At 64.1% G+C, this 51,371-nt stretch carries 58 protein-coding genes and 5 tRNA genes (1 of these 63 only partly in view); all 63 read right to left on the minus strand.

Translation table 11 applies throughout. The features are described from left to right. On the minus strand, positions 1-170 hold the start of the coding sequence (locus KHZ24_08715; GenBank protein ID MBS5451274.1) for a DNA-directed RNA polymerase subunit alpha. 772 nt of this gene lie to the left of the window's left edge; 170 of the gene's 942 nt are visible here — the first part of the coding sequence; its start codon is at positions 168-170; the stop codon falls past the left edge of the window. A gap of 27 nt (positions 171-197) precedes the next feature. Next, the gene (gene rpsD, locus KHZ24_08720) at positions 198-794 is read right to left on the minus strand and encodes a 30S ribosomal protein S4 (protein MBS5451275.1); all 597 of its coding nucleotides are present in this window, start codon (positions 792-794) and stop codon (positions 198-200) included. A gap of 19 nt (positions 795-813) precedes the next feature. Next, positions 814-1,215: a 30S ribosomal protein S11 gene (gene rpsK, locus KHZ24_08725; GenBank protein ID MBS5451276.1), complete on the minus strand. Its 402-nt coding sequence runs from the start codon at positions 1,213-1,215 to the stop codon at positions 814-816. 6 nt (positions 1,216-1,221) lie between these two features. Next, on the minus strand, positions 1,222-1,593 hold the full coding sequence (gene rpsM, locus KHZ24_08730; protein MBS5451277.1) for a 30S ribosomal protein S13: 372 nt from the start codon (positions 1,591-1,593) through the stop codon (positions 1,222-1,224). Positions 1,594-1,607: 14 nt separating this feature from the next. Then, the gene (rpmJ, locus tag KHZ24_08735) at positions 1,608-1,721 is read right to left on the minus strand and encodes a 50S ribosomal protein L36 (protein MBS5451278.1); all 114 of its coding nucleotides are present in this window, start codon (positions 1,719-1,721) and stop codon (positions 1,608-1,610) included. A gap of 192 nt (positions 1,722-1,913) precedes the next feature. After that, on the minus strand, positions 1,914-2,135 hold the full coding sequence (gene infA, locus KHZ24_08740) for a translation initiation factor IF-1 (protein ID MBS5451279.1): 222 nt from the start codon (positions 2,133-2,135) through the stop codon (positions 1,914-1,916). A gap of 107 nt (positions 2,136-2,242) precedes the next feature. Then, a complete protein-coding gene (gene map / locus KHZ24_08745; GenBank protein ID MBS5451280.1) occupies positions 2,243-3,040 on the minus strand; it encodes a type I methionyl aminopeptidase in 798 nt (265 codons plus the stop codon). Continuing rightward, a complete protein-coding gene (locus KHZ24_08750) occupies positions 3,033-3,662 on the minus strand; it encodes an adenylate kinase (protein MBS5451281.1) in 630 nt (209 codons plus the stop codon). Before KHZ24_08750 ends, map begins: the two co-directional genes overlap by 8 nt. Before the next feature lie 148 nt (positions 3,663-3,810). Next, positions 3,811-5,100, minus strand: a complete 1,290-nt coding sequence (gene secY, locus KHZ24_08755; protein MBS5451282.1) for a preprotein translocase subunit SecY — start codon at positions 5,098-5,100, stop codon at positions 3,811-3,813. Continuing rightward, positions 5,094-5,543: a 50S ribosomal protein L15 gene (rplO, locus tag KHZ24_08760; protein MBS5451283.1), complete on the minus strand. Its 450-nt coding sequence runs from the start codon at positions 5,541-5,543 to the stop codon at positions 5,094-5,096. The genes secY and rplO overlap by 7 nt, the downstream gene beginning before the upstream one ends. 10 nt (positions 5,544-5,553) lie before the next feature. Continuing rightward, positions 5,554-5,742, minus strand: coding sequence for a 50S ribosomal protein L30 (rpmD, locus tag KHZ24_08765; protein MBS5451284.1), 189 nt, complete (start codon positions 5,740-5,742; stop codon positions 5,554-5,556). A 2-nt stretch (positions 5,743-5,744) separates the two neighbouring features. Further along, positions 5,745-6,278 carry a 30S ribosomal protein S5 gene (gene rpsE, locus KHZ24_08770; GenBank protein MBS5451285.1) on the minus strand — a complete coding sequence of 178 codons (534 nt, stop codon included), beginning with the start codon at positions 6,276-6,278 and terminating at the stop codon, positions 5,745-5,747. A gap of 12 nt (positions 6,279-6,290) precedes the next feature. Next, positions 6,291-6,659 carry a 50S ribosomal protein L18 gene (gene rplR, locus KHZ24_08775; protein ID MBS5451286.1) on the minus strand — a complete coding sequence of 123 codons (369 nt, stop codon included), beginning with the start codon at positions 6,657-6,659 and terminating at the stop codon, positions 6,291-6,293. A 59-nt stretch (positions 6,660-6,718) separates the two neighbouring features. Continuing rightward, on the minus strand, positions 6,719-7,255 hold the full coding sequence (gene rplF, locus KHZ24_08780; protein MBS5451287.1) for a 50S ribosomal protein L6: 537 nt from the start codon (positions 7,253-7,255) through the stop codon (positions 6,719-6,721). A 23-nt stretch (positions 7,256-7,278) separates the two neighbouring features. Continuing rightward, a complete protein-coding gene (gene rpsH, locus KHZ24_08785; protein ID MBS5451288.1) occupies positions 7,279-7,677 on the minus strand; it encodes a 30S ribosomal protein S8 in 399 nt (132 codons plus the stop codon). 94 nt (positions 7,678-7,771) lie between these two features. Further along, positions 7,772-7,957, minus strand: a complete 186-nt coding sequence (locus tag KHZ24_08790; GenBank protein ID MBS5451289.1) for a type Z 30S ribosomal protein S14 — start codon at positions 7,955-7,957, stop codon at positions 7,772-7,774. Between the two features lie 82 nt (positions 7,958-8,039). Further along, positions 8,040-8,582, minus strand: a complete 543-nt coding sequence (gene rplE / locus KHZ24_08795) for a 50S ribosomal protein L5 (protein MBS5451290.1) — start codon at positions 8,580-8,582, stop codon at positions 8,040-8,042. A gap of 211 nt (positions 8,583-8,793) precedes the next feature. After that, positions 8,794-9,117, minus strand: a complete 324-nt coding sequence (gene rplX / locus KHZ24_08800; GenBank protein MBS5451291.1) for a 50S ribosomal protein L24 — start codon at positions 9,115-9,117, stop codon at positions 8,794-8,796. Positions 9,118-9,129: 12 nt separating this feature from the next. Next, positions 9,130-9,498: a 50S ribosomal protein L14 gene (rplN, locus tag KHZ24_08805; GenBank protein ID MBS5451292.1), complete on the minus strand. Its 369-nt coding sequence runs from the start codon at positions 9,496-9,498 to the stop codon at positions 9,130-9,132. Between the two features lie 117 nt (positions 9,499-9,615). Beyond that, positions 9,616-9,882, minus strand: a complete 267-nt coding sequence (gene rpsQ / locus KHZ24_08810; GenBank protein ID MBS5451293.1) for a 30S ribosomal protein S17 — start codon at positions 9,880-9,882, stop codon at positions 9,616-9,618. Between the two features lie 4 nt (positions 9,883-9,886). Beyond that, on the minus strand, positions 9,887-10,096 hold the full coding sequence (gene rpmC, locus KHZ24_08815; protein MBS5451294.1) for a 50S ribosomal protein L29: 210 nt from the start codon (positions 10,094-10,096) through the stop codon (positions 9,887-9,889). Continuing rightward, positions 10,096-10,536: a 50S ribosomal protein L16 gene (gene rplP, locus KHZ24_08820; protein ID MBS5451295.1), complete on the minus strand. Its 441-nt coding sequence runs from the start codon at positions 10,534-10,536 to the stop codon at positions 10,096-10,098. Before rplP ends, rpmC begins: the two co-directional genes overlap by 1 nt. A gap of 3 nt (positions 10,537-10,539) precedes the next feature. Then, positions 10,540-11,250 (minus strand): 30S ribosomal protein S3, encoded by a 711-nt coding sequence (gene rpsC, locus KHZ24_08825; GenBank protein ID MBS5451296.1) that lies wholly within the window; start codon positions 11,248-11,250, stop codon positions 10,540-10,542. A gap of 4 nt (positions 11,251-11,254) precedes the next feature. Next, on the minus strand, positions 11,255-11,620 hold the full coding sequence (rplV, locus tag KHZ24_08830; GenBank protein MBS5451297.1) for a 50S ribosomal protein L22: 366 nt from the start codon (positions 11,618-11,620) through the stop codon (positions 11,255-11,257). After that, the gene (rpsS, locus tag KHZ24_08835) at positions 11,620-11,892 is read right to left on the minus strand and encodes a 30S ribosomal protein S19 (GenBank protein ID MBS5451298.1); all 273 of its coding nucleotides are present in this window, start codon (positions 11,890-11,892) and stop codon (positions 11,620-11,622) included. The genes rplV and rpsS overlap by 1 nt, the downstream gene beginning before the upstream one ends. Before the next feature lie 21 nt (positions 11,893-11,913). After that, positions 11,914-12,744: a 50S ribosomal protein L2 gene (gene rplB, locus KHZ24_08840; GenBank protein MBS5451299.1), complete on the minus strand. Its 831-nt coding sequence runs from the start codon at positions 12,742-12,744 to the stop codon at positions 11,914-11,916. A gap of 180 nt (positions 12,745-12,924) precedes the next feature. Then, positions 12,925-13,221: a 50S ribosomal protein L23 gene (gene rplW, locus KHZ24_08845; GenBank protein ID MBS5451300.1), complete on the minus strand. Its 297-nt coding sequence runs from the start codon at positions 13,219-13,221 to the stop codon at positions 12,925-12,927. Then, entirely contained in the window at positions 13,221-13,847 is a 627-nt protein-coding gene (gene rplD, locus KHZ24_08850) for a 50S ribosomal protein L4 (GenBank protein MBS5451301.1), read from the minus strand. Before rplD ends, rplW begins: the two co-directional genes overlap by 1 nt. Positions 13,848-13,893: 46 nt before the next feature. Continuing rightward, positions 13,894-14,514, minus strand: coding sequence for a 50S ribosomal protein L3 (gene rplC / locus KHZ24_08855; GenBank protein MBS5451302.1), 621 nt, complete (start codon positions 14,512-14,514; stop codon positions 13,894-13,896). A gap of 143 nt (positions 14,515-14,657) precedes the next feature. Beyond that, positions 14,658-14,966, minus strand: a complete 309-nt coding sequence (gene rpsJ, locus KHZ24_08860) for a 30S ribosomal protein S10 (protein ID MBS5451303.1) — start codon at positions 14,964-14,966, stop codon at positions 14,658-14,660. Positions 14,967-15,050: 84 nt separating this feature from the next. Further along, positions 15,051-17,156 (minus strand): elongation factor G, encoded by a 2,106-nt coding sequence (gene fusA, locus KHZ24_08865; GenBank protein MBS5451304.1) that lies wholly within the window; start codon positions 17,154-17,156, stop codon positions 15,051-15,053. Positions 17,157-17,237: 81 nt separating this feature from the next. Next, positions 17,238-17,708 carry a 30S ribosomal protein S7 gene (gene rpsG, locus KHZ24_08870; GenBank protein MBS5451305.1) on the minus strand — a complete coding sequence of 157 codons (471 nt, stop codon included), beginning with the start codon at positions 17,706-17,708 and terminating at the stop codon, positions 17,238-17,240. 81 nt (positions 17,709-17,789) lie between these two features. After that, a complete protein-coding gene (gene rpsL, locus KHZ24_08875; protein ID MBS5451306.1) occupies positions 17,790-18,161 on the minus strand; it encodes a 30S ribosomal protein S12 in 372 nt (123 codons plus the stop codon). 275 nt (positions 18,162-18,436) lie between these two features. Continuing rightward, on the minus strand, positions 18,437-22,984 hold the full coding sequence (locus KHZ24_08880; protein ID MBS5451307.1) for a DNA-directed RNA polymerase subunit beta': 4,548 nt from the start codon (positions 22,982-22,984) through the stop codon (positions 18,437-18,439). Between the two features lie 5 nt (positions 22,985-22,989). Then, on the minus strand, positions 22,990-26,457 hold the full coding sequence (locus KHZ24_08885; protein MBS5451308.1) for a DNA-directed RNA polymerase subunit beta: 3,468 nt from the start codon (positions 26,455-26,457) through the stop codon (positions 22,990-22,992). A gap of 290 nt (positions 26,458-26,747) precedes the next feature. Beyond that, a complete protein-coding gene (locus KHZ24_08890; GenBank protein MBS5451309.1) occupies positions 26,748-28,328 on the minus strand; it encodes a UDP-N-acetylmuramoyl-L-alanyl-D-glutamate--2,6-diaminopimelate ligase in 1,581 nt (526 codons plus the stop codon). Positions 28,329-28,494: 166 nt separating this feature from the next. Beyond that, positions 28,495-28,863, minus strand: coding sequence for a 50S ribosomal protein L7/L12 (gene rplL / locus KHZ24_08895; protein MBS5451310.1), 369 nt, complete (start codon positions 28,861-28,863; stop codon positions 28,495-28,497). A gap of 88 nt (positions 28,864-28,951) precedes the next feature. Continuing rightward, positions 28,952-29,449, minus strand: coding sequence for a 50S ribosomal protein L10 (locus KHZ24_08900; protein ID MBS5451311.1), 498 nt, complete (start codon positions 29,447-29,449; stop codon positions 28,952-28,954). A 313-nt stretch (positions 29,450-29,762) separates the two neighbouring features. Continuing rightward, entirely contained in the window at positions 29,763-30,491 is a 729-nt protein-coding gene (gene rplA, locus KHZ24_08905; protein MBS5451312.1) for a 50S ribosomal protein L1, read from the minus strand. 118 nt (positions 30,492-30,609) lie between these two features. Beyond that, positions 30,610-31,038 carry a 50S ribosomal protein L11 gene (rplK, locus tag KHZ24_08910; protein MBS5451313.1) on the minus strand — a complete coding sequence of 143 codons (429 nt, stop codon included), beginning with the start codon at positions 31,036-31,038 and terminating at the stop codon, positions 30,610-30,612. Positions 31,039-31,207: 169 nt separating this feature from the next. Then, the gene (gene nusG / locus KHZ24_08915) at positions 31,208-31,741 is read right to left on the minus strand and encodes a transcription termination/antitermination protein NusG (protein MBS5451314.1); all 534 of its coding nucleotides are present in this window, start codon (positions 31,739-31,741) and stop codon (positions 31,208-31,210) included. 3 nt (positions 31,742-31,744) lie between these two features. Beyond that, positions 31,745-32,134 carry a preprotein translocase subunit SecE gene (secE, locus tag KHZ24_08920; GenBank protein ID MBS5451315.1) on the minus strand — a complete coding sequence of 130 codons (390 nt, stop codon included), beginning with the start codon at positions 32,132-32,134 and terminating at the stop codon, positions 31,745-31,747. Positions 32,135-32,223: 89 nt separating this feature from the next. Further along, positions 32,224-32,299, minus strand: a tRNA-Trp gene (locus KHZ24_08925). Between the two features lie 15 nt (positions 32,300-32,314). Then, on the minus strand, positions 32,315-32,464 hold the full coding sequence (gene rpmG, locus KHZ24_08930; protein MBS5451316.1) for a 50S ribosomal protein L33: 150 nt from the start codon (positions 32,462-32,464) through the stop codon (positions 32,315-32,317). Positions 32,465-32,707: 243 nt separating this feature from the next. Next, positions 32,708-33,898, minus strand: a complete 1,191-nt coding sequence (gene tuf / locus KHZ24_08935) for an elongation factor Tu (protein MBS5451317.1) — start codon at positions 33,896-33,898, stop codon at positions 32,708-32,710. 90 nt (positions 33,899-33,988) lie between these two features. Further along, positions 33,989-34,065, minus strand: a tRNA-Met gene (locus KHZ24_08940). Between the two features lie 39 nt (positions 34,066-34,104). After that, positions 34,105-34,180: transfer RNA gene (locus tag KHZ24_08945), tRNA-Thr, on the minus strand. A gap of 6 nt (positions 34,181-34,186) precedes the next feature. Further along, a tRNA-Tyr gene (locus KHZ24_08950) sits at positions 34,187-34,271 on the minus strand. Positions 34,272-34,467: 196 nt separating this feature from the next. Then, positions 34,468-34,542, minus strand: a tRNA-Thr gene (locus tag KHZ24_08955). 163 nt (positions 34,543-34,705) lie between these two features. After that, entirely contained in the window at positions 34,706-35,197 is a 492-nt protein-coding gene (locus tag KHZ24_08960) for a hypothetical protein (GenBank protein MBS5451318.1), read from the minus strand. An 83-nt stretch (positions 35,198-35,280) separates the two neighbouring features. After that, complete coding sequence (locus KHZ24_08965) at positions 35,281-35,832, minus strand: NYN domain-containing protein (protein MBS5451319.1); 552 nt, start codon at positions 35,830-35,832, stop codon at positions 35,281-35,283. Then, a complete protein-coding gene (rlmB, locus tag KHZ24_08970; protein MBS5451320.1) occupies positions 35,832-36,806 on the minus strand; it encodes a 23S rRNA (guanosine(2251)-2'-O)-methyltransferase RlmB in 975 nt (324 codons plus the stop codon). Before rlmB ends, KHZ24_08965 begins: the two co-directional genes overlap by 1 nt. An 86-nt stretch (positions 36,807-36,892) precedes the next feature. After that, positions 36,893-38,365, minus strand: coding sequence for a cysteine--tRNA ligase (gene cysS / locus KHZ24_08975; protein MBS5451321.1), 1,473 nt, complete (start codon positions 38,363-38,365; stop codon positions 36,893-36,895). Between the two features lie 54 nt (positions 38,366-38,419). Then, positions 38,420-38,917, minus strand: coding sequence for a 2-C-methyl-D-erythritol 2,4-cyclodiphosphate synthase (locus tag KHZ24_08980; GenBank protein MBS5451322.1), 498 nt, complete (start codon positions 38,915-38,917; stop codon positions 38,420-38,422). Positions 38,918-38,920: 3 nt separating this feature from the next. Next, positions 38,921-39,793 (minus strand): 2-C-methyl-D-erythritol 4-phosphate cytidylyltransferase, encoded by an 873-nt coding sequence (gene ispD / locus KHZ24_08985; protein ID MBS5451323.1) that lies wholly within the window; start codon positions 39,791-39,793, stop codon positions 38,921-38,923. Between the two features lie 35 nt (positions 39,794-39,828). Further along, positions 39,829-40,884 (minus strand): DNA integrity scanning diadenylate cyclase DisA, encoded by a 1,056-nt coding sequence (gene disA, locus KHZ24_08990; protein MBS5451324.1) that lies wholly within the window; start codon positions 40,882-40,884, stop codon positions 39,829-39,831. Between the two features lie 127 nt (positions 40,885-41,011). Then, positions 41,012-43,606 (minus strand): ATP-dependent Clp protease ATP-binding subunit, encoded by a 2,595-nt coding sequence (locus tag KHZ24_08995; protein ID MBS5451325.1) that lies wholly within the window; start codon positions 43,604-43,606, stop codon positions 41,012-41,014. 549 nt (positions 43,607-44,155) lie between these two features. After that, positions 44,156-45,202, minus strand: coding sequence for an ABC transporter ATP-binding protein (locus KHZ24_09000; protein MBS5451326.1), 1,047 nt, complete (start codon positions 45,200-45,202; stop codon positions 44,156-44,158). Between the two features lie 6 nt (positions 45,203-45,208). Further along, positions 45,209-46,240 (minus strand): ABC transporter ATP-binding protein, encoded by a 1,032-nt coding sequence (locus KHZ24_09005; protein MBS5451327.1) that lies wholly within the window; start codon positions 46,238-46,240, stop codon positions 45,209-45,211. Next, positions 46,240-47,154, minus strand: coding sequence for an ABC transporter permease (locus KHZ24_09010; GenBank protein MBS5451328.1), 915 nt, complete (start codon positions 47,152-47,154; stop codon positions 46,240-46,242). Before KHZ24_09010 ends, KHZ24_09005 begins: the two co-directional genes overlap by 1 nt. 48 nt (positions 47,155-47,202) lie before the next feature. Continuing rightward, on the minus strand, positions 47,203-48,159 hold the full coding sequence (locus KHZ24_09015) for an ABC transporter permease (protein MBS5451329.1): 957 nt from the start codon (positions 48,157-48,159) through the stop codon (positions 47,203-47,205). A 112-nt stretch (positions 48,160-48,271) separates the two neighbouring features. Next, positions 48,272-49,867: an ABC transporter substrate-binding protein gene (locus KHZ24_09020; GenBank protein MBS5451330.1), complete on the minus strand. Its 1,596-nt coding sequence runs from the start codon at positions 49,865-49,867 to the stop codon at positions 48,272-48,274. 659 nt (positions 49,868-50,526) lie between these two features. Continuing rightward, positions 50,527-51,371 (minus strand): ABC transporter substrate-binding protein (locus KHZ24_09025; protein MBS5451331.1); only part of this gene is annotated, 845 nt, incomplete at its 5' end.

Consider the following 51,371-nt stretch of genomic DNA (forward strand, 5'->3'; position numbering starts at 1 on the left):
TCGATGTGGATGGCTTCGACAGCGGCACCGTCCAGCGAGGACAGCAGCACGCGACGCAGGGAATTACCCAGCGTATCGCCGAAGCCACGCTCCAGAGGCTCGATCGTGAAGCGAGCGAACGAGTCGTTCACGTTCTCGACCGTCACCTGGGGCCGGATGAATTCGGACATGTAGTACCTCCAGACTTACGACCCAGATTACTTCGAGTAGAGCTCGATGATGAGGTGCTCCTGGAGATCCATGTCGATCTGGTCACGCGTGGGGAGCTGGAGGACAGTGCCCTGCAGCTTCTCCAGGTCGACCTCGAGCCAGCCGGGAACCTGACGGCTCTCAGAGGCAACCAGGGCGCTCTTCGTGACCAGCATGTCCTTGGCCTTGGGCGACAGGGCGATGACGTCACCCATGCGGACGCGGTACGACGGAACGTCGACGCGGCGGCCGTTGACGAGGACGTGAGCGTGCGTCACGCACTGACGAGCCTCACGGCGCGTACGGGCAAAGCCCAGACGGAACACGACGTTGTCGAGACGGGTCTCGAGCATCGCCATCAGGTTGTCGCCGGAGATGCCGGGCATACGCACGGCCTTCTCGTAGTACATGTGGAACTGCTTCTCGAGCACGCCATAGATGAACTTGGCCTTCTGCTTCTCACGGAGCTGCTGGCCGTACTCGCTCTCCTGGCGACGCGCGCGCTTCTGCGGCTGACGATTGGACGACTTATCGATACCCATGACAACGGGATCGATGCCGAGGGACCTGCACCGCTTGAGTACAGGAGTCCTATCCACTGCCATAATTGCTTTCCTTCCTTACTTACACGCGACGACGCTTGCGCGGACGGCAACCGTTGTGCGGAGTGGGGGTCTTGTCCTGAATGCTCGTAACCTCGAGGCCGGCAGCCTGAAGCGAGCGAATGGCGGTCTCGCGGCCCGAGCCGGGACCCTTCACGAAGACAGCCACCTTGCGCATGCCGTGCTCCTGCGCGATCTTGGCGCAGGCCTCGGCCGCCATCTGAGCGGCGAAGGGCGTCGACTTGCGCGAGCCCGAGAAGCCCACCGTGCCGGCCGACTTCCAAGCAACGACGTTGCCCTGGGGATCGGTGATGGAGACGATGGTGTTGTTGAACGAGCTCTTAATGTGGGCCTGGCCCACAGCGATGTTCTTACGATCACTGCGCTTGATGCGGACGTGCGCAGCCTTCTTGTTCGTTGCCATGTTCTGTTAGCCCCTCTTCTTCGCACCGATTTGACGACGCGGGCCCTTACGGGTACGAGCGTTCGTGTGAGTGCGCTGACCACGCACCGGGAGGCCCTTACGGTGACGCAGGCCACGGTAGCAGCCGATCTCCATCAGGCGCTTGATGTTCTGGCTCTGCTCACGGCGGAGGTCGCCCTCAACCATGTAGCGTCCGTCAATGAAGTCACGGATGCGCGTGACCTCGTCCTCGGTGAGATCCTTGACGCGCGTGGCCGGGTCGACGCCCGTCTCGGCGCAAATCTTGCTAGCAGTGGTGCGGCCGATACCGTAGATGTAGGTGAGGCCGATCTCAACGCGCTTCTCGCGCGGCAGATCGATGCCGAAAATACGAGCCACCGTTCGCTCCTCTCTTAACCCTGACGCTGCTTATGGCGCGGGTTCTCGCAGACGACCAAGATCTTGCCGTGGCGACGAATGATCTTGCACTTGTCGCACATCTTCTTGACCGAAGGACGTACCTTCATCGTTCTCCCTTTCGGTAGTCGTGCTTCTCTATCTACTCGTCCAGCCGCAGACGTGATGACCCCGGGAGGGTCGCTGTTTTCGATACCGTGCAAAGCAAACCGGAATCGAGACAGCAGATATCTGATCCCCTGCGCACCAAACAGATGGGTGCCCGTCGGGAATCAGACGAGGTAACGCACAGATGCAAAATCCTACTTATAACGGTAGGTGATGCGCCCGCGCGTCAGATCATACGGAGAAAGCTCGAGAACAACCTTATCGCCAGGAAGAATACGAATATAGTTCATTCGAATCTTACCGGAGATGTGAGCGAGCACCGTATGACCATTTTCGAGCTCGACCTTGAACATGGCGTTGGGCAGAGGCTCAACGACCGTGCCTTCGAGCTCAATTGCGTCTTCTCGCTTCGTCACAAGCCGTCACTTTCATTAGAGACAACATACATGCAGTGCTGCATGATACAGCACGGACGGGACGCACGCCACACCTTCACATAACGAACGTCCCGCCCGTACACGCGCTAGCATGAAGCGTTGCGACCTCCATCGACATCGAGCGGGTCAAAGCCCGGCTCAACCGTCGTGATGACGGGCCCATCGTTCGTGATGGCAATCGTGTTCTCGAAGTGAGCCGAGAGAGAGCCATCGTTCGTGACGACCGTCCACTCATTGGCAAGCGTGTGGACGTAACGTTTGCCCGCCGTGATCATCGGCTCGATCGCGATGCACATACCTGCTTCGAGACGAACGCCGTGTCCCTTGCGCCCGTAGTTGGGCACATTGGGCTCTTCGTGCATATGCCGACCGATGCCGTGACCGACATACTCGCGGATGACGCCATAGCCATGCTTCTCCGCATGCTGCTGGATGGCATAGCCGATATCGCCGAGGTGGTTGCCAGGCACTGCTTGCTCAATACCGAGTGCGAGGCAGTCGCGAGTCACCTGCAGCAAGGCCTTCGCCTCGTCCGAGATGTGACCGATAGCGAACGTCCACGCATTGTCACCCACCCATCCGTCAACCGTCGCACCCGTGTCGATGGAGAAGATATCCCCCTCACGTAGGATGCGCTCCGACGAAGGAATGCCGTGGACGACCTCCTCGTTGATAGAGGCGCAGATGGAACCTGGGAAGCCACCGTAGCCCTTAAAGCCCGGCACGCCGCCGTGCATACGGATGAAGTCCTCGACAAACTGGTCGATTTCAAGCGTCGAGACGCCGGGCTTTGCCATCTCCCCTGCAAGGCGAAGCACCTGCTTAGAGAGAGCACCGCACTTCTTAAGCCCCTCGATGTCCTCGGCGCTCTTGAGCTTAATCATGGGCGATCGCGCTCTTCACGTCGTCATACACGACGTCAACGGGACGGTTGCCGTCGATGCGCGCGAGCACGCCAGCACCAGCATAGTAATCGATGAGCGGGGCCGTCGACTTGGCGTAAACGTCGAGGCGATTCTGGATGGTCTCAGGCTTGTCGTCATCACGCTGGTACATCTCGCCGCCGCACGTCGGGCACGTGGCCTCTTCAGCCGTGCCCGTGTGGCCGCACGCACGGCACACGCGTCGAGAAGAGAGTCGGTCAACGATGACGGAAGCCGGAACCTCGATCGCGAGGGCGCAGTCGATGCGGCGGCCCGACTCGGCGAGCGCAGTGTCGAGCGCGGCAGCCTGCATCGTCGTACGGGGGAAGCCGTCAAGGATGAAGCCTCGCTGCGCATCCTCAGCAGAGAGACGCTCCTGCATGAGGTCAATGATGAGCTGGTCAGGCACGAGCTCCCCGGCATCCATGAAACTCTTGGCCTTCACGCCCAGCGGCGTGCCCTCCTTCACGGCAGCGCGCAGGATGTCGCCAGTCGAGATATGCGGAATCGAAAACTCGTTGACCAGACGCTCAGCCTGGGTGCCCTTCCCCGCGCCAGGGGCGCCAAGCAGGACGATGTTCATGAAGACCTCCTTTTTGTCAGCACAGCCGCCACCGAACGCGTCGGCAGTCGACTGCTTCCTAAACAGATCGCCCGGACGTCCCGCGTGCTGGGGCGCCCGGGCGCTCAGAATACCTCAAAAAGGGAGGGCCCTCCCCCGGCCTTACGGCCTAGCGGAAGAAGCCCTCGTAGTCGTGCATGCGAAGCTGGCTTTCGACCTTGCTCATCGTGTCGAGCGCAACGCCCACCATGATGAGGATCGACGTGCCACCAAACGCCTGAATCAGCGTGTTGTTCGTGAAGAAGAACAGAATAGACGGAACAACGGCCACCAGGGCGATGAAGATCGCACCAGGCAACGTGATGCGGTTCAGGACGTTCTTGATGTACAGCGCCGTCGGAGCACCCGGACGCACGCCCGGGATGAAGCCGCCCTGCTTCTTCAGGTTGTCCGCAGTGTCGTTGGGGTTGAACACCATGGACGTGTAGAAGTACGCGAAGAAGACAATGAGCAGAACCGACAGGATCCAGTTAAGCCAGCCAGCGCTGATCGCGTTGGAAAAGCCCTGAATCCAGCCCACGTTCGGGAAGAAGACCGCGAGCTGCGCCGGGATGTACAGGATGGACGAGGCAAAGATGATCGGGATGACACCGGCCGTGTTGACCTTAATGGGAAGGTACGTGTTCTGACCACCCATCATGCGACGACCCGTCACTCGCTTCGCGTAGGACACCGGAATGCGACGCTGGCCGCGCTCCACGAAGATGATCGGCGGAATGACCGCAAGGATCACGACGACGATCAGAATCGTGAACAGGACGCCCGTCGTGCTCGTCTCAATCGAGTTGAAGATGGCAGAGGGCAGACGCGACATGATGTTCGCGAAGATGATGAGCGACATGCCATTACCCACACCACGCTGCGTAATGAGCTCGCCCAGCCACATGATGAGCATCGATCCGACGATGAAGCCGAACACGATCATGACGTCCATCAGGAACTCAGGCACGCCCATACCGGCAAAAGAGATGCCGTACTGCGGGCTCTTGAAGAGCAGCAGGTAGCCAATCGCGTTGATGAGCGACAGGACGATCGTCAGGTACCGCGTGTACTGCGTGATCTTCCTCTGGCCCATCTCGCCCTCTTTGGCGAGCGAACGCAGAGACGGCACCACCGCCTGCATCATCTGAAGGATGATGGAGGCGGTGATGTAGGGCATGATGCCCAGCGAGAACAGCGATACGTACGACAGAGCGCCACCAGAGAAGAGGTTGAGCAGCGCCATGGTGTTACCCATGCCGCTGTTCGCATTCTCAAACGTGCTCACCAAATCACCGAATGGGATACCGGGCAGCGGGATGTACGAGCCAATGCGGTACAGCACGATAATCCCCAGAGTAAAGAGGATCTTATTCCTCAGCTCCGGGACCCGGAACGCATTCAGGATGGCATTTAGCACGGCAGCTCTACCGTCCCTCCCGCAGCCTCAATCTTGGCCTGAGCGGAGGCGGACACCTTGTCAACGCGAACGGTGAGCTTCTTCGTAAGCTCGCCGTCACCGAGAACCTTGACAAGCGTCGTGTTCTTCTTGATGACGTTCTTGGCGACAAGAGCATCAGAATCGACAACGGCGCCGTCCTCGAACAGGTCGTTCAGACGGTCGAGGTTCACGGGAGCGTACTCAACGCGGCAGGGATTGCGGAAGCCGGGAAGCTTAGGCAGGCGCATGGCCAGCTTCATCTGGCCACCCTCGAAGCCCGGGCCCTTGCCGCCGCCGGAACGGGACTTCTGGCCCTTCTGGCCGCGACCAGCCGTCGTGCCGCCCTTGCCCGAGTTGCCGCGACCGACGCGCTTGCGGTTCTTGCGAGAACCCTCAGCGGGGTACAGATCGTGTAGCTGCATTGAAAACTCCTTAGATCTCCTCGACGGTGACGAGGTGACGCACCTTCTGGATCATGCCACGAACGCTCGGGCTGTCCGGACGCTCCACGACATTGTTGATGCGGTGGAGACCCAGGGCACGCAGCGTGGCAGCCTGATCCTTGGGGTGGCCGATCGTGCTACGGACCTGCTTGATGAGCAGGGTCTTCGTCTCTGCCATGATTAGTTGTTCTCCTTACCGGCGAACATCTCGCCCACGGTGATGCCACGGCGAGCAGCGGCCTGCTGCGGGCTCTCGAGGCGCGCCAGACCCTCGGCAGCAGCCTTGATGATGTTGAGCGAGTTGCTGGTGCCCAGCGACTTGGCCAGAATGTTCTTGATGCCCGCGAGCTCGCAAAGAGCACGCACGGGGCCACCGGCGATAACGCCAGTACCGGGGACAGCCGGCTTCAGAACGACGCGACCAGCGCCATAGTGACCCTCAACGTCGTGAGGAATCGTGCCCGTCTCGGTCACCGGGATGTAGAACATGTTCTTCTTGGCGTCCTCGATACCCTTCTGGATGGCCAGCGGGACCTCGGCGGACTTACCCATGCCGATGCCGACGTTGCCCTTGCCGTCGCCGACGACGACGAGAGCGGAGAGGGAGAAGCGACGGCCGCCCTTGACAACCTTGGAGACGCGGTTGATGAAGACGACGCGCTCCTGCAGCTCAGGCGTGGCGTTGTTGTTCTCGCGCTGATGGTTACGAGCCATGCTTCACTCCTCCTAGAACGTCAGGCCAGCGTTGCGGGCACCATCGGCCAGAGCAGCCACGCGGCCGTGATAGAGATTGCCACCGCGGTCAAACGAGACCGTCGTGTAGCCGGCCTCGAGAGCACGCTTGCCGACAAGCTCGCCCACGAACGCAGCGGCCTCCTTGTTGGAGCCGATCTTGCCCGTGGCGCGGAACTCAGCGTCCAGCGTCGAAGCGGAGCAAAGCGTGGTGCCGTTCTCATCATTGATGAGCATGGCGTAGATGTTGGCGTTCGTGCGGCGCACGCAGAGACGGGGACGCTCGGCGGTGCCGGACACCTTGCCACGGACGCGGCGGTGACGGCGAGCGAGACGCTCTGCCTTCGCCTTGTGCTTGTTCATGAAATACTCCTCGCTATAACCGACACCTTACAGGGTGTCGGACGTGGATTACGCGCGCGTTACTTCGAGGCCTTGCCGAGCTTACGACGGACGTGCTCGCCCTCGTAGCGGACACCCTTGCCCTTGTAGGGCTCCGGGGGACGCTTCATGCGGATGTCAGCAGCAACCTGGCCGACGCGCTGGTTGTCGATGCCCTTGACAAGCACGTGCGTGTTGTCCGGAACCTCGAACGTGATGCCCTCTTCGGGCTCCACGATGACGGGGTGCGAATAGCCGAGCGAAAGCTCAAGCGACTTGCCCTTGAGTGCCGCACGGTAGCCGACGCCGACGAGCTCGAGCTTCTTCACGAAGCCCTCAGACACGCCCACGATCATGTTGTGGACGAGCGTACGCGTCAGGCCGTGCAGGGAGCGCGCGGTGCGGGAGTCATCAGGACGGGTGACGAGGATCTCGTTGCCCTCCTGCTTGATGGAGATGATGTCAGAGAACTGCTTGTTGAGTTCGCCCTTGGGACCCTTCACGGCCACGTGGGAACCCGTGATGGTGACCTCTACGCCGGCAGGGACCGGGATGGGCTGCTTACCGATACGAGACACGGATTTGCTCCTTTCCTGGTTCGTTACCAGACGTAGGCGATGACCTCGCCGCCGACGCCAGCCTTGCGCGCGTCGCGATCGGTCATAACGCCCTTGGACGTGGAGATGATGGCGATGCCCAGACCGCCGAGAACGCGAGGCAGCTCGTCCTTGCCAGCGTAGATACGCAGGCCAGGCTTAGAGATGCGACGGATGCCACGGATGACCTTTGCACGACGCTCACCGTACTTGAGCGTAATGACGAGATTGCTGTGAGGCGTGCCGGGCTCAACGACGAAGTGCTCGATGAAGCCCTCCTCATACAGCACGCGAGCGATCTCGACGAGCTTCTTGCTCGTGGGCATCGAGACCGTGGCCTTGTTCGCAGAGTTTGCATTACGGATGCGCGTAAGCATATCTGCGATCGGGTCGGACAAATTCATGTGATTCCTCCTATGGTTCTAGATGAGACTGCCCTAACGGTTCGCATCCGCCCATAACGGAAGCGCCTGTTTGGACAGGTCCCCGGCAATCAGCCTACCAGCTTGCCTTCCTGACGCCAGGGAGTTCGCCCTTGCTCGCCAGCTCGCGGAAGCACACACGGCACAGGCCGAACTTGCGGTAGTACGCACGGGGGCGACCACAACGCATGCAGCGGTTGTGCTGGCGCGTCGAAAACTTCGGCTCGCGGTTCGCAGCGGCGATCATCGACTTCTTAGCCACACTTTCCTCCTTCACGAAGCATCGTAGAGACACAAAGATCCCTTGCTCGTGCCACATAGCACGCGCAAGGGATCAGTTTACGCTAGTTCTTCTTGAACGGGAAGCCCAGGAGACGAAGAAGCGTCTCTCCTTCATCATTCGTCTTAGCCGTCGTGACCATCGTGATGTCCATGCCACGGGTGTGGTCGACCTTGTCATAGTCGATCTCAGGGAAGATCAGCTGCTCGGTGACACCCATGGAGTAGTTGCCCGTGCCGTCGAACGACTTCGTCGAGAGGCCGCGGAAGTCACGGATACGAGGGATGTCGATGGAGATCAGACGATCGAGGAACTCCCACATGCGGTCGCCGCGCAGGGTGACCTTAGCGCCGATGGGCATGCCCTCACGCAGGTGGAACGAAGCGATGGACTTGCGGGCGCGGGCGATCATCGGCTGCTGGCCCGTGATGACACGGAGGTCAGCGACAGCGGCGTCGATGGCCTTGGAGTCGGTCGTGGCCTCGCCGACGCCCATGTTCACGACGATCTTCTCCAGCTTGGGGATCATCATGACGTTGGGGTAGGCGTACTTCTCCTGAAGACCCGGACGGGCAATCTCGAGGTACTTCTTCTTCAGGCGGGGCATGTCGGACATGTTCTTCACTCCTTTTGGGGTTTGACGTGGCGGGTTTCCGTCCCGACACCTTTCGGGCATCCTATCCCGAAAGCCGTTGTAACGCAGTGGCACACATGTGCACACCACGCTGCACAGGACAAACTGCACAGCATGGTAGGCACACGTCGGGCCTCGTGCAGGACAGCTCCTGCACGAGGCCCGGCAAAAGAGCAGACGCTAATTAAAACTCAGCGCCGCACTTCTTGCAAACGCGAACCTTCTTGCCCTCAGCGTTCATCGCATGACCAACACGAGTGGCCTTGCCGCACTTCGGGCAGACGAGCTGCACGCGAGAGGCGTAGATCTTGGCCTCCTTCGTGACGATGCCGCCACGGGGGTTGGCCTGCGTCGGGCGCATGGACTTCTTCATCATCGCGACGCCCTTGACCACAACGCGGCCCTCGCTGGGATAGCAGCGCAGAACCTCGCTGACGGTGCCACGATCCTTGCCGGAGAGCACCTTGACCGTATCGCCCTTGCGGACGTGAAGCTTAACAGTAGCCATTTGCGTCTCTCCTTACAGCGTCTCAGGCGCGAGCGACGTGATCTTCAGATACTTGCGGTCGCGGAGCTCGCGGGCCACGGGGCCGAAGACGCGCGTGCCCTTGGGAGCACCGCTCGCGTCGATCAGCACGCAGGCGTTGTCGTCGAAACGGATGTAGCTGCCATCCTTGCGACGGATCTCCTTCTTCGTGCGAACGATGACCGCACGCACAACGGCGCCCTTCTTGATGGAGCCGTTGGGCAGGGCCTCCTGCACGGCGCAGATCACGACGTCGCCCACGCTGGCATAGCGGCGCTTGGAGCCGCCGAGAACCTTGAAGCAGCGAACCTTGCGCGCGCCGGAGTTGTCGGCGACGTTGAGCATAGTCTGTGCTTGAATCATTTCTTCCTCCGATAGCAGAGTCGACAGGCAGAGGTGCGCCCACTCGTGCGGCACACATGTCGTCGGAAGGCGCCGGGCCACTCAAGGTGAGCAACCCGGCGCACGAACGGGCAGAACTTACTTCGCGCGCTCGACGATCTCGAGCAGACGCCAACGCTTCGTCGCGGACAGCGGGCGCGTCTCCATGATGCGCACCGTATCGCCCACGTTGCAATCGTTGTTCTCGTCGTGAGCGTGGAACTTCTTCGTACGGATCATCATCTTGCCGTACTTGGGGTGACGCTTACGCTCCGTCACCTCAACGGAGATGGACTTATCGCCCATACGCGACACGACGACGCCCTGGCGGACCTTACGGCGGTTGCGCTCAACAGTCTCGGTCATGGTGTTACTTCACATCCTTCTCAGCAGCGATCTCACGCGCACGGATCTCGGTGAGGATGCGAGCGACGTCCTTCTTCACGAGCTTGACGCGAGCCGTGTTGTCCAGCTGGCCCGTGGCCATCTGGAAACGGAGGTTGAACAGCTCAGCGCGGCATTCCTTCAGCTTGCTCTGGAGCTCCTGATCGTTGAGCTCCCTAATCTCTGCGGGCTTCATTAGTTGGTCTCCTTCCCGTCCTCGACCTGCTGATCGGCACGGGTGATGACCTTCGTATGAATCGGCAGCTTCTGAGCAGCCAGACGGAAGGCTTCCTTGGCCGTGGCCTCGTCGACACCGGCGATCTCGAACATAACGCGGCCGGGCTTCACGACGGCAACCCAGCCCTCCGGGTTACCCTTGCCCTTGCCCATGCGGGTCTCGGCGGGCTTCTTCGTGATAGGCTTGTCAGGGAAAATCGTGATCCACACGCGACCGCCACGCTTCATATAGCGGGTCATGGCGACACGAGCAGCCTCGATCTGGCGGTTCGTGATCCAGTGGCACTCCGTGGCAACAAGGCCGTACTCGCCAAAGTTGACGTTCGTCCAGCCCTTGGCCTTGCCCTTCATCGTGCCACGCATCACCTTACGGTGAGCAATGCGCTTAGGTGCGAGCATGCCTTACCTCCTCCCTTCGCCGCGGCCGCCACGACGCGGACGCGAGGTGCCCTCGAGGGCGGGATTGGGGGTGGGCTGACCGGGCAGCTTCTCACCCAGGTAGATCCAGCACTTCACGCCGCAGGAGCCCATGACGGTGCCAGCAGTGGCCGTGCCGTAGTCGATCTTGGCGCGCAGCGTGTGCAGCGGCACGCGGCCCTCGCGATACCACTCGCGACGACCCATCTCAGCGCCGCCGAGACGACCGGAGCACTGGACACGGATGCCCTTGGCACCAGCCTTACGAGCCGACTGAACAGCCTTGCGCATGGCGCGACGGAAGGCAACGCGCTGCTCGAGCTGCTCGGCGATGGACTTCGCAACGAGCGTGGCGTCGAGCTCGGGGCGCTTGATCTCGATGACCTCAATGGAGAGGTTGCCACCGGAGACACCGGCGACCTTCTCGACGTCCTTGCGCAGCGTGTCGATCTCCGTGCCCTTGCGACCGATGACGATGCCGGGGCGAGCGGTGTAGATGATGACCTTCACCTTGTCGCCGGCGCGCTCGATCTCGACGCGCGAAAGAGCGGCGTCCTTGAGGCGGTTCTCCAGGAAGGAGCGAATGGCCAGGTCATTCTTGAGGGTGGCCTTGTAGTCCTTATCGGAGTACCAGCGGGAGCGCCAGTCCTCGGTCGTGCCGAGACGGAATCCAATCGGATGGACCTTCTGACCCATTGCCTTACGCCTCCTTTCGCGGAGCGACGATGATCGTGATGTGGCTCGTCCTCTTGAGGATGCGGGCCGCGGAACCCTTGGCGCGAGCGCGAATGCGCTTGAGCGTCGGGCCCTCGTCGACGAACGCGGTCTTGACGACGAGGTCGTCACCGCGCATGCCGAAGTTGTTCTCTGCGTTGGCCACAGCGCTGTTCAGCACCTTGGCGACCGTCTCGGCGGCGGAGCGCTCGGAGAAGGCAAGGATGGTGCGGGCCTGCGCAATGGGCTTGTTGCGGATCTGGTCCACGACGAGGCGGACCTTCTTGGGCGCGATGCGCACGTAGCGTGCCACGGCGCGCGCCTCAACGACCTTCTTGATGTCTTCGCTCATTACCTCTTGCCCTTATCTGCCGAGTGGCCCTTGAACGTGCGCGTCGGCGCGAACTCGCCGAGCTTATGGCCAACCATGGATTCAGTGACGTACACGGGCACGTGCTTGCGACCGTCGTGAACGGCGATCGTGTGGCCAACCATCTCCGGGAAGATGGTGCTCGCGCGAGACCAGGTCTTGATGACCTGCTTGTCGCCCGACTCGTTCATCGCAATGATGCGATTGAGGAGCCGCGTCTCGACGTAGGGCCCCTTCTTGAGGCTTCTGCTCATCTGCGTGTTCTCCTTTTCGGGTTACTTCTTGCGGCGACGGATGATCATGTGGTTCGAGCGCTTCTTCTTGTCGCGCGTCTTGTAGCCCTTGCAGGGGATGCCCCACGGCGAAACCGACTTGCGGCCCGACGTGTGGTTCTTGCCCTCGCCGCCGCCGTGCGGGTGGTCGACGGGGTTCATGACCGTACCACGGACCGTCGGACGAATGCCGAGCCAACGGCTGCGGCCAGCCTTGCCGATCGAGATGTTCGCGTGATCAGCGTTGCCGACCTCACCGATGGAGGCGCGGCAGGTGATGAGGACGCGACGCATCTCGGAGGACGGCATACGCAGAACAGCGTACTTGCCCTCCTTGCCCATGAGCTGGCAGGAGTTGCCGGCGGAGCGGGCGATAGCCGCGCCCTTGCCCGGCTGGAACTCAACGGCGTGCACGAGCGTACCGACGGGGATGTCGGCAAGCGGCATGGCGTTGCCCGGCTTGATGTCGGCGCCAGGGCCGCTCATGACGGTGTCGCCGACCTTCAGGCCCTTCGGGTGAAGGATGTAGGCCTTCGTGCCGTCAGCGTAGTGCAGCAGAGCGATACGCGCAGAGCGGTTCGGATCGTACTCGATCGTCGCGACCTTGGCGGGCACGCCGTCATGGTTGCGCTTGAAGTCGATGATACGATAACGACGCTTGTGGCCGCCACCCTGGTGACGGGTGGTGATGTGGCCGTCGTTGCCGCGGCCGGCGTGCTTCTTCAGCGGCGCAAGAAGCGGCTTGTAGGGCTTGTCCGTCGTGATCTCGGCGAAGTCCGAGACACTCATGAAACGGCGGCCCGGAGACGTCGGCCGGTACTGCTTGACTCCCATTGCATTTCTCCTCTCGTCCGATTGCCACGTGATGCATGGGAGGGAGACTCGCCTGAGTCCCGCATCCGTGACCCCGGACAACCACGGTTCCGGGTGTGTCCATTTAACACACCCAACACAGCATAACGCACGGGAAGCACCGAAGCACTTCCCGTGCGAGTGTGCCTAACAAAAGGAAGCTTAGGCCTGCTTGCCGAAGATCTCGATGGTCTCGCCATCGGCGATCGTCACAACAGCCTTCTTCCAGGTGCGAGTATAGCCGGACTGAACGCGGACGCGCTTCGGCTTTGCCTTGACCCACAGGGTGTTCACAGACTTAACGTGAACGTTGAAGATATCCTCGATAGCGCGCTTGATGGCGGGCTTGTCGGCATCGCGAGCAACCTCGAACGTGTACTTGTTCTGCTCCATCTTGTCGAAGGAGGCCTCGGACACGATCGGGCGGATGATGATGGTGCGCGGATCAAACGTATTCATTACGCCAGCACCTCCCCGAGGCGAGTCGCGACGGGCTCGGAGAGCACGAGCACGTTGTTGTCGAGCATGAAGTAGGTGTCGATCTCCTGGTCGAACAGGACGACGACCTTAGAGAGGTTGCGGAACGACAGAGCGGCGTCGATGGCGCCCTCAGGCAGCACGATCGTCACGCGCTTGCCCTCGAGGCCGTTGTCCTTCAGGAACTTGACGGCCTGCTTCGTGCAGGGCTTATCAAACGCGAACTTGTCGACGACCATGAGCTCCTCGTCGAGCAGCTTCGCCGAGAGCGCGCTGCGCATGGCGAGCTTGATCTCCTTCTTGTTCATGCGGAAGGAGTAGTCACGAGGAGTCGGGCCGAAGACGACGCCGCCGCCACGCCACTGCGGGGCGCGGATGGAGCCCTGGCGGGCGCGGCCGGTGCCCTTCTGACGCCACGGCTTCTTGCCGCCGCCGCTGACCTCATGGCGGTTCTTGACCTTGTGCGTGCCCTGACGGTCAAGAGCCATCAGATAACGCACGGCCTGGTGCATAACCGGGATGTTCGGCGCGATGCCGTACACGGACTCAGCGAGCTCAAGGTCAGAGACCTTCTCGCCAGCCATGTTCTTGACTTCGATCTTAGACATGTGTCTGTCTCCTTAAGCCTACTGGGGCGATTGTTGCGAGGGCCCGTTAGGCCATGCGGACGAGAACGAGGCCATTCTTAGCACCGGGAACGGCACCCCTGACCAGGATGAGGTTCTGCTCGGCGTCGACACGCACGACCTTGAGGTTGCGCGCCGTCACGCGATCGTCGCCCATGTGGCCAGGCATGCGCAGGCCCTTGTGGACGCGGCTCGGCGTGGAGCACTGGCCGATGGAGCCGTGCTTGCGGTACGTGTGCGAACCGTGCGTCTTACGACCGGCGTCGAAGTTGTGACGACGGATCGTGCCCTGGAAGCCCTTGCCCTTGGAGCGGCCGATGACATCGACCTTCTCCACGTCAGCGAAAGACTCGACCGTGACGAGCTCGCCACAGGCGTGCTCCTCGCCCTCAGGCACGCGCACCTCGCGGAGGTAACGCACAGGCTTCACGCCAGCCTTGTCAAAGTGACCGCGCATCGGCTTGTTGACGTTCTTGTCCTTGATGTCGCCAAAGCCGATCTGAACAGCGCAGTAGCCGTCGGTCGCCTTGGTCTTGACCTGCGAGACAGCGCAGGGGCCGGCCTGGATGACGGTGACGGGAACGACCTCGTCGTTCTCGTTCCACACCTGAGTCATCCCGATCTTGCGGCCAAGAATCGTGTTGATCATGGTGATCCTTACCTTCTGGCGGTCATGGGACATAGAGGATGGCCCTTCCATCCCCACCCAGCGGACCGCGTCCAACCTATGCCTACCAAACGAGGCACAGCCCTCCTAGGATACACGGATGGGCTGTGCCTCGCAAGAGTAGCCTAGAGCTTAATCTCGATATCCACACCAGCCGGCAGGTCGAGGCGCATGAGCGAGTCGACCGTGGAGGGCGTGGGGTCGAGGATGTCGATGAGGCGCTTGTGAGTGCGCATCTCGAACTGCTCGCGCGAGTCCTTATTGACGTGCGGCGAGCGAATGACCGTGTACAGGTTGCGCTCGGTGGGCAGCGGGATGGGACCGGAGACGCGCGCGCCCGTCTGGAGCGCGGTGTCGACGATCAGCTTGCTCGACTGATCGACGATCTCGTGGTCAAAGCCCTTCAGGCGAATCCTGATCTTCTGCGAAGCCAACTCAAACCTCCAAAGCTCAAGGGCAGGGGCCGTCTGTGGCCGAGCGCGGGTGCGCTCCCCTTTCGTGTCTCGACTCTTGCTCGATTACGCCTTACCGGACTTGCTGGCCACCTCGTCAGCCACGGCCTTGGGCACGGGCTCGTAGGCGCTGAACTGCATGGTATAGACGGCGCGGCCCTGCGTGGCGGAACGGAGGTCCGTCGCGTAGCCGAACATCTCGCCCAGCGGCACCTTGGCGCGGATGACCTTGGCGTTCTTGCGGTCCTCCATGCCCTCGATCTTGCCGCGACGGCTGGACAGGTTGCCCATGACGTCGCCCATGTACTGCTCAGGCGTCACGACCTCGACGGAAAAGACGGGCTCGAGCAGGACGGGGTTCGAGCGGCGCAGGGCCTCCTTGATGGCCATGGAGCCGGCGATCTTGAAGGCAGCCTCGGACGAGTCGACCTCGTGGTAGGAGCCGTCGATGAGCTCGACCTTGATGTCCTCCGTCGGGAAGCCGGCGATGACGCCCGACTCCAGGGCCTCCTGGATGCCCTTGTCGACCGAGGGGATGAACTCCTTGGGGATGACACCGCCGACGATCTTGTTCTCGAACTGGTAACCCGTGCCGGAAGGCAGCGGCTCCATGTTGATGACGCAGTGACCGTACTGGCCGTGGCCACCCGTCTGGCGGACGAACTTGCCCTCGACGTTCTGGACGGCCTTGCCGGCGGTCTCGCGATAGGCGACCTGGGGCTTGCCAACGTTAGCGTCGATCTTGAACTCGCGCAGCAGACGGTCGACGATGATCTCGAGGTGCAGCTCGCCCATGCCGGCGATGATGGTCTGACCCGTCTCCGGGTCGGTGTGCACCTTGAAGGTCGGGTCCTCCTCGGCGAGCTTCATGAGGGCAAGCTCGAGCTTCGTCTGCTCGTCCTTGCTCTTCGGCTCGACGGCGACGTCGATAACGGGCTCGGGGAACACCATGGACTCGAGGATGATGGGCGAGTTCTCGTCAGACAGCGTGTCGCCGGTCGTGACGTTCTTCATGCCCACGGCAGCGACGATGTCGCCAGCGGAGCAGCCGTCCTTGTCGATACGCTCGTTGGCGTTCATCTCAAGGATGCGGCCAACGCGCTCGCGGCTGTCCTTCGAGGAGTTCAGAACATACGAGCCGTTCTCGAGCTTGCCGGAGTAGACGCGGAAGTACGTCAGCTTGCCGACGAACGGATCCGTCTGGATCTTGAACGCGAGGGCAGCGAAGGGCTCCTTCTCGGAAGGCTTGCGCTCGATCTCGGCGTCCGTCTTGGGATCGGTGCCCTTGACAGGCGGGCAGTCCAGCGGGCTGGGCAGGTAGTCCACAACAGCGTCGAGCAGCTCCTGCACACCCTTGTTCTTGTAGGACGAGCCCACGAGAACGGGGTGAAGCTTGCAGGCGATCGTGCCCTTACGGATGGCGGCCTTGAGCTTGTCGACCGGGATCTCCTGCTCCTCGAGGATCATCTCCATGAGCTCGTCGTCGAAGTTCGCAGCCTCGTCGAGCAGCTCCTGGTGGTGAAGAGCGGCTTCCTCGGCGAACTCGGCCGGGATCTCGGCCATGGGCTCGGGGTACGTCATGCCCTTCTCGTCGGCCTTGAAGTCCCACGCCGTCATGGTGACAAGGTCGATGAGGCCCCAGAAGTTGTCCTCGGCGCCCATCGGCATCTGGATAGCGATGGCCGGGGCGTCGAGACGATCGTGCATCGTCTCGATGGCGGCGAAGAAGTCGGCGCCGATGCGGTCGTACTTGTTCATGTACGCGATGCGCGGGACGCCGTAGCTCTCGGCCTGACGCCACACCGTCTCGGACTGCGGCTGGACGCCGGCGACCGAGTCGAACACGGCGACAGCGCCGTCAAGGACGCGCAGCGAGCGCTCGACCTCGACGGTGAAGTCCACGTGGCCGGGCGTGTCGATGATCTGGATGCGGTAGTCCTTGCCATCCTTCTTCCAGTAGCACGTCGTGGCGGCGGACTGAATCGTCACGCCACGCTCCTGCTCCTGGATCATCCAGTCCATCTTGGCCGCGCCGTCGTGCACCTCACCGATCTTGTGCGTCTTACCGGTGTAGTAGAGGATGCGCTCCGTCGTGGTCGTCTTGCCCGCGTCGATGTGGGCCATGATGCCGATATTGCGGGTATCAGCAAGATTGAGTTTCTTGGTGGCCATACGGTATCTCTCCTTGGTATTGGTGCGAGAAGGAAAAATGCGGGTCAGCTGGCGTCACATCTGGCGCCAGAGACGCATGGCTTACCAGCGGTAGTGCGAGAAGGCGCGGTTGGCCTCGGCCATCTTGTAGAGGTCCTCGCGCTTCTTGACGGAGGCGCCGACGCCGTTGGAGGCGTCGAGGATCTCGTGGGCGAGGCGCTCGGTCATCGTCTTCTCCTTGCGGGCGCGGGAGAAGTTCACGATCCAGCGGATGGCGAGAGCGGTCGAACGGCGGGAGTTAACCTCGACCGGGACCTGGTAGTTAGCGCCACCCACGCGCTTGGACTTCGTCTCGAGCGTCGGACGAACGTTGTCCATGGCCTTGCGGAACGTGGCGATCGGGTCGCCGCCGGACTTCTCGGCAACGATGTCGAAGGCACCGTAGACGATGCGCTCAGCGATGGACTTCTTGCCGTCGAGCATCACCTTGTTGATGAGCTGCGTGACAAGACGGTTGTTGTAGACAAAGTCCGGCGCGACCTCGCGACGAACGTTACCAGCACGACGAGACATGTACCAACTCTCCTCAAAGGTCGGTGTCCGGGCGCACGCCTTATATGCGCCCCGGGCTAATGAGCAAAACTACGGTTGAGCCTACTTCGGGCGCTTGGCGCCATAGCGCGAGCGGGCCTGCTTGCGGTTGGCAACAGCAGCGCAGTCGTAAGCGCCGCGGATGACCTTGTAACGAACACCAGGCAGGTCGCGGACGCGGCCGCCGCGCACGAGCACGATGGAGTGCTCCTGCAGGTTGTGGCCCTCGCCCGGGATGTATGCCGTCGTCTCAATGCCATTGACCATGCGGACACGAGCGACCTTACGCAGAGCCGAGTTCGGCTTCTTGGGGCTGGTGGTGTAAACGCGCGTGCAGACAGCGCGCTTCTGGGGGTTGCCCTTCAGGGCAGCGTTCTTGCTCTTGGCGCTCACCTTGGTGCGCCCCTGGCGAACGAGCTGGTTGATCGTAGGCAAAGCTCTACTCCTTCGAAAACTCGTGTTCTAATGCGACATGACTCCCGGCCTAGCTACAACCGGGGCCAGGCGCGAGGCAGAAGAGTACTCCCCTTCCTCGCAGATGTCAAAACGCCACGGGGCCGGGCGTATCCATTATCCGGCCTTCCGGTGCAGCTCACAGGCTCAGCAGCACCAGGCAGGCGCAGCACCGCCTACCGTGACGTACGAAAGGGGACGTTTTGCCTGCATGATTACTCCACAGGCAAAACGTCCCCGATACGTCTTACTAGCGCTTAGGCGTTCTCGTCGTCAGCGAGGTCGCCTGCGGCCGCGCGAGCCGCGTCGGCGTCATCCTCGTCGTCGAACGTATCGCTCGCGCTGACGCTGCGCGACTCGTTGAGCAGCTCGTCAAGGGACTCGTAGTCCTCGTTGATGATGTCGCTCGACGTGTCGGAGCCGGTCGTGCCGCCAATCATCTCATCGTCGTAACGGTGAGACGGCGCGGCGGACGTGCCGAGCAGGATGTCGTCGCCGTCGGGTGAGAACACCATCTCAAGCAGCTGAGAGATGTCCTCGTCGTCGGCCATGCTCTCGTCCGGCTCGAGGATGTAGAGCAGATCGCGAGCCTCGAGGCCGTCGCGCAGCTCCTCGATAGCCTTGGCACCGATGCCATCGATGCGCAGCAGGTCGTCCTCCGTCTTTCCGATGAGGTCGCCGACCGTCTCGATGCCGACCTCCGAGAACTTGTTCGTCCAGCGCTGGGACACGCCCAGGTCGTCGAACAGGTAGAGCTTGGCATCCTCGGGCGACAGCGTGTGACCGTTGTGCGAGATCATGCCGCTGTCATAGCCGTAGCCGTCGCCGCCGACCCATTCGGGCTGACGCGGCAGGCGCTCCTCGATCTCGCGGAGCTCCTCGGGCGCCCACTCAGGCAGCGTGTCGCCAAGCTTGCCCGTCGTCGCGTCGATAACGCGGCCCTTGTACGTCATGGGGACGTTGCGATAGGCCGTGAGGCCCGTGCCGGCGGGGATGCGCTTGCCGATGATGACGTTGGCCTTGAGGTCGTTCAGGTGATCCTGCTTGCCCTCGATGGCGGCCTTCGTCAGGACCTCGGCCGTACGCTCGAACGAGGCGCTCGCCAGCCAGGAGTCCGTCGCCATGGCGGCGCGGACGATGCCCAGGATGACGGGCTGGGCGCGCGGCACGCGCTTGCCCTCGAGCGTGAGGCGGTTGACCTCGTCCTCGAACTCGTGGCGATCGACGTGCTGGTTGAGCAGGTACTTCGAGTCACCGGTGTCGACGACGCGCACGCGGCGCAGCATCTGACGCGCGATGACCTCGATGTGCTTCTCGTTCAGCTCGACGCCCTGGCCCGTGTAGACGTCCTTGACCGTCTTGACGAAGCGATGCATCGTCGTGGCAGTGTCCGTGAGCGAGCGCAGCTGCTTGAAGTCCGTGAAGCCCTTCGTGAGCTGGTCGCCAGCGCGCACCGTGTCGCCGTCGGACAGCGTCTCGATGACGTCGCGCTCGCTGACGCGCGTGTCGAACGTCTCGCCCGTCTCGGGGTTCGTGACCGTGATGGCCACCTCGCTCCCCTCGCGGGACAGGTGCAGCGTGCCCGACGTCGTGGAGAGCACGGCCTCACGGCCGCCCACGATCTTGGAGTTCTTGACGGACACGATGTTGAACGCGCGCGACACGAACGGCAGGCCCTGCGTAATGTCGTCCTCGCCGGCGACGCCGCCCGAGTGGATCGTACGCATCGTGAGCTGAGTGCCGGGCTCGCCGATGGACTGAGCCGCGATGGCGCCGACAGCCGTGCCGATGTTGACGGGGCGACGGCTCGACAGATCCCAGCCGTAGCACTTCTGGCAGACGCCGTGCTCGCAGCGGCAGGCGACGACGGAGCGCAGGCACACGGTGTCGACGCCGGCGCGCTCGAGGCTCTCGAGGCTCGGACGCGCGCTCGACGTGTCAGCGACGTCCTTGACGCTCGCGATGTAGCTGCCCTTCTCGGCGATGATCTCCCCCGTCTTGGGGTCGACGACATCGGCGAACAGGCAACGGCCCACGAGGTCGCCGTAGAGGGCGCCCTTCTCGTCGTGGATCTGGTAGTCGATGCCCTCCGTCGTGCCGCAGTCCTCCTCGCGGACGATGACATCCTGGGCGACGTCGATAAGACGACGCGTCAGGTAACCGGAGTCGGACGTGTGCGACGCCGTGTCGACGAGGCCCTTGCGCGCGCCGTACGTCGAGATGAAGTACTCGAGCGTCGACAGGCCCTCGCGGAAGTTCGACTTAATGGGGAGCTCGATGGCGTCGGGACCGATGACCTTGAGGTCACGCGGATCCGTCTCCGGCGACAGCGGCTTCTTCGTGTTCAGAACCTTCTTCGTGTTCACGTCTGCCATCAGGCCGCGCATGCCGGCGAGCTGACGCAGCTGCGTGATGGAGCCTCGGGCGCCGGAGTCAGCCATCATGAAGATGGGGTTGTCCGTGGAGAAGCCCTTCTCCATCTCCTTGGCGACGTCCTGGGCGGCACCGTTCCAGATGTCGATGACCTGGCGGCGGCGCTCATCGATCGTGACGAGGCCTTCCTCAGCCTGCTCGTCGATCTCGGCGACGGCGGCGTCGGCCTTGGCGAGAATGCGGGCCTTCGCCTCCTCGGGGATGACGGCGTCCCACACGCTGACCGTGAGGCCGGCGCGCGTGGCGTAGTGGAAGCCGACGGACTTGAGGCCGTCGAGAATCGTCTCGACCTGCGCGAGCGGGTAGCGGTCGCAGCAGTCGTTGACCAGGGCGCCGACGTCCTTCTTCTTCATCTGGAAGTTGATGAAGGGATAGTCCGCAGGCAGAACCTGGTTGAAGATGACGCGGCCGACCGTCGTACGGATGCGCTCGCCCGCCTTGTGGGGCTCGGGCTGGTCGACGTGGCCGAACTTGTCCCACACGACGCAGTCCGTGTCGAGGCGCACCTCGATGGGATCGTGCAGCTCGAGCGACGCACGCGCCTGGTAGGCGTTCTCGGCGTCACGGAAGCAGCTGAAGGCGCGGACGTGCTCGGCACCCGTGTCCTCGAGCGTCGTGATGTAGTACATGCCGATGATCATGTCCTGCGACGGGACGGTGAGCACCTTGCCCGACGCCGGCGAGCGCAGGTTGTTGGCCGACAGCATGAGGATGCGGGCCTCGGCCTGAGCCTGGGCGCTCAGCGGCACGTGCACGGACATCTGGTCGCCGTCGAAGTCGGCGTTGAACGGGGCGCACACAAGCGGGTGCAGGTGGATGGCCTTGCCCTCGACCAGCACGGGCTCAAACGCCTGAATGGACAGACGGTGCAGCGTAGGTGCGCGGTTCAGCAGCACGAGACGGTCGGTGATGACCTCCTCGAGCACGTCCCACACGTAGGAGTAGCTGCGGTCGATAGCGCGCTTGGCGCCCTTGATGTTGTCGGCCTTGCCCGTCTCGACGAGGCGCTTCATGACGAACGGCTTGAACAGCTCGAGCGCCATGGCCTTCGGAAGACCGCACTGGTGCAGCTTGAGCTGCGGGTCGGTCACGATGACCGAGCGGCCCGAGTAGTCGACGCGCTTGCCGAGCAGGTTCTGGCGGAAGCGGCCCTGCTTGCCCTTGAGCGACTCGGCCAGCGACTTGAGCGGGCGCCCGCCACGGCCCGTGACGGGGCGGCCGCGACGGCCGTTGTCGAACAGGGCGTCGACGGCCTCCTGCAGCATGCGCTTCTCGTTGTTGACGATGATCGCAGGCGCGTCGAGGTCGAGCAGGCGCTTGAGGCGGTTGTTGCGGTTGATGACACGACGGTACAGGTCGTTGAGGTCGGACGCCGCAAAGCGACCACCGTCGAGCTGCACCATGGGGCGCAGGTCGGGCGGGATGACGGGCACGACGTCGAGGATCATGTTCGCCGGGTCGTTGTGGCCCTTGAGGAACGCGTCGACAACCTCGAGGCGCTTGATGGCCTTAGCGCGCTTCTGGCCCTTGCCCTCTTCGACGACCGTGCGCAGCTCCTCGCCGACCTTCTCGAGGTCCATGCGATTGAGCAGGTCGCGGATGGCCTCGGCGCCCATGCCGCCCTTGAAGTACAGGTTGTAGTACTTCGTCATCTCGCGGAAGAGCTCCTCGTCGGAGACGAGGTCGCGAACCTGGAGGTCCATGAACTCAGTGTGCGCCTTCTTGCGCAGCCACTTCTCGTCCTCGATCTCCTCGCGCAGGTCGTCGATCTCCTCGGCGGCCTCCTCCTCCGTGAGGGGCTCGTCGCCGCCGAGCTCCTCCTCCGTGAGGCCGACGCGCGCACGGATCTTCTCGGACTGGCGCTGGAACTCGGCATCGAGCTCCTCGATGTCGGCCTCCATCTCCTCCTCGAGATCGGCGGCATCAGCCTCGCGGGCCTCGGCATCGACCCACGTGACGATGTTTGCGGCGAAGTACAGAACCTTCTCGAGGTCCTTGTTCTTGATGTCGAGCAGCGTGGCCATAGGGCTCGACGCGCTGCCCTTGAAGTACCAGATGTGCGAAGCGGGCGCAGCCAGCTCAATGTGGCCCATGCGCTCGCGGCGCACCTTGGCGCTCGTGACCTCAACGCCGCAGCGCTCGCAGACGATGCCCTTGAAGCGGATGCCCTTGTACTTGCCGCACGAGCACTCCCAGTCCTTCGTCGGACCGAAGATCTTCTCGCAGAACAGGCCGTCCTTCTCGGGCTTCAGCGTACGGTAGTTGATGGTCTCGGGCTTCTTGACTTCGCCGTGCGACCAGCCGCGGATCTTGTCAGCGGAGGCCAGGCTAATCTTGATGCCCGTGAAATCGTTGTTGTCAAAATCAGCCACAGCTGCTACTCCTTCTCGGAATCGTCGGAGGCGTCGACGTCAGCGTCCTGCACGTCAGACAGCAGGGCATCGTCAGACATGGCCTCGTCGGAGGCGACGGGCATCGAGGCGAGCACGTCGGCGTCGCTGGCAAGATCGTCGAGCGAGACGTCGGACGTGGCGTCGTCGGCCGCCTGAGCCACGGGTGCCTCGGGGCGCTGCTCCGCAACGGGCTCGATGTCGAGCGCCAGAGCGCGGATCTCCTTCACGAGGACCTTGAACGACTCGGGCACGCCCTTGAGCGGGATGTTGTCGCCCTTGACGATCGACTCGTACGCGCGGACGCGGCCGTTCGTGTCGTCAGACTTGACCGTGAGAATCTCCTGCAGCACGTTGGATGCGCCATACGCGTACAGGGCCCACACTTCCATCTCGCCGAAGCGCTGGCCACCGAACTGGGCCTTGCCGCCCAGCGGCTGCTGGGTGACGAGGCTGTAGGGGCCCGTCGAGCGCGCGTGGATCTTGTCGTCGACCATGTGGCCGAGCTTGAGGATGTAGCTCGTGCCGACGGTGATGGGCTGCGGGAATCGCTCGCCGGTGCGGCCGTCGTACAGCCACGTCTTGCCCTGCTCGTTCACCTGCGGGACGAGCTCCTCGCGCATGTGCTCGCCGTACAGCGCGCGGGCGCGGGCGATCATGTTCTTGTTCGAGCGGGCGATGACCTCGCCGATCTCGTCCTCGCTCGCGCCGTCGAACACGGGCGTCGACACGAAGAACGGGCCGGGGACGTACTCGTCGCTGTTCGGATCGGGGTTCCACGCGTGAGCGGCGGCCCAACCGAGGTGGCACTCGAGCAGCTGACCGACGTTCATTCGCGACGGGACGCCCAGCGGGTCGAGGATGACGTCGATCGGCGTGCCGTCGGCCATGTAGGGCATGTCCTCAATGGGCAGCACGCGCGAAATAACACCCTTGTTGCCGTGACGGCCCGAGATCTTGTCGCCCTGCTGGATCTTGCGGCGCTGGGCAACGTAGACACGAACGAGCTCGTTAACGCCGGGCGCCAGCTCGTCACCGTTGTCGCGACTGAAGCGCACGACGTCAACGACGCGGCCGTACGCACCATGAGGCATCTTGAGCGACGTGTCACGCACGTCGTGGGCCTTGGCACCGAAGATGGCGCGCAGCAAGCGCTCCTCGGCCGTCAGCGCGCTCTCGCCCTTGGGCGTGACCTTGCCGACGAGGATATCGCCAGCCGTGACCTCGGCGCCGATGCGGACGATGCCGTCGGCGTCCAGGTTGGCCACCATGTCCTCGGACAGGTTCGGGATCTCGCGCGTGATCTCCTCGGGACCCAGCTTCGTGTCGCGGGCGTCGATCTCGTGCTTGGAGATGTTGATCGTCGTCAGCAGGTCGTCGCGCACGAGGCGCTCGGACACCGTGATGCCGTCCTCGTAGTTGTAGCCCTCCCACGGCATGTAGGCCACCGTGAGGTTCTGGCCCAAAGCCAGCTCACCCTTGTCCGTCGACGGGCCGTCAGCAAGCACGTCGCCGACGCCGACCTCCTGGCCGGTGTAGACGAGCGGCTTGTGGTTGATGCACGTCGACTGGTTCGAGCGCTGGAACTTGGGCAGGTGGTACGTGTCGATCTCGCCGTTCTCCGTGCGGATACGGATCTCGCGGGCGTCGGCGTAGTCGACCATGCCGGCGCGCTTGGCACGCAGGATATCGCCCGAGTCGACAGCAGCACGCAGCTCCATGCCCGTGCCGACGTACGGCGCGCTCGTGCGAATGAGCGGCACAGCCTGGCGCTGCATGTTCGCGCCCATGAGCGTACGCTTAGCGTCATCGTGCTCCAGGAACGGAATGAGCGTCGCGGCGATGGAGATCATCTGGCGCGGCGAGACGTCCATGTAGTCGACCTCGTCGACGGGGACGTCAGCCGGCGTACCGAAGTCGCCGTAGAAGTCCTTCGTACGGGCGATGACGTGCGTGGCGGGCGTGACCTCACCCGTCAGCGGATCGACCTTGATGAACTCACGCGTGTTCTCGTCGAAGCGCTCGGCCGCCTGGGCGATTACGTGGTTCTCTTCCTCGTCGGCCGTCATGTAGTCGACCTCGTCGGTGACCTTGCCGTCAACGACGCGGCGGTACGGGGCCTCGATGAAGCCGAACTTGTTGACGCGGGCGTAAAGCGCCAGCGAGCCGATAAGGCCGATGTTCGGGCCTTCGGGCGTCTCGATGGGGCACATGCGCGAGTAGTGCGAGTTGTGGACGTCGCGCGCCTCGGTCGGGACGTTCGTACGACGGCTCGAGCCCGTCTTGTGGCCGGCGACGCCGCCAGGACCCAGGGCGGACAGACGGCGCTTGTGCGTCAGGCCGGCCAGCGGGTTGTTCTGGTCCATGAACTGCGAGAGCTGCGAGGACCCGAAGAACTCCTTGATGGACGCCACGATGGGGCGGATGTTGATGAGCGACTGCGGCGTGATGTCGTCGACCTCCTGCGAGGCCATGCGCTCACGCACGACGCGCTCCATGCGCGACAGGCCGATGCGGAACTGGTTGGCGATGAGCTCGCCCACCGTGCGCACGCGGCGGTTGCCGAAGTGGTCGCGCTCGTCGACGACGTAGCCCTCGAGGCCGTCGTGCAGGCAGATGAGGTAGCGCAGCGACGCGACGATGTCCTCGGGCGTCAGCACGTACACGTTGTCGGCCACGTCGAGGCCGAGCTTCTTGTTGAGCTTGTAGCGGCCGACAGCGGCGAGGTCGTAGCGCTGCTGGTTGAAGAACAGGCCGTCGAGCAGGGCGCGCGCCGAGTCCAGCGTGGGCGGCTCGCCCGGGCGCTGGCGCTTGTACAGCTCGATGAGGGCGTCGTCGCGGTTGGACGTCGTATCGCGCTGCAGCGTGCGGCGAACCATGTCGGAGTCGCCGAGCAGGTCGATGACCTCCTGGTCCGTCTCGGCGATGCCAAGGGCGCGCAGGAACGTGGACACGGGCTGCTTGCGCTTGCGGTCGATGGACACGACGAGGCAGCCGCGCTTGTCCGTCTCGAACTCGAGCCAGGCGCCGCGCGTCGGGATGAACTGCACGCGATACACGAGCTTGTTGGCGTCGATCTCGCGGAAGTAGTACACGCCCGGCGAGCGGACGAGCTGCGAAACGACGACGCGCTCCGTGCCGTTGATGATGAACGTGCCACGGTCGGTCATGAGCGGGAAGTCGCCCATGAACACGACCTGCTCCTTCATTTCGCCCGTCTCTTTGTTGACGAAGCGAACCTCCGTAAGCAGGGGTGCCTGGTAGTTGATGTCCTTTGCCTTGCACTCCTCAACGGTGTGCTTGGGGTCACCGAACTCATGGGCGCCAAACGTGACCTCGAGCGTCTTGGAGACGTTCTCGATCGGCGAGACCTCCTGGAAGGCTTCAGCGAGCCCCTCGGTCATAAACCGGTTGAAGGACTCCTTCTGGACGGCGATCAGGTTGGGGAGCTCCATGACCTCCGGGATGCTACCGAAGTTGATCCTCTCGCGATACGTGCGCGTGGGGATGGGAGCGATTTCGAGATTTCCCACCAGGCACTTCCTCCTTCAGGGTAGAGAAATAGCGCATAATGCAGTGTGGTAATGTACCGCATGCCCCCTCACCTCGTCAAACACTGAGTGTTGACAATGGACCCTGCAGAAGAGTATGGTTTGTTGTCCACGCGTCGCTGCAGGTCAAAGGGCTTGTTGCGTTTTTGCATATATGTATGTTGTATGGAGGCCTTTTGGGGCATCTTTTGCTATCAGGCCCCTAGGGCCGCTTCGTAACCACGAAACGGGATGCCGAGGCCCTCGCACAGCAGCTTTGCGTCGGGGTCGCAGCGCTCGACGCCGCTGGCACGAAGAATGTCGCCCTCCGCGCCCTTGCCCGCAAGCAGCACGACGGCGGGGCGATGCGCGCCCTCCAGCGCCTTTCGCACGGCACTCGGGCGGTCGGGCTCGACCTCGTAGGCGCCTCCGGCCTGTACGACGGCGGCCCCGATCTCCTCGCAGATGGCACGCACGTCAACGGGGCCCGGATCGTCCTCTGTCAGGATGACGCGGTCGGCGAGGCTGCCGGCGGCGCGGCCCAGGCCGGGGCGGCGATCCGTGCCGCGCGTGCCGCACGAGCCAAACACGGCCGTGACCTCCCGCCCGGGAAACTCCTCGCGCGCGCTCGTGAGCAAAGCGCGCATGCTCATCTCGTTGTGCGCGTAGTCAACGATGCCCACGATGGAGCCGTCGGGCGCATCGTAGCGCTCCATGCGCCCGGGCACGCGGACGTCTGCGAGGCCTGCCCCGATTGCAGCGCCCTCGACGCCCAGGGCGCACGCAATGGCAACGGCGGCGAGGGCGTTCGAGACGTTGAACTGGCCGAGAGCCCTGAACTCGAAGTCAAGCGCCCCTGACGGCGTCGCGACGTTGAGGCGCCACACGCCTTCCGAGACATGATTCAGGCCGATGAGATGCACGTCCGCCGAGTCATCGCGCAGCGCATACGTCAGCACGCGAGAGCAGGCGGCACGGGCCGCCTGTAGGATGCGATCGACATGATCGGCCTCCGCGTTGACGACGGCGACGTCGCTCTGCCCGAATATGCGGAGCTTCGAGGCGAAGTAGTCCTCGAACGTCGGGTGCTCAACGGGGCTCACGTGGTCCTCCCCGATATTCGTAAACGCCCCAACGGCAAAGTGCGTGCCGAGCGTACGGTCGTATTTGAAGCCCTGGCTCGATGCCTCCATGACGACGGTAGCGCATCCCGCGTCGCGCGCCATGGCAAGGTGTCGCTGGAGCTCTACGGCTTCCGGCGTCGTGTTGCGCGCGTGGGAGCGCGTGACACCGTCGTCGATGACGACACCTGTGAGCAGACCGGAGCGACGCCCGGGGCGCCAGGCGCGCATGATGGCGTCCACGTAGAACGCGACGGTCGTTTTGCCCTTCGTTCCCGTGATGCCCACAACGGACAGGCTCTTTGAGGGGTTACCGAAGAACGCGCACGCGACGTGCGCCATGGCGCGACGGATGTCGGCGACGACGACGCCCACAACGCCCGCCCCCTCATGTACCTCCTGCGCCAGGTACGAAGCGGCGCCGCGTTCGACAGCGGACAGCAGGTAGGTCTCGCGAAACGTCGCACCTTTGCAGATGAACAGCGTCCCGGGAGTCACGCCGCGCGAGTCAAACGTCACGTCGGAGACAGGCGTGGCGAGCAAGGCACCCGCATCCGGGTCTTCCGGCGTAAGCCGACGGCCCGCTGCGTCAACGAGAGAAGCGAAGCCCTCCCCTTCCGCCGCCTTCAGGCAGGCGAGCACGTCAGCCAGTGTCATGACACGCGCAGCTTCCATGGTCGAGCCCCTTTCACCGCCACTTTCCGGCACTGCGCCAACCACGGGCTGCGCGTGGCGCAAGGCCGGAAAGGGGCGTCATGCCCCTGATACAAAACGCGGGGGCCAGGCAGCGTGTCCTGGCCCCCGCGAGCAGTGCGGTGCGTGCGTCAGTCGAAGCCGTGAGTTACTTCACGGTGACGGTGGCGCCGGCCTCCTCGAGCTGCTTCTTGGCGTCGTCGGCCTTCTCCTTGTTCACGCCCGTGAGCAGCGTGGTGGGGACGCCGTCGACAGCCTCCTTGGCCTCCTTGAGGCCCATGTCGGTCAGGCCGCGAACGACCTTGATGACGGCGATCTTGTTGGCGCCGAAGCCCTCGAGCACGACGTCGAACTCCGTCTTCTCCTCCTCGGCGGCCGCAGGGGCAGCGCCGGCGACGACGGTGGCGGCAGCGGCGGAGACGCCGAAGACCTCCTCCATCTCGTGGACAAGCTCGGAAAGCTCGAGCGCCGGCATAGCCTTGACGGCCTCGATGATCTCTTCCTTGGTGACAGCCATGTCAGAACTCCTTCTTGGATGCGTGCGCCGCTCTCACGACGCGATTGAGTGCTGTGCCGCCAGGTGGCGGCGAAAGGGAAGCCGGCGACTAGGCGGCCGGCTCCTCCTCCTTCTGCTCGCGAACGAGGTCCAGCGCACGGGCGAACTGAGACATCGGGTTGAGCATCGTGCGGAGCAGGCGAGCCAGCAGCTCGTCACGCGTGGGCAGGTCGGCGATCGCATTGGCGGCAGCGGCGTCGATGACCTTACCGTCGGCGAAGCCACCCTTGAGCTCCAGCGCGGGGGCCTCCTTGGCGTACGTCTTGACGGCCTTTGCAGCGGCGGCCAGGTCACCCTTGTAGAACACAAAGGCGTTCGGGCCCTCCAGCAGCTCGTCCATCTCCGGCATGCCAGCCTCCTTGAGGGAGAGGCGCACCAGGTTGTTCTTGTACACCGTGAACGAAGCGTCGGCGTCGGCCAGCTTGTGGCGCAGCGTCTCAGCCTGCTTGACGGTCAGGCCACGATAGCTGACGACATAGAAGCCCTGCGACTCCTTCAGCGCCTCGCCAATCTTGGCGGCCTGCTCGATCTTCTTCTGAGTGGGCATAGTGTTGCACCTCCTTTCCTCGTGCGCGATCCACCCCTTTTAGTGAGGAAGACCGCTGACGAGAAAAGAAAGCGGCCTCCATGCTGCACTGAGCACGGAGGCCGCACGAATTCTATCTCGTGGACCACCTCGGCAGGCGGGAATTCCCTTTGAGCCCTTTCGGGCGCCGGCTGTCTCGGGCAGCAGATCGCACATGTTGATATGCTCTCTTGCAAGAGCCGTATAACTATTGCAAAAAGAAGCCGCCCTCGTCAACCAAAGTTGGCAAGGGCGGCTCGACGTTCACGAGACGTACAGACGCGCTTTCGACGCCTTACTGAGCGTCAGCAGCGCTGGCGTCCATGAGGCCGCGCGTCATCAGCGGGTCGCACTTGACGCCGGGGCCCATCGTCGAGGTGACAGCGATGGACTTGATGTACTTGCCCTTAGCCGAGGACGGCTTAACGCGCAGGATCTCGGTGATGAGGGCCTGGTAGTTCTCCACGAGCTGCTGGACGCTGAACGAGGCGCGGCCCAGCGGGACGTGGCAGATGCCGTAGCGGTCGGCACGGTACTCGACGCGGCCGGCCTTGAGCTCGGCGACCATCTTGGCGACGTCCATCGTCACCGTACCGAGCTTCGGGTTCGGCATGAGGCCGCGCGGGCCGAGGATCTTACCGATGCGGCCGACCTTGGCCATCATGTTCGGCGTGGCGATAGCGGCGTCGAAGTTGATCTCGCCCTTCTGGATCTGGGCGACGAGCTCGTCGGAGCCCACGACGTCGGCGCCGGCCTGCTCGGCCTCGGTCGCCTTAGCGCCCTCGGCGAACACGGCGACGCGAACCGTCTTGCCGGTGCCGTGAGGCAGCGCGATGGAACCGCGGATGTTCTGGTCAGCCTTGCGCGTGTCGACGCCGAGGCGGAAGTGGACCTCGACGGCCTCGTCGAACTTCGCGTTGGCGCACTCCTTGACGAGCGTCAGCGCCTCGAGCGGGGCGTAGAGCTTCGTGGAGTCGACCTTAGCAGCAATCTCGCGGTAACGCTTGCCGTGCTTCTGAGCCATGGTGAATCCTTTCGTGGTTTTGGCGAGTCCCCTGCGTTTGAGGGGCGCTCTCCCACACCTTCACGGCGACGCTTCTACGTCGCCGCCTGACAGCGGTGAAACAAAGGTCCTAAGGAGATTACTCCTCGACCAGGACGCCCATGGAGCGAGCGGTGCCAGCGATGGTGCGCATGGCGGCCTCGATCGTGTTGGCGTTGAGGTCGGGCATCTTCGTCTCGGCGATCTTGCGGAGCTGCTCCTGCGTCAGCGTTCCGACCTTGTCTGCCTGAGGCTTGGCGGAGCCGCTCTTGATGCCGAGGGCCTCCTTGATGAGGACAGGCGCCGGCGGCGTCTTGCAGATGAACGTGAAGCTCTTGTCCTCATAGATCGTGATCTCGACAGGGATGATCGTGCCGGACTGCGCGGCGGTCTGCTCGTTGAACGCCTTGCAGAACTGCATGATGTTGACGCCCTGGGCACCCAGCGCGGGGCCGACGGGAGGCGCGGGGTTGGCCGCGCCGGCCGGGATCTGGAGCTTAACGAAGCCCGTAACCTTCTTCTTAGCCATGACACTTCCTTTTCTGTGCGCGCCAAGCCGTAAGGCTCGGCATACTCAACAAACCATGTATGAATCCGACGCTGGCGCGAGAAGCCCCCTCGCAGTGGGCACGCCGGCGCAGAGACACCGAAACAAGCGCGGTCGCACGGAACGAGGCGTCCTGTGCGACCGTTTGACGCTAGATGGACGTGATCTGGTCGAACGTAAGCTCGACCGGCGTCTCGCGCCCGAAGATCGTGACAGTGACGCGAACCTTGCCCGTCTCGGGGTTGACCTCGGAGACGGTGCCGTCGAAGTCGGCAAGCGGGCCAGAGGTGACCTTGACCGTCTGTCCGACCTCGATGTCAACCGACGTACGCTTGGGCGTGACACCCGGCTCGCTGCGGTGCATGATGCGATCGAACTCCTGACGCGACAGCGGGATCGGCTTGCCGTCGACGCCAACGAAGCCCGTCACGCCAGGCGTATTGCGCACGATAGACCAGGTATGGTCGTCCATGTCCATACGGACGAGAACGTAGCCCGGGAAGACCTTGGACTCCTTCGTGACGCGCTGGCCACCCTCCTTGACCTCGGTCAGTTCCTCGGTCGGGATCTGGATGTCAACGACGCGCTCAGAGACGCCCATCGTCTCGATACGGTGCTCGAGATCGGCCTTGACCTTGTTCTCGTAGCCCGAGTACGTGTGTATGACATACCAACGCTTAGCCATGGGTTAACCCCTCAATCCGGAGAACGCGTACAGGCCGGGAACGATGAGGGCATCGACAACGGCGATGAGCACGCCGAAGAAAACAAGCATGGCAACAACGGCCACCGTGTACTTGACGAGCTCGTCCTTCGTCGGCCAAACAACGCGCTTAACCTCGGAGCGAACGCCCTTGAAATACGTCTTGGAGCGCTCGACGATACCGGGCTTACCGTTCTTCTTTGCCTTAGCCTTGTCGGCCTTTGCCTTCTCGGCGGCCTTGTCTGCGGCCTTCTGGGCCTTGTCGGAAGGCTGGGCCTTAGCAAGCTTAGACGAGGCGCCGTTCTTGTCTGCAGCGGCGGACGGCGTCGCACCCTGCTGGGCAGGCACCTTCTTCTTAGACTTGTTCGAAGCCATGAAGCCGTTCCTTTTCGGTCGTAGGGATAAAAGACCCCTTCACAAATCGACCCGCTCTCTCGTAGCGAGAAGGCGGGTCGGGAAAGTTCTGGCAGGCCAGGAGGGACTCGAACCCCCAACAAACGGTTTTGGAGACCGCCGCTCTACCATTGGAGCTACTGGCCTAAAACCCGCAGGAGCTTAACGCGTCTCCTTATGGAGCGTGTGCGTGCGGCACCAAGGGCAGTACTTCTTGAGCTCGACACGATCAGGCGTCGTGGCCTTGTTCTTGGTGATCGTATAGTTGCGGCGCTTGCACTCGCTGCACGCCAGGGTAACCATAGTACGCATTGAAACCTCCTGATTACACGCCCCCATCAGTCGGGGCGTCACGGGGGATTACTCTACCAAAGAGAGCGCATGGGGTCAACGTAAATCTGCCATACGCTGGTATCTCACACAAACGCCACGTCAATGGAGATCATGCGTGGCGTTATGGCGCGCTATCTGGTGTGGCTGATGGCTCTGCCGCACAGAAAGAGCCCGGCATCCCAAGGACACCGGGCTCTGTAAGATCAAAAATCCGAGTAAAAGTTACTCGATGATCGTGGAAACACGTCCCGAACCAACGGTGTGGCCACCCTCGCGGATAGCGAAGCGCAGGCCCTCCTCCATGGCGATCGGGTGGATGAGGTCGCCCTCGACCGTCACGTGGTCGCCAGGCATAACCATCTCGACGCCCTCAGGCAGCTTGACGGTGCCGGTCACGTCCGTGGTACGGAAGTAGAACTGGGGACGATAGCCGTTGAAGAACGGGGTGTGACGGCCACCCTCCTCCTTGGTGAGGACGTAGACCTCACCCGTGAACTTCGTGTGCGGGTGCACCGAGCCGGGCTTGCAGAGGATCTGGCCGCGCTCGATGTCCTCACGCTTGATGCCGCGGAGCAGAACGCCCACGTTGTCGCCAGCCTCGGCGAAGTCGAGCGTCTTGCGGAACATCTCGATGCCCGTGGCAACGGTCGTCTGCGTGTCCTTGATGCCAACGATCTCCAGCGGGTCGTTGAGGCGCAGCTCGCCGCGCTCGACACGGCCGGTAGCAACCGTACCACGGCCGGAGATGGTCATCGTGTCCTCGACGGCCATCAGGAAGGGCTTCTCGTTATCGCGAGCAGGCGTGGGGATGTACTCGTCAACAGCGTGCATAAGGGCACGGACAGACTCGACCCACTTCTCCTCGCCATTGAGGGCGCCGAGAGCGGAGCCGCGGATGACGGGGATGTCGTCTCCCGGGAAGTCATACTCGGAAAGAAGGTCGCGCGTCTCCATCTCGACGAGATCGATGAGCTCGTCATCGTCGACCATGTCGCACTTGTTCAGGAAGACGACGATGTAGGGCACGCCGACCTGACGGGCGAGCAGGATGTGCTCACGCGTCTGGGCCATGGGGCCATCGGTGGCGGCAATAACCAGGATTGCGCCGTCCATCTGGGCAGCGCCCGTAATCATGTTCTTGACGTAGTCGGCGTGGCCGGGGCAGTCAACGTGAGCGTAGTGGCGGTTCCACGTCTCGTACTCAACGTGAGCAACGGAGATGGTAATACCACGCTCGCGCTCCTCGGGAGCCTTGTCGATGTTCTCGAAGGCGGTGAAGTCGGCCTTGCAGCCCTCGGTCTCAGAAAGAACCTTGGTGATAGCAGCCGTCAGGGTCGTCTTACCGTGATCGACGTGGCCGATCGTACCAATGTTCACGTGGGGCTTGGTGCGCTCGAACTTCTCCTTGGCCATGACTCTCCTCCTCGAGGGTTGACTCCGGTTTTTTACCGGGAGTATCTATAGATAGCGCAAGCGGCCCTCACGGGCCGCCGATTGCCAAAATGGTAGCGGTGACTGGATTCGAACCAGTGACAGCACGGGTATGAACCGTGTGCTCTGACCAACTGAGCTACACCGCCACATCGTTGTGGTGCACGTCCGGACGCACGAAGAAAAAATGGAGCCTGCGACCGGACTTGAACCGGTGACCTCCTCGTTACCAACGAGGTGCTCTACCGACTGAGCTACACAGGCAAGAAATGGTGGAAGCGCTAGGATTCGAACCTAGGTAGGCATAGCCAACGGGTTTACAGCCCGTCCCCATTAACCACTCGGGCACGCTTCCGTTTTCTTCGCTTGTCAAGCAGTGCACCTGACCTGCTGTCTTGTTGGGCTCAGCTCAACTCGGCGCGACAGCAAAGGGCATGTTACGCTATGACTTCGCTCCTGTCAAAGCGAATCCACGGTGCCGGGCGTAGCTCACTTCTTCTCCACAACCGAGCGTCTGACCCATTCGGTCGCGGGAAGAACCCCAGCAGACGTGGAGCCGACGGCGAGACTCGAACTCGCAACCCCCCGCTTACAAGGCGGGTGCTCTACCATTGAGCTACGCCGGCGCGTTACTGCCGGGTGCTACGATAGCAGGAGCACGTTCGCTGCGCCACGGTTCACCCGACGTTTCTCCCCTTTGAACGAAAAATCCCCGGCTGGACGCTTTGCCCAACCGGGGATACCCATGCGCTGCCCTAGTGGGGCAGCCTCCTTCTTTCGTTTGCCTCTCTAAAGGAGCACGGACGCCGCGACGAGAGCGGCCACGACGACGAGAGCGCCAACTGCTCCGATTCCGACCGTCTTCTTGTCGGCGTTCTTGGCCGTGAGGAAGAACAGGATCATCGGCACGAACGCGATGCACGCCATGACGACGCCCACGGCGCTACCGCGCCCTGCAGACGCGCCAGATGCACCCTTTGCCTGGGCAACACGACGCGATGCCTTCTTCCACAGGCTCGTCGCCACAAGCACGAGCGCGAGGTCGATCACGAATGCAACGATCACGACGAGCGCAGCGGGCAGTTCGACGCCCGGGATGTTAAGAACGTCCGTAGCGTACAGGACGCCCGCGCACTGCAGCGCCAGTCCCACGACCCACAGCACCCATGCGCCCAGCTGCGGGCCGAGCGGGCTCTTTGGTTTTGCGAAGTCGGTGGCGTGTGCGTCGGTGCCACGCGACCAGCGCTCGCTTTCTTGCTTCATGCCTTCCTTGCCTGCCATAGGCGGGCCCTCCCCTCTCTCGGTACCCGCCGCTCAGCGGGCGTCTGCGACCCTCCGGTCGCCCTGAGCCTTCTACTTTCCTGCTAGTGGGCGCGCTGGCGCGCCATCTCCCACAGCCGCTGGCGCACGTCTCGCGGGACGCGGTCTGCGACGGTCGTCTTGCGATCCTTGGGCTGCTCGCGCATCTCTTCGATGTGGCGGTTCATAACCTGCGTCTCGCCCTCGAACATCCGCGACGACACGCGCGTCACGCCCTCGCCGTACACCGTCGTCTGGATGAGGTGATCCGACGTCACGACCGTCATGCGACGTCCAGAGCGTCGGCCCTCGGACACGAGGCGCTCTATGACGGCGTCGGCCTCCTCGCCCGCCTCCGAGAACATGACGCGCACGCCTGCCACCATGAGTGGCTCGCGCTCAGGATCGGGATTGCCGAAGCCGTCGAACACGATCGTCGCGTCAAAGCGCCCCTTGGCGTAGGCGGCGACGTCAGCTATGAGCGCCTGGCGGGCGCGCACGTAGACGTCGTGCAGCAGTGGATCGAGGATCTCCTCATCGACGAGCTCGCTGTAGCGTCGGCACGTCCTGATGGCGTTGTACCCGTCGACAACGAGGCCGTCCAGCCGCTTTGCCATCAGTGCGTTGCCCCGGCGCCGCCCTGCGCTGCAAGGCCCTGCTCGTAAGCGGTGCGAGCTGCCTTTGCGGCGGCCTTGCGCTGCGCCTCCTGAGCCGCCTCGCCGCACTGGCGCATCCACTCGTAGCACACAGCGGTCGTTGCCTGCGCGACGTTGAGCGAGCCGACGTGGCCACGCTGGGGCAAAGCCACGAGGAAGTCGCACTTCTCGCGCACGAGACGCGAGATGCCCTCGCCCTCCGAACCTGCGACGATGACGAGACGACCGCGCAGCGGGGCGTGCCAGATGTCCTGCTTGGCCTGCTCAGACGCGCCGGCCACCCAGAAGCCCGCCTCCTTGAGCACGTCAAGCGCGCCGGCGAGGTTGGAGACGCGGGCGATGGGCAGGTGCAGCGCCGCGCCGGCCGACGTCTTGTACACGCCGACGCCCACCTGGGCCGCGCGGGCGTTGGGGATGATGACGCCGTCAGCGCCCATGACCTCGGCCGTGCGGATGATGGCGCCCAGGTTGCCCTCATCGGTGATGTGGTCGAGCACGAGCACGAGCGACTCATCTTTGGACGCGCCAGCGCGGGCGATGTCCATGAGGCTGGAGTACTGGTAATGGGGCACCTCACAGATGATGCCTTGGTGCGCACCGTGCGACTCGCCTTCGAGTGAGATGCGGTCGAGCACCTTACGCTCGACGAACTCGATGCGGATGTTCTGGCGGCGCAGCTTGAGGATGATGCGCTCGAGCGCGGCGTCAGCACCCGTCGGTTTGGGCGGGCGCTGGTTGCGTCCGCGGCGACCCTGTGCCTGGGTCTGCGCCGCAGCGTCGTCGGCGCGACCGGCCTTGCCCTGCTTGCCAGTACCCTTGGCAGCGGTCTCGCGGTCCTGGCCCGGCGCGACGACGAGCGCGCGGCGGATGGGCACGCCGGCACGCAGCGCCTCTTCAACGGCACGGCGGCCCTCGATGTAGTTGCAGTCAGCCATGTGGCTGCGTCCTTCCTCTCACGGATACCGCGCCCCTCGACCTGGACGCGGCGATGTCGGTCCTCCTGGGGATTTGCGAGGCGGGGCTAGGCGCGGCGGACGCGCGCGCCCTGGGCCGTGTCCTCGACAAGCAGGCCAATCTCGGCGAGCTGGTCGCGGATGGCATCGGCACGCGCCCAGTCCTTCGCGGCGCGGGCGCGGGCGCGCTCCTCGAGGATGGCAGCTGCGGCCTCGTCCACGTTGTCGCCCTCGTAGCCGACGAGGTCGGCGGCGACGCTCGTCAGGATGAGCGGCAGGTCGCTCGTTTTGATGGGCAGGTCTATGCCGAGCAGCGTGAGCGATCCCGTGATCGCCGTGGCGGCAGCCGTGACGGCCTCGATATCGACGGCGCCGGCCGCGCGCTCGAGATAGGCGTTGGCCTGCGACACGAGCGTGAAGACGGCCGCAAGGGCACCCGCCGTGTTGAAGTCGTCATTCATCTGGGCGGCGAACTCGTCCGACGCCGCCTGGGTCGCGGCCTGCAGCTCGGCAGCGAGATCGGCGTCGGTCTGCGCCCCCTCCGGGACGTGGCCCGCAGCCCAGCGCAAGTTCTCGAAGGCCGTCGCCATGCGCGCGAGCGAGCCCTGCGCGCCCTCGAGCCGCTCGAACGAGAAGTCGAGCGGGCTGCGGTAGTGTGTCTGGAGCATGAGCAGGCGCAGCGCCGCAGAAGGATACTTGTCGAGCACCTCCTTGAGCGTGAAGAAGTTGCCCAGGGACTTGGACATCTTCTCGCCGTTGACGAGCAACATGCCCGTGTGCATCCACAGGTTGGCGAAACCCTCGTGCCAGCAGCAGCTCGCCTGGGCGCTCTCGTTCTCGTGGTGCGGGAAGGCAAGGTCGGACCCGCCGCCGTGGATGTCTATGGGCGTACCGAGATAGCGGTGCACCATGGCGGCGCACTCGCTGTGCCAGCCGGGGCGGCCCTTGCCCCACGGGGAGTCCCACATGGGCTCGCCGGGCTTTGCCGCCTTCCACAGCGTGAAGTCGAGCGGGTCGCGCTTGTCATCGTTGGCGTCGATGCGCGCGCCGACCATGAGGTCGTCGACGTTGCGGCCCGAGACATTGCCGTAGTCGGGATCGTTGCGCACGGAGAAGTAGACGTCGCCGTTTCCGGGCGCGTAGGCGTAACCCTGGTCGATCAGGCTCTTGATCATCTTGATCATCTGCCCGATCTCCTTGGTGGCGCGCGGGCGAATGTCGGGATCGAGGATGCCGAAGCGGCGCATCTGCTCGACGAACGCCGTCGCGTACTCCGTCGCGACCTCCTCCGACGTGCGGCCCTGCTCGTTGGCGCGCTTGATGATCTTGTCGTCGACGTCCGTCAGGTTCTGCGCAAACGTCACGTCGTAGCCGCTCGCCTCCAGCCAGCGGCGGATGACGTCAAACGACAGGAATGTACGCGCGTTGCCGATGTGGATCTGGTCGTAGACCGTGGGGCCGCAGACGTACATGCGCACCTTGCCCGGCTCTATCGGCGTGAAGTCGACCTTCTCGCGCCGGGAGGAATCGTAGATCTTCATGGGGAGCTCCTTTTGGGGAGAGTCGCAGATGTCTCGTGGGCCAGGACTGAGCGCTCAGGCCTCGGCGGGGGTCGCCATCTTTTCCATGAGGGCGACGGCCCAGGCAGCGATGCCCTCTTCGCGGCCGACGAAGCCGAGGCGCTCCGTCGTCGTGGCCTTAAGGCCCACCTGGTCGGCACTCACGCCGAGGGCGGCCGCAAGACGCGCGCGCATCTCGTCGCGATAGGGCGAGAGCTTGGGCGCCTGTGCGGCGATCGTACAGTCGCAGTCCACAAGCTCGAAGCCCTGGCTGCGCGCCAGCTCCATGACGCGGCCGAGCAGTACGAGCGAGTCCGCGCCCTCATAGGCGGGGTCGGTGTCGGGAAACAGCTTGCCGATGTCACCGCCACGGATGGCACCCAGGATGGCGTCTGCCAACGCGTGCGTCACGACGTCGGCGTCAGAGTGGCCGAGCAGACCGCGCTCGTGGGGGATGTCGACGCCGCCAAGCACGAGGCGGCGCCCCTCGGCAAACGCGTGCACGTCATAGCCGTGGCCGATGCGCAAACCCATGCCTTACGCCTCCCCCTGCGCCGGATCGCCGTAGCGGGCGCGCAGCGACGCCTCGACCTGGGCGACATCTTCGGGCACGGTCAGCTTGATGTTGTCGCGCGGGCACGTGACGAGCAGCACGCGGCCGCCCACGCGCTCGACGAGCGACGAGTCGTCCGTGCCGATGAAGCCCTCCTCGAGGGCGGCGAGGTGCGCCTGGCGCAGAATGTCGGCGTGAAACACCTGCGGTGTCTGCGCGACCCAGAACATGGAACGGTCGGGCGTGCCCACAACGGCGTCGCCGTCGATGACCTTGAGCGTGTCGATGGCGGGATGCCCGCACACAACGCCGTCGGCGTCGATCGTGCCGCGCAGCGTGTTGATGGCGTGCGTGATCGTCTCGGGAAGGATGAGTGGGCGGGCGCCGTCGTGCATGGCGATGACGTCGAACTCAGGAGGCACGGCCTCGACGCCGCGGAACGCCGACGTCTGGCGCAACTCGCCGGCCGGCACGACGTCGACGGGCGTCACGAGGTCGAACGGATCGATAGCGACACTGCGATACTCTTCGGCGCGCTCCGCCGGGCAGCACACAACGATGCGTCCGACCTGCGGGACAGCGTCAAACGCTTGCAGCGCCCACGTGAGCAGCGGCTTGCCCAGCACGCTCATGAGCTGCTTGCCACCCGCATGGCCAAGGCGCTCGCCCTTGCCGCCGGCCACGATGACGGCGGCCGTGCGCGCCTTGCGCCCGACGCAGCCCCTGAGCGGGGCGACGCGTGTCGTGACGGCCGCGGCGGACGTGACGTCGATCTCGTCGAGCACGGACGACCCAATGACGGCCGGCTCGAGCACGGGATCGCCCGCACCTGCTGTGATGATGTCATGGGAAGACATGGCTGTCCTCTGTCTCTTCGTTCGTCGCCGGCTTTTTAGCTCTTCTTGCCCCACATGCGATACAGACTGTCAACGAGAACGGGCGGGTTGTTGACGCCCATGTCGCCCAGCTTCTCCGGGTCGCGCTTCACATCGTCCATGAGTGCCGGCAGGCTGCCGTACTCGTTGACGATGTGCTCCACCGCGGCGTTGGGCACGGCCGTGGACAGGTGAAGCGTGCGCAGGCCCAACGGCGTGAGCACGCTGTCCTCGTCGAGGTCATCATAGCCAAGTATGCGCGCGATGCGCATGGGAGACGCCATGTCGCGCGGGCTCAGCGCATCGAACTCACGCCGGATGCGCTGGGCCTCCTCCTCCGACGAGCTCGAGGCGTAGTCGCGGATTGCGAGCGTGAACTCCTCGTCCATGCCGCCGGCGAGCTGCTCGAGCTGCATGCGCACGAGCTTGCCGTTCGTCCCGAGCTGCGGCACGAGCGCCGACAGGCTCTGAGCGGCCTGCAGCAGCAGCTGGAAGCCACCAAAGACGCGCGAGACGTCGCCGAGCGTCACGAAGTTGTCGAACTCCTGGCGCGTGAGGCGACTCAGCAGCGCGTCGAGCGAGTTGCGGCTCGTCTGCAGCGCGACGACGAGCTGGTTTACCTCGTAGCCGAGCTCGGAGACGCCACGCAGCTGGAAGCTGCGGCCGCGCACGTAGAGGTTGACGACCTGGCGGCGCTGCGACACGGAGATGACGATGGCGTCCGTCGCCATGCTGACGCGCGCGGCGGTGCGATGGCGCATGCCCGTCTCGGAGACGGGCAGCGACGGGTCGGGGTTCAGGTGGAAGTTCGCGCGCATGATCGTCGTGAGGTCGCCGTCGATGACGATGGCGCCGTCCATCTTGGACAGCTCGAACAGGCGGTTGGCCGTGAAGGCGATGTCGAGCGGGAAGCCGTCATCGCCGGAGGCCAGCACGCTCTCGGAGTCGCCGATGCAGATGAGCGCCCCCAGGTGGCCGGCAAGAATCATGTCGAGCGCCCCGCGCAGCGCCGTGCCCGGTGCCGTCAGACGGATGGCCTCGTCAATGCGCTCCTGGACCTCATGGTTGCTCATGCGCCCGCCCTTCGCCGTATGCCGCCACTCCCCTAGGCTTATCATAACAATGTTGCGGCTGCACCCGGGCTTCAAGGCCCGCGTGCAGCCGCAAAACGTAACGGTTCAGAGAATCTCTCGCGCCGTTTTAGTTACCGGCGCCGATCTCGCCCGCAACCGGCGACGACGGCGAGGAGAGTCGACCGCGCGGCGGGCGCGCGATGCGGCTGTCGCCCGCGAGGCTCTCGCGACGGCGCGGGGCCGGGATCTCGCCCGTGCCCGGCGTGAACGTGAACTTGCCGTCCACGGCGTCGACGTCGATGACGGAGCCTGCGTGCCACGTGCCCGCAAGGATGGCCTCGGAGATGGGGTCCTCCAGCAGGTTCTGGATGGCGCGGCGCAGCGGGCGAGCACCGTAGGCGGCGTCCGTGCCCTCCTTGGCGAGCTGCTTTTTGGCCTCCAGCGACAGGTTCACCGTCATGCCGCGAGCGATGAGGCGGTCGCGCAGGTCGTCGACGAGCAGGTCGATGATGCTCATGAGCTGCTCGTCCGTCAGCGACTTGAACACGATGATGTCGTCGATGCGGTTGAGGAACTCCGGCTTGAACAGCTTCTTGACCTCGGCCATGACGTTGCGGTGGATCTCGTCGTCATCAAGGCCACCGCCCTGACGCGCTACGGCAAAGCCGAGCGGCGTCGACGTCTGAGCGATCTGGCGCGCACCGACGTTGCTCGTCATGATGATGACCGTGTTGCGGAAGTCGACCTTGCGGCCCTGGCCGTCTGTCAGGCGACCCTCCTCCAGGATCTGGAGCAGGATGTTGAACAGGTCAGGGTGGGCCTTCTCGATCTCGTCGAACAGCACGACGGAGTACGGCTTCTGGCGCACGGCCTTCGTGAGCTCGCCGCCCTCGTCGTAGCCGACGTAACCCGGAGGCGCGCCGACGAGCTTGGACACAGCGTGCTTCTCCATGTACTCGCTCATGTCAAACGTGATGAGCGCGTCCTGCGTGCCGAACAGGAACTCGGCAAGCGCCTTGGACAGCTCCGTCTTGCCGACGCCCGACGGGCCGAGGAACACGAACGAGCCAGCGGGGCGACGCGGGTCGCGCAGGCCGGCGCGCGAGCGGCGGATGGCCTTGCTGACCTTTGTGACGGCCTCATCCTGACCGACGATGCGCTCGTGCAGCACGGACTCCATGCGCAGCAGCTTGTCGGTTTCGGCCTCCGTGAGGTTGGAGACCGGCACGCCCGTAGCGCGCGACACGACGGTCGCGATGTCCTCGGGCGTGACGTCGACCGTGCGCGACGCCGCATCCTCGCGCCACGCCTTCTCGGCCGCCTCGATGCGAGCCTGGATGTCCTTCTCCTCGTCGCGCAGGGACGCCGCCTGCTCGTAGTCCTGCTCCGAGGCGCACTTCTCACGCTTGGCCTGGACATCCTTGAGCTGGGCAGCCAGCTCTTCGAGCTCGGCAGGGCGGGGCGCCGCGTGGATGCGCGTGGCGGCACCGGCCTCGTCGAGCAGGTCGATGGCCTTATCCGGCAGGAAGCGATCCTGGATGTAGCGGTCGGACAGGCTGACGGCAGCCTCGACGGCCGCGTCGCTGTAGTGGACGTGGTGATGCTGCTCGTAACGCTCGCGCAGGCCGCCGAGGATCTGCAGCGACTCCTCGGGCGTCGGCTCGTCGACCATGACCGTCTGGAAGCGGCGAGCGAACGCCGAGTCCTTCTCGACGTGCTTACGGTACTCGTCGAGCGTCGTGGCGCCGATGACCTGGATCTCACCGCGCGACAGCGGCGGCTTGAGAATGGAGGCGGCGTCGAGCGAGCCCTCGGCGCTGCCGGCGCCGATGAGCGTGTGCATCTCGTCGATGAACAGGATGATGGACGGGTCGGCGCTCACCTCAGCGACGACGCGCTTGAGGCGCTCCTCGAACTCGCCGCGATACTTGGCGCCGGCGACGAGCGATGCGACGTCGAGCGTCCACACGGAGCGCTCGCGCAGCAGCTCGGGGACGTCGCCCGCGGCAACGCGCTCCGCCAGGCCCTCGACGACGGCTGTCTTGCCGACGCCGGGGTCGCCGATGAGCAGCGGGTTGTTCTTTGTGCGGCGCGCCAGGATCTGCATGACGCGCTCCGTCTCGTCGTCGCGGCCGATGACGGGGTCGAGCTTGCCGTCGCGGGCGAGCTGCGTGAGGTCGCGGCCGTACTCCTTGAGCGCCGAGTCCTCGTCGCCGCCGCTCGAGGAGGCGAAGCCGCCGGCCGGCAGGCTGATGCCGCCCATGGGCACCGCCGCGGGGGGCTGGCGCTTGGGGGCGAGCTCGCTAATGGCGTTGCGCACGGCGTCAGAGGACACGCCCATGCGGGTCAGGGCCTCCATGGCGACGCCGTTGCCCTCGCGCAGGATGCCGAGCAGCAGGTGCTCCGTGGCGATGTAGGACTGGCCGCCGGACAGCATCTCGCGCAGGGCACTCTCGAGCACGCGCTTGGCGCGCGGCGTGTAGGGGATGTGGCCACCGGGCGTGGGCTCGTCGGGCTTGGCGGCGACCTGCTTTATCTGGTCGAGCGTCTCGTCGTAGGTCACGTCGAGCTTGCGCAGGGCCTGTGCCGCGATGCCGTCCTCCTCGCGGATGAGGCCGAGCAGCAGGTGCTCCGTGCCAACGTACATCTGGCCGAGCTTGCGCGCCTCCTCCTGGGCAAGAACCATGACCTTGCGAGCGCCGTCAGTGAACTTCTCGAACATGGCGCCTCCTTCGTGAAAATCGCAGCGTAGTGCGGGACAGGATACTTGATTCCGTCCCGTGCACGGCGCTTGCCGGCAATCCGGCGCTGTTTTTACGCGGTTAATACCCCATCTGCGCCTTTTTGCCACGCTCGAAGGCGGTTACAACCAAATCCGGAAAACTCCAGGGTGATGTGCGGCCAGGAATCGAGCTCGTGTATGGGACACCTACCGGCGGGACGCCCCCGCCTCGAGGAAATCCCAGGTCGCGGGAAGGTGGGCGAGCCCGGGTGCCACGAAGGGCATGCACGAGCGGGATTGCTGGCCGCCGGCCCGGCCCGCGGCTGCAGGAGGAGGCTTGCAGCCATCTGGCGCGTCTATGTCGGAGGGGCCGGCAGGGCGCTGGGGCTAGCACGTTCGCGCCGAGGGGCCAGCGGGCCACGGGGGCTGGTGCGCCCGCGCCGAAAGAATCGGTGGACTCGCAGGCGAAAACAAAAGACGCTGCCCGGCGACCCCGAGGGGTGCCAGGCAGCGCCGGGTGAGCGAGTGCAGCCTGCTGCGGAAGCGCGGTTAGTGCAGGGCGTCGCAAGCGACGAAGTGGCCGGGCGTGACCTCGCGCAGCTGCGGGATAGCCTTGGAGCAGCCCTCGCACGCCTCGGGGCAGCGCGTGTGGAAGCGGCAGCCGTCGGGAACGTGCAGCGGGCTAGGCAGCTCGCCAGAGAGCATGACGCGCTGGGAGGCCCGGGCGACGTTGGGGTCGGGGATCGGGATGGAGCTCAGCAGCGCCTTCGTATACGGGTGCAGCGGGTTGTCGTACAGCTCGTCGGAGGGCGCGACCTCGACGAGGCGGCCCAGGTACATGACGCCGATGCGCGTGGAGATGTGGCGCACCATCGACAGGTCGTGCGCGACGAAGAGGTACGTCAGGCCCAGCTCGTGTTGCAGGTCCTCGAGCATGTTGACGACCTGCGCCTGGATGGAGACGTCGAGGGCCGAGATAGGCTCGTCGCACAGGATGAAGTCCGGGTGGACCGACAGCGCGCGGGCGATGCCGATGCGCTGGCGCTGGCCACCGGAGAACTCGTAGGCGAACTTGTACATGTCGTCGCGGTGCAGGCTCACGCGGTCGAGGATCTCGGCCACGCGGTCATCGATCTCGTCGGCGCTGTACTTGTGGCCCACGCACAGCGGCTCGGCGATGATCTCGCGGACGTTCTGGTGCGGGTCGAGCGACAGGTACGGGTCCTGGAACACGATCTGCATGCGACGGTGGATGTCGACGAGCTCGCGGCCCTTGGCACGCGTGATGTCGTGCCCCGCGAAGGTGATCGTGCCCGCCGTCGGCTCGTACATGCGGATGAGCGTGCGGCCCAGCGTCGACTTTCCGCAGCCGGACTCGCCGACGAGGCCGAACGTCTCGCCGCGATGGATCTCGAGGTCGATGCCGTCGACGGCCTTGACGACCTGCTTGGAGCGGCCGAAGAACGAGCGCACCGGGAAGTGCTTGCACAGCCCCTCGGCCTTCAGGATGACTTCGGAGCTCGCAACGGCGCGCCCGCTCGCGTCACGGGCGGCGCCCTGCTGAGCGGGCGTCTGCGTGGACGTGGTGTCTGCCATGATCGCCTACGCCTCCTTCGCCTGGTGGGCCGTCATGCGGTCGAGCTCGTCGGACGTGTAGACGCAGCGAGCGCACTGGCCGTCGGGATACGTCTGCCAGCCGGGCATGCCCGCGCGGCACTTCTCACCCGAGAAGGAGCACCTGCCGTCGAACGGGCAGGCCTCCGGCGGGTTGATGAGCAGCGGGGCCGAGCCGGGGATGGAGACGAGTCGGCCGAGACGGCGCCCGTTGGGGTTGGGCACGGCGCCGAGCAGGGCGCGCGTGTAGGGGTGGCGCGGCGCGTAGTAGATCTGATCTGTCGTGCCCTGCTCCATGATGAGGCCACCGTACATGACGGCGACGCGGTTGCACAGGCTGGCGACGACGCCCAGGTCGTGCGTGATGAGCACGACGCTCATGCCCTCCTCGTCACGCAGGCGCTTGAGCAGGTCGAGGATCTGGGCCTGGATCGTCACGTCGAGGGCCGTCGTCGGCTCGTCTGCGATGAGCAGGCGCGGACGGCAGCACAGGGCCATAGCGATGAGCACGCGCTGGCGCATGCCGCCGGAGAACTCGTGCGGGTACTGGCTGAGGCGCTGCTCCGGCGAGGGGATGCCAACCTGCGACAGCACGCGGACAGCCTCGTCGTCGGCTTGTTTGCCCGTGAGACCGCGATGGCGCTTGAGCACCTCGCGCAGGTGGAAGCCGATCGTCTGCAGCGGGTCGAGCGAGGTCATCGGGTCCTGGAAGATCATGGCGATGTCGCCGCCGCACATGGCGCGGCGCTCTTTCGCGTCCATCTTGAGCATGTCGCGGCCGTCGAACGCCAGCGTGTCCGCCGTGACGTCGGCGTTGTCGGGCAGCAGGCCCATGACCGACTTCATCGTCACCGACTTGCCCGAGCCGGACTCGCCGACGACGGCCATGAAGTCGCCATCGTTGACCGTGAGGCTGACGCCGCGCACGGCCTTGACGAGCGTGTGGTGCGAATGGAACGTCGTGCACAGGTTCTCGACGCGCAGCAGCTCCTTGGGGGCGCCGTTCGTGGTCGTGCCCATCAGTCCTGCCCCCTCTCGCCACTCATAACCTGCGGGTCCGCGAAGACGCGCATAACGTTGCCGAACTTGTTGAACGCGAAGATGACGATCACGATCAGCAGGCCGGGGATGATGGCCATGTAGATATCGTTCTGCATCGTCGTCTGTGCCGCCTGCAGCAGGCTGCCCCACGAGGACATGGGCTGCTGCACGCCGACGCCGAGGAACGACAGCGACGACTCCGTCATGATGGCGCCGGCCAGCGACGTCGTGGACGCCGTGATGATCGTCGGCAGCGCCGAGGGGATGATGTGGCGTGCAATGACGCGAGGCGTGCTCACGCCGCACAGGCGGGCGTACTGCACGAAGTCGCGCTCCTTGATGGACTGCGTCTCCGCGCGCACGAGACGGGCGATCTCCATCCAGCTGAACAGGCCGATGACGAGGATGATGGACGTGATGCCCGGCTTGAGGAAGATGGACACCACCATGACGAGCACCATCCACGGGATGGACGACAGGATGTCGACGAGGCGCATGAGCAGTGCGTCGACGATGCCGCCGCACAGGCCGGCCACCGTGCCGACGACGATGCCGATGACGAGGCTCGTTAGCATGGCCAGCGTACCGACGAGCAGGCTGACACGGCCGCCGTACAGAACGCGCGCAAGGTAGTCGCGGCCGAGCTCGTCCGTGCCGAAGAGGTGCCGCAGCGACGGGCCCGACAGACGATTCACGACGTCGGTCGCGTTGGGGTTGAGCGGCAGCAGCGGCGCGATGAGGCACGCCACGATGATGATGGCGAGCAGCGTGATGGAGACGACGGCGGTCTTGTCCTTGCGAAACGCCAGCCAAGCCGCGTCGAAGCGCGTCCACTTCTTCGGCTGCTCACCGGGCGCGAGCTCCGTTGCCTTCTTCTTGGAGTCCTTCGACATTACTGCGCACCTCCCTGGCGAACGCGCGGGTCTTGGAGTCCTTCGACATTACTGCGCACCTCCCTGGCGAACGCGCGGGTCAGTCAGGGCGCACAGCACGTCGGCAAGCAGGTTGCCCAGCACGACGAGCGTCGAGGAGAACACGAGGATCACCATGACGACGGGATAGTCCATGCCCTTGATGGCCGTGATGAAGTACGGGCCGACGCCCGGCCACGAGAAGATGGTCTCCGTGATGATGGCGCCGGTGACGAGCAGCGGCATGGCCATGCCCAGACGGGTGATGACCGGCACGAGAACGTTGCGGCACACGTGCTTGACCATGATCTCCTTGCGCGTGGCGCCGAAGGCCTCCTGCACGGTGACGTAGTCCTGCGTCGTCTGCGTGATGGTCGAGCTGCGGACATAGCGCAGGTTATCCGGCAGGAACGCGATCGTCAGCGTGACGTACGGCAGGATGTAGTGCCGCAGAACGTCGATGAACGACCCGTCGCCAACCGTTTGCATGCCGACGATTGGCAACCAGCGCAGCAGGTAGCCGAACACGAAGATGAGCAACATCGACAGCCAGAACGACGGCACGGCGATGAGCACGGAGGCGATGCCGTCGATGATGCGGTCGAGGCGGCCGCCGCGGTGCATGCCGGCCGTCAGGCCCAGTGCGATGGCGAGCACGTAAGCGGTCAGGTAGGCCGGCAGCACGAGCAGGATCGTGTTGGGCACGCGCGCGGCGAGCTGTTCTGAGATCGCCTGCTTCGTGACGATGGAGTAGCCCATGTCGCCGGTGACGAGGCCCCCGAGCCAGTTGGCATAGCGCACAAAGAATGGCTGGTCATAGCCGTACTTGGCTTTGATGGCCGCAACGGTCTCAGCGGACATCTTCGGGTTGACCATGGCGTCCACGGCGTCGTAGGGCGCCAGGTCCATGAGCAAGAACACCAGGATGGTGATCAGCAATACGATGGGCACCGCGATGAGTATGCGGCGTAGGATGTACTTTGCCACGGCTCCGAGGTCCCTCCCCTTCTAACGAGCCTTCCGGGCCCGCACACGAGCGGGGCGCCCTGTGAGTCCCGGGCGCCCCGCACGATGTACGAGCTGGCGTGAGCAGGTAGATTTACTGCATGTCCAGCTTCGAGAGGTCCTCGAACGTGTAGACGGGCACGAGCTTGGCCTCCTCGATGTTCGTGACGTTCTGCGTCGTCACGAGCAGGCGCTTGTTGGAGTACATCGGGTAGAAGGCAGCCGTGTCCTGGATGACCTGCTGGACCTGCGTGTAGATCTCCTTGCGCTTGGCCTCGTCCGTCTCGACGGAGCCCTGGTCAAACAGGTCGTTGATCTCGGGGTAGTCGTAGAACATGTAGTTCCAGGGGCCGCCCGTCGCGAACAGCGACTCGAACATGCTCGGGTCGATGCCCATGATGTAGCCGCCGAAGTACATGTCGTAGGAGTTGTTCGGGTCCTGCATGGACTGCGCGAGCGCGTTGGCGTCGACGCCCTGGAGGTTGAGCGTGATGCCGGCGGCAGCGGCCTGCTCCTGCATCATGACGGCGCACGTCTGCTGCAGCGTGTCGGAGGCGGAGTAGGCGAGCGTCAGCGTCGGGTTGGGCTGGCCGGCGTCAGCGAGCAGCTGCTTGGCCTTCTCGACATCCTGGGCGTACTTCTCGACCTGGTCGCCGGCGTAGAACTGGCTCGTCGTGGGCAGGAACGTGTCCTCGATGTCGTAGTACTCCTCCTTGAGCAGGGCAGCCAGCGCAATGGAGTTCTTATCGAAGCTGTAGAACACGGCCTTGCGGACGTTCTCGTCCTTCATGCGGTTGCAGTTGACCATCATGTAGGCGACGCGGCCCTCGGAGTAGGGCGTGACCTTGAGGCCGTTGCCCTCGATGTTCATCTGCTCGACCTGGGCGGGCGTGCCGATCCAGGCGTTGACCTCGCCGGCCTGGATGGCCTGCATGCCCGTGTTCTCGTTCGTGATGATCTGGAATACGACGTTGTCGACCTTCGGGGCGCCCAGGAAGTAGTCGGGATTGGCCGAGAACTTGAGATACTGGCCGACCTGGTACTCGTCGAGCTTGTAGGGGCCCGTGCCGACGCCCTGGGAGTTGACGTCGTTGTTCTCCCAGTCCGTGACGCCCTCGTAGAGGTGCTTGGGCATGATGAAGAACTGGCTCAGCATCTCGGGCGCGGCGGCGTTGAGGAACGGGAACGTGAAGTTGACGGTGAGGTCGTCCACCTTCTCGACCTTAACCTGGCCCTGGTCGCCGTAGTCGAGCTGCGTGAACTGGTTGGCCGTCTCATCGGCCTCGACAGCCTCGTACGTGAACACGACGTCGTCGGCCGTGAAGGGCTCGCCGTCGTTCCACTTCACGCCCTCGCGCAGGTGGACGGTCAGCGTCAGGTGGTCGTCGGACTCATCGTAGCTCTCGGCGAGGAAGTAGTTGATGCCGTCGGCGTTGCACATCCACAGCGGGCTATAGACGAGCTTGAGCGTCATGAGGCCGAAGCGGTCGCTCGTCGTGATGACGTTGGGCGAGACGCTCGGGTCGCCGGCGATGGCGTACGTGAACGTCTTGCCGCCCTCGGACGCGTAGGCGAACTGCGCGTCGCTGGCAGAGATGCCCACCTGGGCGAGGCCGGCCGCAGCCAGCGCACCGGCGGCGACACCCATGAACGAGCGACGGCTCATCCGCTTGTCGAGAACGTTCTCCATGCTAGAAGCCTCCTTCTGCGCGGGCACGCCACTGTGGCGGCCCGCCCACGGACGTCTGTGGATCGCCTGCGAGCGTGGCGCGCCCTCGCGATGGGACGCGGCGCTTCGCGAGGCCCGGGAGAGCCGGGCACCGGAAAGCGACGCGACGCAAACCGCCGGAAAGCGCTGCGCACCAGGGATCCCTCTGGCAACAAGGGGCCAGATACCCGGTTAGTTTAGCCAGAAAAGGGCATCTACCGACACTGAAACCCAGTTTTTACCGACACGTGGGCATGCGCGGGACGGCGAAAGGCGGCGACAGCGCCCCGAACGTCCCTCGAGCCGGAAGCCCTGCTCATGCGATTCGCGACACTTTAGTTACATAAAGCGTCGGTCAATGGTCGGTTTGCCGTGGCGAACGGTATTCTCTATACACAGAGCGCGTCGGAGACAGCAACGGCAGACAACTCGGGATACCTCGGGGCGCCGAGCAAGAGGACCGTGGTGAGGTCGTCGAAGCGGTGTCGATCATCTCCCTCGTTCACCGTTCGCTCACATGGGCGCCGCGACAATGGAAGGCTTCCTGTGGGACAGGGCGACAGTGCGCCAAGACACCCAAGGAAAAGCCCGCCCGGATGCGCAGAGCACCCGGGCGGGCCTTGGGGAGCAGAGGTTGGTCTCTACGCGTCGAGCGTGAGCTTCGACAGGTCCTCGAACGTGTAGATGGGCACGAGCTTGGCGTCATCGAAGCCGCCGACGTTCTGGGTCGTCACGAGCAGGCGCTTGTTGGAGTACAGCGGGTAGAAGAACGCGGCGTCCTGGATGACCTGCTGGAGCTCGGTATAGATCTCCTTGCGCTTGGCAGAGTCCGTCTCGACAGCACCCTCGTTAAACAGCTCGTCGATCTTGGGGTAATCGGCCGCATCGTAGTGGCTGTAGTTCCATGCAGCGTCGGAGACGAACAGCGTCGAGAACGTGCTGGGATCGATACCCATGATGTAGCCGCCAAAGTACAGGTCATAGGTGTTGTCGGGGTTCTTCATGTCGTTGGACAGCGCCGTGGCGTCGACGCCCTGGAGCGTCAGCGTGATACCGGCTGCAGCAGCTTGTTCCTGCATCAGGACGGCAGCCGTCTGCTGCAGCGAGTCACTTCCCGAGTAGCCAAGCGTCAGCGTAAGGTTGGAAGCGCCGGCCTCCTGCAGCAGGGCTTTGGCCTTCTCGACATCCTGGTCATAACGCTCGACCTGGTCGCCCGCATAGAACGAGTTCTCCGGCGGCAAGAACGTGTCGACGAGGTCGAAGCACTCGTCGGAGAGCAGCGCCGCCTGCGCGATAGCGTGCTTGTCAAACGTATAGAGCAGGGCCTTGCGCACGCGCTCGTCGCTGACGCGCTTGGCGTTAAACATCACGTAGGCGACACGGCCCTCGCCATACGGCGTGACCTTGAGGCCGTTGCCCTCGATGTTCATCTGCTCGACCTGGGCGGGCGTGCCGATCCAGGCGTTGACCTCGCCGGCCTGGATCG

The organism is Coriobacteriia bacterium, assembly GCA_018368455.1.
GTDB lineage: Bacteria > Actinomycetota > Coriobacteriia > Coriobacteriales > UMGS124 > JAGZEG01.

Bases quoted from the DNA above. Each gene is read 5' to 3' on its own strand.
- rpsD (MBS5451275.1), bottom strand. From the start codon at position 794: ATGGCAGTGGATAGGACTCCTGTACTCAAGCGGTGCAGGTCCCTCGGC.
- rpsK (MBS5451276.1), bottom strand. From the start codon at position 1,215: ATGGCAACGAACAAGAAGGCTGCGCACGTCCGCATCAAGCGCAGTGAT.
- rpmJ (MBS5451278.1), bottom strand. From the start codon at position 1,721: ATGAAGGTACGTCCTTCGGTCAAGAAGATGTGCGACAAGTGCAAGATC.
- map (MBS5451280.1), bottom strand. From the start codon at position 3,040: ATGATTAAGCTCAAGAGCGCCGAGGACATCGAGGGGCTTAAGAAGTGC.
- KHZ24_08750 (MBS5451281.1), bottom strand. From the start codon at position 3,662: ATGAACATCGTCCTGCTTGGCGCCCCTGGCGCGGGGAAGGGCACCCAG.
- rplO (MBS5451283.1), bottom strand. From the start codon at position 5,543: ATGCAGCTACACGATCTGTACCCCGCTGAGGGTTCTCGCAAGAACCGC.
- rpmD (MBS5451284.1), bottom strand. From the start codon at position 5,742: ATGGCAGAGACGAAGACCCTGCTCATCAAGCAGGTCCGTAGCACGATC.
- rpsE (MBS5451285.1), bottom strand. From the start codon at position 6,278: ATGGCTCGTAACCATCAGCGCGAGAACAACAACGCCACGCCTGAGCTG.
- rplR (MBS5451286.1), bottom strand. From the start codon at position 6,659: ATGAACAAGCACAAGGCGAAGGCAGAGCGTCTCGCTCGCCGTCACCGC.
- rpsH (MBS5451288.1), bottom strand. From the start codon at position 7,677: ATGAATTTGTCCGACCCGATCGCAGATATGCTTACGCGCATCCGTAAT.
- rplE (MBS5451290.1), bottom strand. From the start codon at position 8,582: ATGCCCCGCCTGAAGAAGAAGTACCTCGAGATTGCCCGTCCGGGTCTT.
- rplX (MBS5451291.1), bottom strand. From the start codon at position 9,117: ATGGCTACTGTTAAGCTTCACGTCCGCAAGGGCGATACGGTCAAGGTG.
- rplN (MBS5451292.1), bottom strand. From the start codon at position 9,498: ATGATTCAAGCACAGACTATGCTCAACGTCGCCGACAACTCCGGCGCG.
- rpsQ (MBS5451293.1), bottom strand. From the start codon at position 9,882: ATGACCGAGACTGTTGAGCGCAACCGCCGTAAGGTCCGCCAGGGCGTC.
- rpmC (MBS5451294.1), bottom strand. From the start codon at position 10,096: ATGAAGCCCGCAGAGATTAGGGAGCTCAACGATCAGGAGCTCCAGAGC.
- rplP (MBS5451295.1), bottom strand. From the start codon at position 10,536: ATGCTCGCACCTAAGCGCATTGCTCACCGTAAGGTGATGCGTGGCACG.
- rpsC (MBS5451296.1), bottom strand. From the start codon at position 11,250: ATGGGTCAGAAGGTCCATCCGATTGGATTCCGTCTCGGCACGACCGAG.
- rplV (MBS5451297.1), bottom strand. From the start codon at position 11,620: ATGAGCGAAGACATCAAGAAGGTCGTTGAGGCGCGCGCCGTGGCACGC.
- rpsS (MBS5451298.1), bottom strand. From the start codon at position 11,892: ATGAGCAGAAGCCTCAAGAAGGGGCCCTACGTCGAGACGCGGCTCCTC.
- rplB (MBS5451299.1), bottom strand. From the start codon at position 12,744: ATGGGAGTCAAGCAGTACCGGCCGACGTCTCCGGGCCGCCGTTTCATG.
- rplW (MBS5451300.1), bottom strand. From the start codon at position 13,221: ATGAATACGTTTGATCCGCGCACCATCATCATCCGCCCGATCGTGTCC.
- rplD (MBS5451301.1), bottom strand. From the start codon at position 13,847: ATGTCTAAGATCGAAGTCAAGAACATGGCTGGCGAGAAGGTCTCTGAC.
- rplC (MBS5451302.1), bottom strand. From the start codon at position 14,514: ATGATCAACACGATTCTTGGCCGCAAGATCGGGATGACTCAGGTGTGG.
- fusA (MBS5451304.1), bottom strand. From the start codon at position 17,156: ATGGCCACCAAGAAACTCAATCTTGCTGATACCCGCAATATCGGCATC.
- rpsG (MBS5451305.1), bottom strand. From the start codon at position 17,708: ATGTCTCGTCGTGCTGGTAACGTTCGTCGCGAGGTCGCGCCGGACTTT.
- KHZ24_08885 (MBS5451308.1), bottom strand. From the start codon at position 26,457: ATGGAGCTCCCCAACCTGATCGCCGTCCAGAAGGAGTCCTTCAACCGG.
- KHZ24_08890 (MBS5451309.1), bottom strand. From the start codon at position 28,328: ATGGAAGCTGCGCGTGTCATGACACTGGCTGACGTGCTCGCCTGCCTG.
- rplL (MBS5451310.1), bottom strand. From the start codon at position 28,863: ATGGCTGTCACCAAGGAAGAGATCATCGAGGCCGTCAAGGCTATGCCG.
- KHZ24_08900 (MBS5451311.1), bottom strand. From the start codon at position 29,449: ATGCCCACTCAGAAGAAGATCGAGCAGGCCGCCAAGATTGGCGAGGCG.
- rplA (MBS5451312.1), bottom strand. From the start codon at position 30,491: ATGGCTCAGAAGCACGGCAAGCGTTACCGCGAGATTGCTGCTAAGGTC.
- rplK (MBS5451313.1), bottom strand. From the start codon at position 31,038: ATGGCTAAGAAGAAGGTTACGGGCTTCGTTAAGCTCCAGATCCCGGCC.
- nusG (MBS5451314.1), bottom strand. From the start codon at position 31,741: ATGGCTAAGCGTTGGTATGTCATACACACGTACTCGGGCTACGAGAAC.
- secE (MBS5451315.1), bottom strand. From the start codon at position 32,134: ATGGCTTCGAACAAGTCTAAGAAGAAGGTGCCTGCCCAGCAGGGTGCG.
- rpmG (MBS5451316.1), bottom strand. From the start codon at position 32,464: ATGCGTACTATGGTTACCCTGGCGTGCAGCGAGTGCAAGCGCCGCAAC.
- tuf (MBS5451317.1), bottom strand. From the start codon at position 33,898: ATGGCCAAGGAGAAGTTCGAGCGCACCAAGCCCCACGTGAACATTGGT.
- KHZ24_08960 (MBS5451318.1), bottom strand. From the start codon at position 35,197: ATGGCAGGCAAGGAAGGCATGAAGCAAGAAAGCGAGCGCTGGTCGCGT.
- KHZ24_08965 (MBS5451319.1), bottom strand. From the start codon at position 35,832: ATGGCAAAGCGGCTGGACGGCCTCGTTGTCGACGGGTACAACGCCATC.
- rlmB (MBS5451320.1), bottom strand. From the start codon at position 36,806: ATGGCTGACTGCAACTACATCGAGGGCCGCCGTGCCGTTGAAGAGGCG.
- cysS (MBS5451321.1), bottom strand. From the start codon at position 38,365: ATGAAGATCTACGATTCCTCCCGGCGCGAGAAGGTCGACTTCACGCCG.
- KHZ24_08980 (MBS5451322.1), bottom strand. From the start codon at position 38,917: ATGGGTTTGCGCATCGGCCACGGCTATGACGTGCACGCGTTTGCCGAG.
- ispD (MBS5451323.1), bottom strand. From the start codon at position 39,793: ATGTCTTCCCATGACATCATCACAGCAGGTGCGGGCGATCCCGTGCTC.
- disA (MBS5451324.1), bottom strand. From the start codon at position 40,884: ATGAGCAACCATGAGGTCCAGGAGCGCATTGACGAGGCCATCCGTCTG.
- KHZ24_08995 (MBS5451325.1), bottom strand. From the start codon at position 43,606: ATGTTCGAGAAGTTCACTGACGGCGCTCGCAAGGTCATGGTTCTTGCC.
- KHZ24_09000 (MBS5451326.1), bottom strand. From the start codon at position 45,202: ATGGCAGACACCACGTCCACGCAGACGCCCGCTCAGCAGGGCGCCGCC.
- KHZ24_09005 (MBS5451327.1), bottom strand. From the start codon at position 46,240: ATGGGCACGACCACGAACGGCGCCCCCAAGGAGCTGCTGCGCGTCGAG.
- KHZ24_09010 (MBS5451328.1), bottom strand. From the start codon at position 47,154: ATGTCGAAGGACTCCAAGAAGAAGGCAACGGAGCTCGCGCCCGGTGAG.
- KHZ24_09020 (MBS5451330.1), bottom strand. From the start codon at position 49,867: ATGGAGAACGTTCTCGACAAGCGGATGAGCCGTCGCTCGTTCATGGGT.